Annotated in this window: 60 protein-coding genes and 4 tRNA genes (2 of these 64 cut by a window edge); 2 read left to right on the forward strand and 62 right to left on the reverse strand. The window is 61.4% G+C overall.

What is annotated here, in order from left to right; all coding sequences use genetic code 11:
• The 15 genes from Q0602_RS08950 to Q0602_RS09020 form a co-directional block, all read right to left on the reverse strand.
• Positions 1-294: the 5' portion of a hypothetical protein gene (locus Q0602_RS08950; protein ID WP_298841766.1), read on the reverse strand. Its footprint begins 279 nt before the window's first position; the window shows 294 of its 573 coding nt (coding positions 1-294); it begins with the start codon at positions 292-294; its stop codon lies off the left edge, out of view.
• An 8-nt stretch (positions 295-302) separates the two neighbouring features.
• The gene (locus Q0602_RS08955) at positions 303-746 is read right to left on the reverse strand and encodes an aminoacyl-tRNA hydrolase (protein ID WP_367276952.1); all 444 of its coding nucleotides are present in this window, start codon (positions 744-746) and stop codon (positions 303-305) included.
• A gap of 111 nt (positions 747-857) precedes the next feature.
• Positions 858-935, reverse strand: a tRNA-Ile gene (locus tag Q0602_RS08960).
• 46 nt (positions 936-981) lie between these two features.
• Complete coding sequence (locus Q0602_RS08965; protein WP_298841769.1) at positions 982-1,170, reverse strand: hypothetical protein; 189 nt, start codon at positions 1,168-1,170, stop codon at positions 982-984.
• Positions 1,171-1,225: 55 nt separating this feature from the next.
• The gene (gene thrS / locus Q0602_RS08970) at positions 1,226-2,575 is read right to left on the reverse strand and encodes a threonine--tRNA ligase (RefSeq protein WP_367276953.1); all 1,350 of its coding nucleotides are present in this window, start codon (positions 2,573-2,575) and stop codon (positions 1,226-1,228) included.
• On the reverse strand, positions 2,505-2,687 hold the full coding sequence (locus tag Q0602_RS08975) for a hypothetical protein (RefSeq protein WP_298841772.1): 183 nt from the start codon (positions 2,685-2,687) through the stop codon (positions 2,505-2,507). The genes thrS and Q0602_RS08975 overlap by 71 nt, the downstream gene beginning before the upstream one ends.
• 35 nt (positions 2,688-2,722) lie before the next feature.
• Positions 2,723-2,799: transfer RNA gene (locus tag Q0602_RS08980), tRNA-Glu, on the reverse strand.
• 10 nt (positions 2,800-2,809) lie between these two features.
• A tRNA-Glu gene (locus tag Q0602_RS08985) sits at positions 2,810-2,884 on the reverse strand.
• Positions 2,885-3,061: 177 nt separating this feature from the next.
• Positions 3,062-4,003, reverse strand: coding sequence for a serine hydrolase (locus tag Q0602_RS08990; RefSeq protein ID WP_298841775.1), 942 nt, complete (start codon positions 4,001-4,003; stop codon positions 3,062-3,064).
• An 89-nt stretch (positions 4,004-4,092) separates the two neighbouring features.
• On the reverse strand, positions 4,093-4,530 hold the full coding sequence (locus Q0602_RS08995) for a MucR family transcriptional regulator (protein ID WP_298841778.1): 438 nt from the start codon (positions 4,528-4,530) through the stop codon (positions 4,093-4,095).
• 20 nt (positions 4,531-4,550) lie between these two features.
• Entirely contained in the window at positions 4,551-4,790 is a 240-nt protein-coding gene (locus Q0602_RS09000; RefSeq protein ID WP_298841781.1) for a ribbon-helix-helix protein, CopG family, read from the reverse strand.
• 63 nt (positions 4,791-4,853) lie between these two features.
• Positions 4,854-5,354, reverse strand: a complete 501-nt coding sequence (locus Q0602_RS09005; RefSeq protein WP_298841784.1) for a hypothetical protein — start codon at positions 5,352-5,354, stop codon at positions 4,854-4,856.
• Positions 5,351-5,623 carry a hypothetical protein gene (locus Q0602_RS09010; protein ID WP_298841787.1) on the reverse strand — a complete coding sequence of 91 codons (273 nt, stop codon included), beginning with the start codon at positions 5,621-5,623 and terminating at the stop codon, positions 5,351-5,353. Before Q0602_RS09010 ends, Q0602_RS09005 begins: the two co-directional genes overlap by 4 nt.
• Before the next feature lie 26 nt (positions 5,624-5,649).
• On the reverse strand, positions 5,650-6,156 hold the full coding sequence (locus Q0602_RS09015) for a hypothetical protein (protein WP_298841792.1): 507 nt from the start codon (positions 6,154-6,156) through the stop codon (positions 5,650-5,652).
• Complete coding sequence (locus Q0602_RS09020; protein WP_298841795.1) at positions 6,153-7,106, reverse strand: hypothetical protein; 954 nt, start codon at positions 7,104-7,106, stop codon at positions 6,153-6,155. The genes Q0602_RS09015 and Q0602_RS09020 overlap by 4 nt, the downstream gene beginning before the upstream one ends.
• A gap of 54 nt (positions 7,107-7,160) precedes the next feature.
• Here Q0602_RS09020 and Q0602_RS09025 point away from each other — a divergent pair, with 54 nt between their 5' ends.
• Complete coding sequence (locus tag Q0602_RS09025) at positions 7,161-7,748, forward strand: hypothetical protein (RefSeq protein WP_298841798.1); 588 nt, start codon at positions 7,161-7,163, stop codon at positions 7,746-7,748.
• A gap of 3 nt (positions 7,749-7,751) precedes the next feature.
• Here the strand turns inward: Q0602_RS09025 and Q0602_RS09030 are convergent, their stop codons facing one another.
• The 43 genes from Q0602_RS09030 to Q0602_RS09240 form a co-directional block, all read right to left on the reverse strand.
• Complete coding sequence (locus Q0602_RS09030; RefSeq protein ID WP_298841801.1) at positions 7,752-8,375, reverse strand: hypothetical protein; 624 nt, start codon at positions 8,373-8,375, stop codon at positions 7,752-7,754.
• A gap of 113 nt (positions 8,376-8,488) precedes the next feature.
• The gene (locus tag Q0602_RS09035; RefSeq protein WP_298841858.1) at positions 8,489-9,433 is read right to left on the reverse strand and encodes a hypothetical protein; all 945 of its coding nucleotides are present in this window, start codon (positions 9,431-9,433) and stop codon (positions 8,489-8,491) included.
• Positions 9,434-9,515: 82 nt separating this feature from the next.
• Positions 9,516-10,202 (reverse strand): hypothetical protein, encoded by a 687-nt coding sequence (locus tag Q0602_RS09040; protein WP_298841861.1) that lies wholly within the window; start codon positions 10,200-10,202, stop codon positions 9,516-9,518.
• A gap of 66 nt (positions 10,203-10,268) precedes the next feature.
• Positions 10,269-10,991 (reverse strand): GNAT family N-acetyltransferase, encoded by a 723-nt coding sequence (locus tag Q0602_RS09045; RefSeq protein ID WP_298841864.1) that lies wholly within the window; start codon positions 10,989-10,991, stop codon positions 10,269-10,271.
• Between the two features lie 201 nt (positions 10,992-11,192).
• Positions 11,193-11,492 (reverse strand): hypothetical protein, encoded by a 300-nt coding sequence (locus tag Q0602_RS09050; RefSeq protein ID WP_298841866.1) that lies wholly within the window; start codon positions 11,490-11,492, stop codon positions 11,193-11,195.
• Positions 11,489-11,746: a hypothetical protein gene (locus tag Q0602_RS09055; protein WP_298841869.1), complete on the reverse strand. Its 258-nt coding sequence runs from the start codon at positions 11,744-11,746 to the stop codon at positions 11,489-11,491. The genes Q0602_RS09050 and Q0602_RS09055 overlap by 4 nt, the downstream gene beginning before the upstream one ends.
• A gap of 115 nt (positions 11,747-11,861) precedes the next feature.
• Positions 11,862-12,296, reverse strand: a complete 435-nt coding sequence (locus Q0602_RS09060) for a hypothetical protein (RefSeq protein ID WP_298841872.1) — start codon at positions 12,294-12,296, stop codon at positions 11,862-11,864.
• The gene (locus Q0602_RS09065; protein ID WP_298841874.1) at positions 12,293-12,733 is read right to left on the reverse strand and encodes a hypothetical protein; all 441 of its coding nucleotides are present in this window, start codon (positions 12,731-12,733) and stop codon (positions 12,293-12,295) included. The genes Q0602_RS09060 and Q0602_RS09065 overlap by 4 nt, the downstream gene beginning before the upstream one ends.
• On the reverse strand, positions 12,730-14,625 hold the full coding sequence (locus Q0602_RS09070) for a hypothetical protein (RefSeq protein ID WP_298841876.1): 1,896 nt from the start codon (positions 14,623-14,625) through the stop codon (positions 12,730-12,732). The genes Q0602_RS09065 and Q0602_RS09070 overlap by 4 nt, the downstream gene beginning before the upstream one ends.
• A 227-nt stretch (positions 14,626-14,852) precedes the next feature.
• Positions 14,853-15,503, reverse strand: coding sequence for a hypothetical protein (locus Q0602_RS09075; RefSeq protein ID WP_298841879.1), 651 nt, complete (start codon positions 15,501-15,503; stop codon positions 14,853-14,855).
• Positions 15,504-15,546: 43 nt separating this feature from the next.
• Entirely contained in the window at positions 15,547-15,906 is a 360-nt protein-coding gene (locus Q0602_RS09080; RefSeq protein ID WP_298841881.1) for a hypothetical protein, read from the reverse strand.
• Positions 15,903-17,210 (reverse strand): replication-associated recombination protein A, encoded by a 1,308-nt coding sequence (locus Q0602_RS09085; protein WP_298841883.1) that lies wholly within the window; start codon positions 17,208-17,210, stop codon positions 15,903-15,905. Before Q0602_RS09085 ends, Q0602_RS09080 begins: the two co-directional genes overlap by 4 nt.
• Positions 17,207-18,712 carry a hypothetical protein gene (locus Q0602_RS09090; RefSeq protein ID WP_298841886.1) on the reverse strand — a complete coding sequence of 502 codons (1,506 nt, stop codon included), beginning with the start codon at positions 18,710-18,712 and terminating at the stop codon, positions 17,207-17,209. Before Q0602_RS09090 ends, Q0602_RS09085 begins: the two co-directional genes overlap by 4 nt.
• Before the next feature lie 42 nt (positions 18,713-18,754).
• Positions 18,755-19,114, reverse strand: coding sequence for a hypothetical protein (locus Q0602_RS09095; RefSeq protein ID WP_298841888.1), 360 nt, complete (start codon positions 19,112-19,114; stop codon positions 18,755-18,757).
• 62 nt (positions 19,115-19,176) lie between these two features.
• Positions 19,177-19,911, reverse strand: a complete 735-nt coding sequence (locus tag Q0602_RS09100) for a hypothetical protein (protein ID WP_298841890.1) — start codon at positions 19,909-19,911, stop codon at positions 19,177-19,179.
• A 34-nt stretch (positions 19,912-19,945) separates the two neighbouring features.
• Positions 19,946-21,184: a hypothetical protein gene (locus tag Q0602_RS09105; protein WP_298841892.1), complete on the reverse strand. Its 1,239-nt coding sequence runs from the start codon at positions 21,182-21,184 to the stop codon at positions 19,946-19,948.
• Positions 21,181-21,645: a hypothetical protein gene (locus Q0602_RS09110; protein ID WP_298841894.1), complete on the reverse strand. Its 465-nt coding sequence runs from the start codon at positions 21,643-21,645 to the stop codon at positions 21,181-21,183. The genes Q0602_RS09105 and Q0602_RS09110 overlap by 4 nt, the downstream gene beginning before the upstream one ends.
• Positions 21,646-21,754: 109 nt before the next feature.
• On the reverse strand, positions 21,755-22,093 hold the full coding sequence (locus Q0602_RS09115; RefSeq protein ID WP_298841896.1) for a hypothetical protein: 339 nt from the start codon (positions 22,091-22,093) through the stop codon (positions 21,755-21,757).
• 19 nt (positions 22,094-22,112) lie between these two features.
• Complete coding sequence (locus Q0602_RS09120) at positions 22,113-24,692, reverse strand: hypothetical protein (protein WP_298841899.1); 2,580 nt, start codon at positions 24,690-24,692, stop codon at positions 22,113-22,115.
• A 137-nt stretch (positions 24,693-24,829) separates the two neighbouring features.
• Entirely contained in the window at positions 24,830-27,403 is a 2,574-nt protein-coding gene (locus tag Q0602_RS09125; RefSeq protein ID WP_298841901.1) for a hypothetical protein, read from the reverse strand.
• Between the two features lie 108 nt (positions 27,404-27,511).
• Positions 27,512-28,318 carry a tRNA(His) guanylyltransferase Thg1 family protein gene (locus tag Q0602_RS09130; protein ID WP_298841902.1) on the reverse strand — a complete coding sequence of 269 codons (807 nt, stop codon included), beginning with the start codon at positions 28,316-28,318 and terminating at the stop codon, positions 27,512-27,514.
• Between the two features lie 55 nt (positions 28,319-28,373).
• Positions 28,374-28,787: a ParB-like protein gene (locus tag Q0602_RS09135; RefSeq protein WP_298841904.1), complete on the reverse strand. Its 414-nt coding sequence runs from the start codon at positions 28,785-28,787 to the stop codon at positions 28,374-28,376.
• A 108-nt stretch (positions 28,788-28,895) separates the two neighbouring features.
• Positions 28,896-29,186 carry an ATP-dependent Clp protease adaptor ClpS gene (locus Q0602_RS09140; protein ID WP_298841906.1) on the reverse strand — a complete coding sequence of 97 codons (291 nt, stop codon included), beginning with the start codon at positions 29,184-29,186 and terminating at the stop codon, positions 28,896-28,898.
• Between the two features lie 14 nt (positions 29,187-29,200).
• A complete protein-coding gene (locus Q0602_RS09145) occupies positions 29,201-29,875 on the reverse strand; it encodes a hypothetical protein (protein WP_298841907.1) in 675 nt (224 codons plus the stop codon).
• Complete coding sequence (locus tag Q0602_RS09150) at positions 29,872-30,399, reverse strand: hypothetical protein (protein WP_298841909.1); 528 nt, start codon at positions 30,397-30,399, stop codon at positions 29,872-29,874. The genes Q0602_RS09145 and Q0602_RS09150 overlap by 4 nt, the downstream gene beginning before the upstream one ends.
• 113 nt (positions 30,400-30,512) lie before the next feature.
• Positions 30,513-33,491: a hypothetical protein gene (locus Q0602_RS09155; protein WP_298841912.1), complete on the reverse strand. Its 2,979-nt coding sequence runs from the start codon at positions 33,489-33,491 to the stop codon at positions 30,513-30,515.
• A gap of 109 nt (positions 33,492-33,600) precedes the next feature.
• Entirely contained in the window at positions 33,601-34,314 is a 714-nt protein-coding gene (locus Q0602_RS09160) for a DUF2786 domain-containing protein (RefSeq protein WP_298841915.1), read from the reverse strand.
• A 4-nt stretch (positions 34,315-34,318) separates the two neighbouring features.
• A complete protein-coding gene (locus Q0602_RS09165; protein WP_298841918.1) occupies positions 34,319-34,765 on the reverse strand; it encodes a ClpXP protease specificity-enhancing factor SspB in 447 nt (148 codons plus the stop codon).
• A gap of 45 nt (positions 34,766-34,810) precedes the next feature.
• Positions 34,811-35,044 carry a hypothetical protein gene (locus Q0602_RS09170; protein WP_298841921.1) on the reverse strand — a complete coding sequence of 78 codons (234 nt, stop codon included), beginning with the start codon at positions 35,042-35,044 and terminating at the stop codon, positions 34,811-34,813.
• A complete protein-coding gene (locus tag Q0602_RS09175) occupies positions 35,034-35,525 on the reverse strand; it encodes a hypothetical protein (RefSeq protein ID WP_298841924.1) in 492 nt (163 codons plus the stop codon). Before Q0602_RS09175 ends, Q0602_RS09170 begins: the two co-directional genes overlap by 11 nt.
• Before the next feature lie 94 nt (positions 35,526-35,619).
• Positions 35,620-36,804: a hypothetical protein gene (locus Q0602_RS09180; protein WP_298841927.1), complete on the reverse strand. Its 1,185-nt coding sequence runs from the start codon at positions 36,802-36,804 to the stop codon at positions 35,620-35,622.
• 208 nt (positions 36,805-37,012) lie between these two features.
• Positions 37,013-37,103 (reverse strand) — tRNA-Ser (locus tag Q0602_RS09185).
• Positions 37,104-37,322: 219 nt separating this feature from the next.
• Positions 37,323-38,369 carry a hypothetical protein gene (locus tag Q0602_RS09190; RefSeq protein WP_298841930.1) on the reverse strand — a complete coding sequence of 349 codons (1,047 nt, stop codon included), beginning with the start codon at positions 38,367-38,369 and terminating at the stop codon, positions 37,323-37,325.
• Positions 38,370-38,422: 53 nt separating this feature from the next.
• Positions 38,423-39,331 (reverse strand): hypothetical protein, encoded by a 909-nt coding sequence (locus Q0602_RS09195; RefSeq protein ID WP_298841932.1) that lies wholly within the window; start codon positions 39,329-39,331, stop codon positions 38,423-38,425.
• A gap of 48 nt (positions 39,332-39,379) precedes the next feature.
• Positions 39,380-39,667 carry a hypothetical protein gene (locus Q0602_RS09200; protein ID WP_298841935.1) on the reverse strand — a complete coding sequence of 96 codons (288 nt, stop codon included), beginning with the start codon at positions 39,665-39,667 and terminating at the stop codon, positions 39,380-39,382.
• Positions 39,668-39,762: 95 nt separating this feature from the next.
• Positions 39,763-40,614 carry a hypothetical protein gene (locus tag Q0602_RS09205; protein WP_298841938.1) on the reverse strand — a complete coding sequence of 284 codons (852 nt, stop codon included), beginning with the start codon at positions 40,612-40,614 and terminating at the stop codon, positions 39,763-39,765.
• Positions 40,615-40,697: 83 nt separating this feature from the next.
• Positions 40,698-41,669 (reverse strand): hypothetical protein, encoded by a 972-nt coding sequence (locus Q0602_RS09210; protein ID WP_298841941.1) that lies wholly within the window; start codon positions 41,667-41,669, stop codon positions 40,698-40,700.
• A 112-nt stretch (positions 41,670-41,781) separates the two neighbouring features.
• Positions 41,782-43,362: a hypothetical protein gene (locus Q0602_RS09215; protein ID WP_298841944.1), complete on the reverse strand. Its 1,581-nt coding sequence runs from the start codon at positions 43,360-43,362 to the stop codon at positions 41,782-41,784.
• Between the two features lie 80 nt (positions 43,363-43,442).
• Complete coding sequence (locus Q0602_RS09220) at positions 43,443-44,549, reverse strand: hypothetical protein (RefSeq protein WP_298841946.1); 1,107 nt, start codon at positions 44,547-44,549, stop codon at positions 43,443-43,445.
• Positions 44,550-44,655: 106 nt separating this feature from the next.
• A complete protein-coding gene (locus tag Q0602_RS09225; protein WP_298841949.1) occupies positions 44,656-45,303 on the reverse strand; it encodes a hypothetical protein in 648 nt (215 codons plus the stop codon).
• 254 nt (positions 45,304-45,557) lie between these two features.
• Positions 45,558-46,115, reverse strand: a complete 558-nt coding sequence (locus tag Q0602_RS09230; RefSeq protein WP_298841952.1) for a hypothetical protein — start codon at positions 46,113-46,115, stop codon at positions 45,558-45,560.
• Between the two features lie 29 nt (positions 46,116-46,144).
• On the reverse strand, positions 46,145-46,573 hold the full coding sequence (locus Q0602_RS09235; RefSeq protein ID WP_298841955.1) for a hypothetical protein: 429 nt from the start codon (positions 46,571-46,573) through the stop codon (positions 46,145-46,147).
• Positions 46,574-46,641: 68 nt separating this feature from the next.
• Positions 46,642-47,322, reverse strand: coding sequence for a hypothetical protein (locus tag Q0602_RS09240; protein ID WP_298841958.1), 681 nt, complete (start codon positions 47,320-47,322; stop codon positions 46,642-46,644).
• A gap of 336 nt (positions 47,323-47,658) precedes the next feature.
• On the opposite strand from Q0602_RS09240, the gene Q0602_RS09245 reads away from it, so the two are divergent.
• Positions 47,659-48,597, forward strand: a complete 939-nt coding sequence (locus Q0602_RS09245) for a phosphoribosyltransferase (RefSeq protein WP_298841961.1) — start codon at positions 47,659-47,661, stop codon at positions 48,595-48,597.
• Positions 48,598-48,676: 79 nt separating this feature from the next.
• On the opposite strand, the gene Q0602_RS09250 is transcribed toward Q0602_RS09245, so the two are convergent.
• The 4 genes from Q0602_RS09250 to Q0602_RS09265 form a co-directional block, all read right to left on the reverse strand.
• Entirely contained in the window at positions 48,677-49,603 is a 927-nt protein-coding gene (locus Q0602_RS09250; protein WP_298841964.1) for a hypothetical protein, read from the reverse strand.
• Positions 49,600-50,682 (reverse strand): GIY-YIG nuclease family protein, encoded by a 1,083-nt coding sequence (locus Q0602_RS09255; RefSeq protein ID WP_298841966.1) that lies wholly within the window; start codon positions 50,680-50,682, stop codon positions 49,600-49,602. The genes Q0602_RS09250 and Q0602_RS09255 overlap by 4 nt, the downstream gene beginning before the upstream one ends.
• Before the next feature lie 108 nt (positions 50,683-50,790).
• The gene (locus tag Q0602_RS09260; RefSeq protein ID WP_298841968.1) at positions 50,791-52,995 is read right to left on the reverse strand and encodes a DEAD/DEAH box helicase; all 2,205 of its coding nucleotides are present in this window, start codon (positions 52,993-52,995) and stop codon (positions 50,791-50,793) included.
• A gap of 30 nt (positions 52,996-53,025) precedes the next feature.
• Positions 53,026-55,777, reverse strand: the 3' portion of a protein-coding gene (locus Q0602_RS09265) for a DNA methyltransferase (RefSeq protein ID WP_298841971.1). Its footprint extends 71 nt past the window's final position; 2,752 of the gene's 2,823 nt are visible here — the last part of the coding sequence; the start codon falls outside the window, past its right edge; it ends in the stop codon at positions 53,026-53,028.

Below are 55,777 nucleotides of genomic sequence, written 5' to 3' on the forward strand. Positions count from 1 at the left end.
GAAGTGGCGTCGCCCCTCCTCGTCGATCTCGAGGCAGAAGGGCTTACCGCAGTCGTGGAAGACGTGATACGCGTGCATCACGTCCCGCGAGGGCATGGCGTCGAGGACCTCCGGCCTCGATGCCCACTGCGGCAGGCGCCATTCGTATGCGAGGGGTTCGCCGTCCTCGAGGTGCTCGATGAGATCCTCGTAGTAGGCCGCGACCATCATGCCGTGCTGGTGGACGCTCATGCCCTCGGTCTGCTGACACGAGCGCATGGCTTCGATGAGGTTGTCTCGGGCCTCCTCCGTCATGCCCGCGCTCATTTCACCACCTGGTAGCGCTTGGTGATGTGTCGGCACTGCGCGCGGGTGCACGGTCCGATGCCGAGGGCGGTGACGACCGGCTCACCAGTGAAGTGCGGGAGCATCACATGACCGGAATCGGTGACGACGGCATGCGGGATGCCGGCCTCGGCGCATTCGCGCGCCGCCCGTTCGATCTGTCCGATGTTCTTGCACTTGATGGTGACCTTTGATCCGCCGATGCCGTTCTCGCAGCGATAGGAGAGGGCGGTTTCGGGGTCCTGGTCGAGACAGGTCCACAGCGCGTCGGTATAGGCGTGGCCTGCCTGGGCGCTGAGCTTTCCGGGGGACATTTCGAGGTCGGCCCGGACCAGCGCGTATATGTAGAGCTTTTCTTCCCCGAGCTCCTTCAGGGTATCATTGTCTGCCTGGGGCAGTGCGGTCTGACCGTGCTGGTCAATGCGAGATGTTCATGGGTATGCTCCTTGTGGTATTCATTGTCGTGTCGTCGTTGGTCTGTCTTCAGCCGCCGGTGCTCATGGCATTTTCCTTTCTCTGTGTGTCGTCTGTCATGGTGGTCCGACCGGGATTCGAACCCGGGTCCTCACAGGGTCATTACTCCTGGCGCTCTACCGCTGAGCTATCGGTCCTCATATCGATTATAGGATGTCCTATCCGAGATCGGAAGCGTCCGTATCATGTCCGGCCCTTCGGGATGACCCGTCTCCCGGTGACGCGTGTCTCACGGCACTCGGCGCACCAGTAGGTGTAGGTCTTGGATCCCCTCCAGTGGACGCCGTCCTTCAGGCCCTTCCCGCGCTTCTCCCATGACCCTGTATGCGTCAGCCGGCACGCGATCGCCTTGAGGATGCCTTCCCGTTTCATGGCGATCGCGTGTAGCCTCGTCGTCATCGCAGTCAACATCTGCGAAGCGACTGGTTCATTCCGGTGGGCATTCGAGTGAGAATGATGCGAGAGGCATCTCCAGTGACCGTCGTGATCCGCGCCTTCGCACGGAGATCGATTCCGCTTCCATCTCGCGATCCCCTGCGACGATGATGACCGGGGATCTCGCCGCGATGGCACGCTTGATCCTGTCGCTGATGCTCCGTCCGGATGCGTCGATCTCCACCCGTTCTGATCCGAGCGATGAGCGGATCCTGCTTGCGTAGGACTCGTGTCGTTCCTCGACGGGTATGACGATGGCCTGCACGGGGGCGAGCCACTCGGGAAGATCGCCTTCGTGATGCTCGAGCAGGATGCCGATGAAGCGCTCCATGGAGCCCAGGATCGCCCGGTGCAGCATGATCGGCACCCGGTGCCCTCCCGGCGCCGAGTATCTGGCGCCGAGGCGGCCCGGGAGGACCATGTCGAGCTGCAGCGTGCCGCATTGCCAGCGTCTTCCGAGACTGTCCTTCAGGCCGAATTCGATCTTCGGACCGTAGAAGGCCCCTTCTCCGGGATATTCCTCGTAGGCGAGACCCGCTGCCGAGATGCCCGACCTGAGGGCATCCTCGGCCCGGTCCCAGATCTCGTCGCTGCCGGCACGGTCATCCGGTCGCAGGGACAAGCCAACATCCACGTCCGGGAAGCCGAAATCGGCATAGACCCTCCTGAGGAGGCGGCAGAAGGATGAGACCTCTTCCTCGACGTGCTCCTCGGCACAGAAGATGTGGGCGTCGTCCTGTACGAACTGGCGCAGACGCATGATGCCGTGGAGGGCACCGGACGGCTCCTTGCGGTGGCAGCATCCGAATTCGGAGAGTCTGAGCGGCAGATCGTGATGGGAGTGGTTGCCGGCCTTGAATATCTCGACATGGGCCGGGCAGTTCATGGGCTTGAGGACATGGTCGCCGTCGACCCGGTAGATGTTCTCGCCGTAGTGCTCGAGATGCCCGCTCTTCTCCCACATTCGGGGCTGGTAGAGCTGTGGCGAACGGACTTCCCGGTAGGCGCCCGAAAGACGCTTCCTGATGTGGTCCTGTATGCAGGAATAGAGGATCGCTCCTCTCGGGTGCCAGAACACGCTTCCTGCTGCGTCGTCCTGGATGTGGAAGTAGCCGAGAGCCGGCCCGATCAGTCGATGATCATGGTTTCCCGTAGTGACATTGCATCCTCCTTCTTGATTTCGATGCGTTCGCTTGAGTGCTGAGCCTTTTTCCCCATAACCCGAGAAAAGACAAGCATTCCGTTGCGTGTAGACCCTCGCCCCGCAGTCCTTATTTCTCGAGACTGCCGAGCTTGTCCATGAATGCGTCGACCGCCGTGTTCGCGCTCCTGATCCGATGATCGTCGAGCGTGCTGTTGGAGGCCATGAGGCCTGCGGAGAATACGCGCGACACCGCTTCGATGAGCGAGCCGCGGACTTCCGGTGAGGTCTGGGACAGATCGAGTTTAATCATGCCGTTCTCCTTGCTGGCGTGAATGTGCTGATGGATGGTAGCCCCGACGGGATTTGAACCCGCGTCCTTCGACGTGAAAAGCCGACGTCCTCGACCGCTAGACCACGGGGCCACATGGCGCCTGGTAGCTCCGACGGGGATCGAACCCGCGTTTTCGCCTTGAGAGGGCGACGTCCTGACCGCTAGACGACGGAGCCGCAGGCATCTGCCTGGCTCTCTGGTTCGGGCTCGTCGTGTGAGGGAGAGATCCTGCGCACGCCGGCGACCGGCGTGCAGGTGCACACCGGGCTCAGCCCTGGCGTTCGCGTTCCGAAAGGAGGATGGCCTGGATCGTCATGAGGTCGCATATGTCCTGCAGCCGGGACGGCGTCAAGTCATTTGTCCGTCGATGGGGTGGACTGCCATTCCGTGGGCGATCCGTGCGCTGGATAGGTCGCGCTGGCATAGACCCGGCCTTCGGTGGGAGTGGCTATGCTGCCATCCGCATACCGGGCATTCCAGTCCGCGGTCGGAGCACTGAATCCGTCGTATATCGCCCGCGCCGCGGTCGCGATGACGGCCGGCCTGTTCGATCCGCCTCTGGCGAAGAAGGCGACGGCCACGCGCTGCCCGGTCGGCAGCGTCATGAATCCGACATCGCTCGAATAGCCGTTGAGCGTGCCCGTCTTGTGCTCGACGACGGCTCCTACAGGAAGCAGACCCTTGATGCGATTCTTCCCGGTGGAGCACCTGCGCATCATGTCGAAGAGGATGGATCTCGACGCCGGAGAGAGGAGGCTTCCCTCGTCCAGGCGCTGTAGCAGTTGCAGCATGGCCCGGGGCGTCGAGGTGTCCTCCTCCTCCCACAGGTCGCGACGGGCCGCGAGCAGCTGCGCGATCGTGCGATCGACGCGTATCCCCTCGATCCCGGTGCCGTCGATCCAGGAATCCACGGAAGCCGGTCCGCCCAGACGGGCGATCAGGAGATCGGTGGCGTGATTGTCGCTCCTGACCATCATCCTGTCCATGAGTGCGAGCGCCGTCGTTCCGGCGATGCCGTCGTCGAGCGAGCGTCGGCCCGCATCGACATCGGAGAGATAGGCGGCGGCCACTGCGATCTTCATGGTGCTGGCCATGGGGAAGGCCATGTCGGTGTTGACCCCGATCACCTCCCCGGTGGCGAGATCGAGAGCGGCGATGCCGTATTCCCCCGGATTCTCGTTCGCGGTGCCGATGATGCGCGTCTCGAGTTCCGCGAGATGCGGAGGGGTCTGGGCGAGGGCCGGACTGGCGGCCAGCAGGGACAGCATCCCCGTCAGAATTCCGAATGCACGCATCGGTCTTCTCCTATGGATGTTATTACGGAAAGATGCCCACCCTAGCATGGATTTGCAGGATGGGCATCTTATTTCACGTGGAGGTCGCGTCAGTCCGCCTTGCGGCGACCCCGCTTCTGGCCGGGCTTGCGACCGAGGCCGATGTCCTTGGCGAGCTGGCGGCGCTTCTCGGAATAGTTGGGTGCGACCATCGGATAGTCGGCCGGCAGGTTCCACCGCTCGCGATATTCCTCCGGGCTCATGTCGTAGTTCGTGCGCAGGTAGCGCTTGAGCATCTTGAGCTTCTGACCGTCCTCCAGGCACACGATGTAGTCGGGCTTGATGGATGAGCGTATCGATACGGCGGGCTCGGGTTTCTCCTTGACCGGATCCGCGGCGCCCAGACCCGCGAGGGCTCCGTGGACGGAGGTGATCAGATCCGTGATGGAATCCCCTTCGATCGTGTTGTTCGACACGAATGCCGAGACGATGTCGGCGGTGTGGATGATCAGGTCGCTTTCGCCCTGACCGGAGATTGCTTCGTTCATTGCTTTCCTTTCCATTGGGATCACTTTCCGAGGAGCGTGAGTGCGGGGAGGTATTCCCCGTCCCTGAGCACGTAGATCCCTCCTCCGCCGTCGATCTCCTCGACAGCGGCCTCGTAGAGCTTAAGAGCGTTGCGCATCACTTCGGAATACGACGAGGATTCGGTCCTCTCCACGAGCGCGTCGAGACGCTGCATGGAGGCCGGTGGGAGGTTCATCTGCACCCGGACCTTACGTTCCTGGGTTCTTCTGCTATCAGGCAAGTGGGTGTCTCCTTATAGGAGGCATCCATATGAGAGACACGGAGCGGCGTCAAGCGGAGGTGGTCAGTCGTTGGGTGTCAATCCGAAGCGACCCATGACGACGACCAGCTCGGACTTGCGACCGAGTACCCATCCGGCGGTCGTCTCCTTCCTGAAGCAGGTCCAGCCGTGACGGCCCCGTCTGGGTGGGAGCGTGTGTCGCTGGGGGTCGATGAGGGAGTGGATCTCGTCGTCCACCTGATAGGGGTAGGAGGCGTCGACCACGAGACCTGAGAGATGGCCGCATCTACGGGCCGCTTCCGTTACCGCCTGGAGAGTGTCGAGATCGATCCCGTCGCCGCCGCCGACCGACAGTGTGGTGCCGAAATCCGGCCCCTGATCATGCCACTCCGTCACTCTCTCGTCGATCTCTTCTCCACTGGTGAGAGGGGCAACGCAGAGGCGCCGGGTGAGATGGTTTCCGGCGTGCATCGCATGCGCCTGGGACTTTCCCCTTCCCATGCTCGGCAGGTCCGTCCGCATCAGGAGGTAGCAGACCACCGGGTCGTGCCGTTCGTCGTTCATGTCTCGTTTCTCCTGGGTTCCTTGATCCGTCGCTTGAGCAGTTCGATGGCCTCCGATCTGCCCTTTATCCTTTCATGGATCGGAATTGGTGAAGTGATGGCGATGTGGATCTCGTCGCCGAAGATGCGGATTATCCCGAACCCGGGGAACCGTCCGCTGCCGGGTCTGCGGTTGTTCCAGCGGGTCCTCGCGTGGTGCGCGAAGGGAAGATACTCGTGTTCCGTGCCTAGGGCGTCGGCACAGCGATCGTAGAATTCCTTGTCATCCATCTGCTTTTCCATTCTCGTTCCCGAGTTCAGGCCGTTGCCGTATCCAGTCGGGCGATTCTCCTGCCCTCGACGATCACGGTGAGCTCCGTGACCGGTCCCTCTACGACCACTTCCCTCTCATGGGGATGCCCGAAGTGCTGGACCATACTGTCCTCCCAGTGGATCGAGGTGCATGGAGCCTGAGCGGTCAGCAGCACCTCATGATCGTGATTGGCTTCCGGATGGTATTCGCATGATGCGGATTCCTCGTCCCAGCTCCAACTGCTTCCCAGTGGTCTGGTGTCGATGGAGGCGAGGAAGGCGTCGATGTCTTCCACCGATATCCTGCGATGGACGGTGAGGGATCCCGAAGCCGACATGGTCCGGAAGAGATTCAGGACGTGATCGAACCACCTCCCGTTGATGTCGCCTTCCGATTCGTCCCTGTCCTCTCCGCCGATCTCGTCGAGGATGCCGTCGTAGTCCGGATCCGTTCCGGGGTTCTCGATGAAGTCGCCACGCTGGAGATCCAGTCCACCAAGATGGTCCGTCATCGTCCGTCCACCGTGTAGGCCTTGTCTCGGCGCCCTGCCTTGGATCCTGCGGCGACGAGCGTATGGTTGATCCATACGCTGCGTCCGTCGGAGAGATGTCGGATATGTCCGCGCCGCACGTGCTCGCGGACCTTGAAGCCGTCTGCGTCCTCGACATGGACTCCGCCGCCTTCCGATACGGCCCTCCCCGCAAGGATCAGGAGATGGACGTCATAGAAGGGCTCGCGCGAGTTCCTGATGCGCTTGCGGACCAGTTTGGGAGGAGCCTCGCGCCTTTCCATGGTGACGTTCACGCAGGCGAGAACGGCCAGGAGTTCACCCAGTATGCAGACCTCGCTTCCGACATCGTTCGAGACCATGTGCGAATACCATTCGGGGCCGTTCTCGAAGAAGACCGTCTCGGCGGTGATGGGAAGGGTCGGACAGGCCGTCAGCGGGAAGGCGGCCCCCTTGTATCGATTGTCGGCGAAGGGGTCCTGGTCGTAGGAGTGCTGCGGCCGTCCGGTGCTGGCTCCCATCTCGACGAGTGCGCCGACGGGCTGCAGATACCACTCTCCGTCCTCGTCGTTGAGATACGCGACGTCGATCCTGACATGCGTGGGCTTCTCGAGATACGAGGCCGGGCGCGGCTCCTCGTCGGAGGTCATCCTCACGATCTCCCGCGCGAGAACGAGCCGGCGCGTGGCCGCTATCGTGTCCTTTCCACGACCGGGCTCCTCGGAATAGGGTATCTCCAGGGCGATCTCGGGAAAGGGCAGTCTCCCCATGACGAGTCCCTCGGGCATGTCTCCGAGGCCGTAGATTATCCGCCCCCTGTCGGGCATCTCGAACTTGTGCGCGTCCCTGACGGAATTCACGAAGTCATCGAGACCGGCCTTGTCCTTGGCGCCCCGCATGAGCGGACGCTTTTCGAGGAGACTCTCGATCGCATGTGTCGAGTAGTTAAGCATGATCGCTCCTTTTCCTCCCTTTGAAGGGTCGCTCCGACATCCTAGAAGTCGGGCATGATGAGATTATCCGCCCTTACGATCTTCATGGTCGCATTCCTGTCGGGATGCACCGAACACGACGAGGTCCCGCTTCCTCCGGAGCCGCAACAGGTGAACATCGAGCCCATGAGAATCGATGCGGGGATGACCGCCCTGGCGGAATTCTCGGCCGAGGTTGTGGTCCTGGCTCGCAGGGAATATCCTCTGGATCCGGACGACGTGCTCTCCGGCGCTTCGCCGCTGGACCTCGCGGTTGCCTGGGGTGCGGCCGCGAGCGAGGAGGCGAGAGCCGCGGTCGAGCTGACCCAGTCGGACAGACGATATCATTGGCGCGCTAGGACGTCCGATATGGAAAGGCCGGGGGTCGGCGATTTCACGCGTCACTCGGGTAACTGGCATATGGTTCCGGCGGACGAGGGCGTGACCCGGGCGCTTGCCTCGATAGAACCGGGAGACCGGATCAGGATGGAGGGGGAACTCGTCCTCCTGACGTTTCCGGACGGCACGTATTATGCCTCGTCCCTGTCGAGGGACGATACCGGTGACGGGGCCTGCGAGATATTCCGGGTCGCGTCCCTCGAGATCCTCCAGCGAGCGGAATGATCCTCAGGCGGCCTCTGCCATTCCGTCCATCAGCATATCGACCGCGTGGGTGATGTCACGCGCGACCGGAATGGCGGGATTGTCCCTCATGAAATCTCGCCTCTTGTCGCGTCCGACGGGTGCATCAACGAGAATGCTCGAGATGCCGGCGGCGGTGAGGGTCTCTATTTCATGAGGCTGATCGTCGACCATGTGCGTGACGCCGTGTTCCAGGCATGCGGAGGATTTGCAACGCTCGAAGTACAGGGTCTTGTCGCTGTGCCCTACATGGACGACGGGCACGTCGGGGAAGGCGTGTTCCTTCAGCCATTGGAGAGTGAGTGCATCGACGGTGGGCGGCCGCCTCGTGATGTAGCATGCGAGGAGTCCCGCTTCGTGCAGACGCAGGACGGCCTCGAGGGCACCCGGCAGACACGGGGCCGTCAAGAGGACGTCCGGGCGGTCCCAGAAAGAATGCACCGGACGGAGACGCGGCGCGATCTCCGGATCGGCGTGCGTGAACGGATCCCAGTATACGTTCGTCTCGATGACCTCGTCGATGGTGAGCGAATGGTCATTCGCCGTCACGGCCCGCGCAGAACTCATGATGTCGATGATGACGTTGTCGAGGTCCAGTCCGATCTTCATCCCTGTCCTTTTCCGTTTCCTGCTGTGTTTCGCCTGATTCTATCCCGGAATCGGGGTCGAATGGAAGCCGGGCCCGATCCGGGCCTTTGCCTCGTTATGCTGTCGATTTTCCGTCAGTCCATCATGTCGGAGACTGTGACCGCATCCATCTCTATCTCGATCGTGATGTCGGCTCCGCCTTCTCCGGGCCCCGCCGTGCGCACCGTCTCGATGATCCTGCCATCGAGCAGGGCATCTCCGGTATCGATCGTGGCGCCGAGGCGCTCGCCCGCCACCGGGATATAGGCTTCTGATATGCCACCCTTGATACCGTATATGGAGACGGTGCGACCATCGAAGGTGAGCAGCACACCATCGTCTTCGATGACATTGCGCTGGACGGCGAGCAGCGGGCCAGTGTCCACGGTCTCCAGCCGTGTGATCCTCATGCCCTCCTCGGTGCTGCGTCGTAGGACCGCATCCTCGTATCCGCATGTGGCATGCGGAGACTGGAGAACGTGTCGAACCTCCTCGCGCACCGCACCGGCCAGTCCGTCGGGATGCCGGGAGAGCCGGGCCGCGGTCCATCTGTCGAGCCTGACATGACCGACTTCGAGACGGTCGTCACCGATCTCGAGATCGGGGATCCCGGAAGGGAAGGCCTCCTCCGCGCGCTGGCGCAGGATGATCTGCTGCTCCACGAGCTGATAGGACCACCGGCGGATCATGTCCGCGCGGTCCTCGATGCTTAGACGCCGGTTGATCTCGGCACGCCAGTCCGGTTCGCTCTCCTTTGCCTCCTGGAGACTCATCTGCTCGGCCCCGGATGCATCGAGACCCGATGCGATGAGATCGCGTATCCGAGCCTGACGCGTGAGGTCCATGGAGCGGACGGTCCTGCCCGAGTAGAGGCCCGGAGTGATTCCCGAAAGGCACAGCTCGATGATGAGATGGCGATCGTCTGCCTTCTCGGACCAGACGGGGGTGGTGACCTGGAGGCCTGCCGGAACACTGCGGAAGACGGTGAAGACCGGTTCCGCGAGGGCTATGGGGACTGCTGAACCGTAATGCCTCTTCATGTCTCGTTCCTCGCCGGATGGCCGCACCTGGTCATCCTTGTAGGATGGAACGGATCGATGTGCCTATGTGTCCCGCCGTGTCTCACCTTCCGAAGCCCGAGGCTAGGGAAAGGGAGTTCATGCGTTCGCGATCGATGATCCGTCCGATCATGGGCGTCGCGTTCTCGTGCTTGAGCTTCGCCTTCTCTCCGCGATCCGACATGATCTCGAGGGCCGAGCCCTTGCGACCGAGCAGCGTGGCGCCGTAGTAGGTGTTCACCGCCTCTCCCTCACGGAACCGGTGCTCGTCCTTCTTCGCGATGCGGTAGGTGTCGAGCTGACCGGGGCGGATCATGCCTAGGCCTCTCTCCTTGTCGTGGGAGTAGTGCGGAGCCCGGACCTTGAGACCCTGCTCGTCCCTCTCGACGAAGGGCTGTCGGACGCCCTCCCTCGTGAAGACCGGGTCGGCGGGATGGTCACGCAGGCCCTTGTCCCTCGCCTCGCCTTCGGCGTGCCAGTAGACGGCGCCTTCGGCCGTCGAGATCTTGCGGATGTTGTCGTCGTTCTGGTAGCCGGTCTCCGGCCCCTTGTGACCCCTCTCGGTGGTGTATATCCGGTCTCCGTCCGATACTCCGCCCTCTCGCATGTCGAAGCGGTGATCGTAGCCGTCGACCGCTCCCGGACGATACCTCGTCCCTCCGACCTTGACATACAGCCCCTCGCCATCCCGCTTGACCGACGGGGTCACGGGCGGATTTCGGTTGAGCTTGAAGCTGGATCCGGCGGGCATGATGCATCCTTTCAGGCGGTGTATGCGCGAAAGGATACTTTATGGATGAGAGGCTGTCATTCGGTATTATTCGACGGAGAGGTTGGCACCCTTGGGGAGCACCTCCTTCATCGCGTCACTGCGCAGCCATTCACGGACCGACTTCCTCAGTCTGTCCGGATCGACATCGCGGTGGTCGCGGACGGTGTTCTCGGTGATCACGACGTATTGGAGGATCGGCGAGCGTGCGAGAGCCTCGATGTCGCTGCGGACGCGCTGTAGAAGACGCTTGGCATGCCCCTTCCGTCGGTGTTCCGGATCGGTCACGATGTCCATGAGCAGGAAGCACGGGCCCTCGTCCAGATCGAGCCACATCGGGATCGCCTCGGCGTCGCTGAATTCGCTGCAGTCGATCGCCATGACCTGATCGCTGGTGTCGTGCACGTCGATACCCGTGGAATCGAGCAGACTCCCCCAGGCCGCGCAGACGATCTTGCCACCGTCCCTGATGGTCCACTGGAAGTCCGTCACGTCGAGGTCGACCTCCTGGGGAAGGGCGTATCCCTGCTTCCGGTTCTTCTCTTCCCACTCGAGGAACTCCTCCTCGCCATCGAGCCTGTCGACTTCCTTCCTGATCTCGATGCCCCGCTCGCTGAACTCGCCGATCATGGTGATGCGGTCGCCCATGACACCGTCCTTCTCCTCGCGAAGGGGATCGCCGTCATGGAAACCGGGGGGAAGGCCCTTCTCGGCACGCCGGAGGATGTCCGTGTCGGTGATGCTGTCGATATAGCCGATGTCGTTCGTCATTCTCGTGGTCTCCTGTGTCCGGCCGTTGATGGCCAGAGCGTGGTCCGCAGGCAAGTGGAAACACATCCGGATTCGTAGTAATATATCGGCATTACAATGAGTTAGTATACTTTATAGTATACAGAACGATGGCGGCATCCTTGATTTTCAATGGTTTGCAGCCACCGTGACAGGCCGGCTGAGCATCGAAAAAAAAGTCTCTCATATCTGCCAGGGCAGCACTTCTCCCTGATCGCGGTTGCGCTTCAGTCCCCTGATGGCGCTCATGCCCAGTTCGTGGTCCTCTCGCGAAACGACCACGCATCCTTCTGCGGTTATCCCGAACAGGTCATCGGTGGCTCCGAGGAGTCCGCGACGGACGAGGCTTTCTACGGTCCTGCGATCACCGTCGATGGGCACCCACGGGCAGGCCCTGGAGACCTCGGATGCGGCTTCGTGCAGAATGGAGCGCTGTCGGTGTCCGAGGGGCCGGTTCCGGCCCCTCGTGGCCGTTGTCATCATCTCTTCATCATCTCCTCGATCGGCAGACCGGTCTCGCTCTCGAGCCAGCCGCGAAACATGTTGTCGCGGCCGAGATCCCTGGCGAGCCTGATCTCCTCGTCCCGGTGGCAGGACCAGGCGTCCTTCGGTGCCTTCCGGCGTCTCGCATTCGAGACCTCGACGTCGATGTAGTTCCAGTTGCTCCCGATGCGTCTGCCCCATGCGACGATGTAGGGGTAGGCGTGGGAAGCGTAGTCGAATCTAGCCTTGTTCATGGGTTCGTCCTTCGTATGTCAGGGCGCTCTCGCGCCGGTGGATACGAGACGATCATCCTTCCAGGCATTTTCGCCCGGGTCGTGTCGGCTCCGTGTTCATTCCCTCGTGGGAATCTCAGATGTCGGGTTCCTCTTTTCCTTCCTCGTCGGGTATCAGTCCCAGGATGTAATGGGTATCATCCTCGTTGCGCTTCACTAGCGCGATGGTCATGCTCTCGGCTCCGGTCACCTCTATCACCTCGGAAAGGCGTCTGCCTACCATGCCGGTCATCACCGCGTCGGGAAGCCTGTCTCTTCGCATGGCCATGGAGAACGAGTATCCTCCCCGGGCTCTCCTGAACGTGAGCTCGAGCCCGTTCGCGCCCCAGTCGACCTTGCCGCCGTCCGCGTCGAAGAGGATGAACGGCAGATCGGTCCGGCTAGCGCTGGTCATGACTGGATTGCGCCTCCTCATCCAGTCGGCATCGGCCAGGACCTCGTCGACGCTCAGTCCGGCCTTCTCGAGGGCTGCGCGGATGAGCGGCTGGCGCGGGAGGTCCTCGGGTTTCACGCGACGTGCTCCTTCGCCAGATCGATGTTCAGGACGCTCATCCTTAGATCGAGCGGGTCCCCCGCGAACGCACTGCTGAGCACGGCCTGATCGATGACCACCATGTCGAAGCCGGGCATGTCCATGAGGGTCGAAGCCGGTTTGCCGGATAGTCCGGCGAGGGTCGTCGCGGGAAGCTGCGTGTCCTTCACGGTGATGATCCCGCCTTCCCCGTCGAGGTCGTAGCGTATCTCCTTGCCGGAGACGCGCCACGACACGGACATGCTCCATTGCACCTGTTCGGTGTCGATCTCGATGTGGGGACTGGTCGCAGAGGTCCGGGCCAGGTAGAACGACTGATCCTCGCGCTCGACGAAGTCGGACCATTGGAGGCCATGCTTGCGCATGGCCTCCTTGAGGACCGGGTCGTTCCTGACGATCTGGTCGGATGACATCATCGTGTGTTCCTCTCGGCGACGAGGAAGCGCTCGACATGGCCGATCCCGGTCCACGAGAGCTGCTCCATGAGACGCTTGGGGTGGGATCCACCCTCGGTGTCGAGGCGCTGGGACAAGTAGCGCGGCAGGGCCCCGAGGACATCCGGGGAGGCGTAGGCGGGAACCTGCGTGCAGTAGCTGCCGTCATCCTGATCCTCCCACTCGTTGTCGACGAGGCCGACATTGCGCTGCACGTCGAAGCGCAGCAGGGGATGATCGAGGGGCCGCATGGGATCGTAGTCCCCGTCATCGCCTTCCCCGATCCAGGAGACGGTCACTGCATAGTCGCGTCCCTCGTGACGCCTTTCCTCGCTTTCATCCACATCGGGCAGACGCGAGTCGACCATGAGCCATTCGAGCATCGGATACCACTGGTTGTCGAGCTCCATGACCTTGCTGAAGGGCACGAGGATCTGGATCACCACGCAGTCGTCGATACCGGCGTCAATGAGGACGTTGCCCTCGAGCGCTGTCACCTTGGGAAGGATCGCTGCCACGTATGCCTCGGCGGTCCTGCGCACCTCCTCGCTGGACGGTGCATCGTGCTCCGCTCCGACCGGGAGCTCGATCGTGGGCATGATGTGCTTGCGTCCGCGATAGAGCGCGCTGTAGCCGGTCAGGGCGTGCATGCGACCATCCGAGGAAGTGACGAGATCCTCCGCTATGAAGGCCGACTCCTGTTCCGTGAGCGGGTAGAAATCGTCGTCGAAGCTTCCGCACTCGAGACCGGTGCCCTCGAACATCCAGCCATATTCGTGCGGGAACTCGCAGCATCCGTTGGTGAGATAGATCGGAGTTTCGGGATCGATGCTCTTGGCATCTTTGCCCAGGACCGTGAGGATGGACTCGTATGCGTCGATGGACTCTTCGCCCGCCTTCGGGTCGCCTTCCAGTATGGCCTTCTCGGCCTGTCTGAGGATGGTCTCCAGTTGCTCCATCGCATCGTCGGGGCGATGGCCGCGCGAGAGGGCGGCGTCATAGTCGTTGCGGATGGCGAGTGCCCTTGCGGCGATCTGCGACGGGATGGACCCTTCGGGGAATGCGACGCCCTGGACGAGATGCGCGAGGGCGCCGCATTCCGGGCACTCACCCGCAGGCATGGTTTCACCAGCGCCCACACGCTCGCTGAGGTGTTCGATCTCGTTGCAGTCGTCCTCGGTCCCGGTCCAGTCGCAGTTGCCGCAGGAGACCTTGGCGTCGCCATTGTCATGGGAACGGTCATGGATGCAGTTCCAGTATTCCTGGAGCGCTTCCATCGAGGCGGCTGCGTCGCCTTCCTCGTTCCACTGGAATTCGGCCTCCTCGATGTGCCCGAGCATGTCTGAGCCGATCGGGCTGCCGTCGGAGAAGGCGGTATCGAAGTGTTCCCGCGTGAAGGTCAGCGCCTGGCAGATCGAATCCTCGTCGCACTGGGCGGTGGAGACGATGTGCCGTATGCCGGCGTCCGTTATGACGGAGAACGCGGTGTCGCCTGCCGATGCGGGCGCGGTCGGGGCGACGATCCTCGGACCGGTGATGTCGAGCACGCCTCCCATCGGGGAGAGGATCCAGTCGTTGCCGCGTCCGCTCAGGGCGTCGATGCGGTCCTTCTGGACGGCGAAGATGCCGCCTTCGGGATCTCCGAAGAACTCCATCATGCCGTAACCCGGGACGTCCTCGTATCCGAGACGGTCCGCCGGGGGCGGTGCGAGTTCGCCTGCCTTGTCGTCGGCCGTGAAGACATGGGTGTTGTCGTACCCCATGGCCCTGGCGGCCACCTGCAGGAGGTGCGTGCGCTTCAGGCTGACGCCGTGCTTGGCGAGTTCTCCTGCGAGACGATCGAGGAGGACGGGTGTGGTCTTGGTCTTGGTCATTGTGGTTTCCCGTGACGGCCGGACTTGGATGTGCAGCTGACCCCGTTACCGCGATGCCGGCCGTCCAGGGATATGGATGGTCAGGTCATGCGACATTGGTGCGAAGGGTTTGCCGTCATGCGCGGGTGCACATGAGGGGTCGACGGGCTCTTCGCGGCCCGGGTGCCTTACGGTCCCCTCCATGCGGCCCGTTCACAGGCGGCAGGGAGGGGATCGCCGGAGCGATCCTACTGTCTCGTCGGTCCCCCTTCTCCGACGGGCTCGAGATCAGTCATCCTTCCGGAGAGATAGGCCTCCATGAAGGCGATGCGCTGGTCGAAGCCGGGATCGGCGATCTCCTCGGGTGCATAGCGCGAATGCATCATCATTCCTCGCATGTCCCCCTCCTTTGCCGTGACGATCCTGATGTCCGAGAGGTCGGTGATGTTCCCTTCCTCGTCGCGCACTATCGTCATGCTGGCCTGATGGGCTTCGGTCTCCGAGTTGACCATGACGCAGGCGGCCTCGCCGGCACCAGGCATCTTCGATATGGACCCGTGCTGGGCGATCATCTCCGCGAACTTCTCGTTCGACATCTCTGGCGCGGTCCAAGCCTCCATGAGGATGCCCACTGTCTCCGACCGTTCCTGATGGGCCATGTATCGGACCGTCTCCATGAACATCTTCTTCGTCTCCTGGTCCTCGAGAAGCGGGCAGGCGAGCATGATCAGGCCGGGTTCGCTGCCGTCCTGCGGGTTGGTGAGGATCATGGCCTGGAGAGGAACCCTGCCCTGTTGGGCGAGCTGATGCGCGCAGTGGCTGATGGCGCTCCCGGTGAATCGCATCTGGTCTTCATCCAGTCCGGCATCGCGCATGATGCTCTCGAGATCCTTGTTCATGGTCACTCCTGTGATTTTCTCGTTCCTGATGTCGTCAAGTCGGTCAGCCGGCCTTCGGGATCTCGTCCTCCGGCCCGAAGCGACGACCCGCACGGCAGAGGTGCGGCACGTCGCAGCGCACCTCAATCTCCTCGAAACTCGAGAGGTCCTCGAAGCCGTCGATCGAGTAGCCCATGGCGATGTTCATCTCGGCATAGTCACGCAGCGAGTGCTCGCCCCGCCCGTATTCCAGGCCGATGGTGTTGGGATCCTCGCTGCCCGTGCCCCCGAAGATCGGCATCATCCGCTTGACCAGTGGATGATCGGGGTCCTTTACGAACCTCAGACGCCCTTTGTCGTCTTCACGGGCCGGATAGGGAAGACCTCCGACATGCACCGTCTTTTCCATCTCCTGCTCCTTCATCTCTTGCTGTCCTCCGGTGTCGGGTGCGGGTCGCGCCTGCTTCCCCAGTGTTCCAGTCTCCTGGCGATCTGCGCTTCGAATCCACGTTCGTTGGGGTTGTAGACCTGTCGGCGACCCACGGAGTCGGGCCAGAAGCTCTGCCCTGAGAAGGCTCCCTCGAAGTCGTGATCGTAGCGGTAGCCCCGCTCCTTCGCCAGACGGGCGGTAGGATGGTTTATGATCCGTTCCGGTGGATAGACGTCCCCCGTCTCCCGGGCGAGTGCACGGGCGGCATGATACGCCTTGTAGACCGCATTCGACTTGGGCGCCGTAGCCACATGGACGATGGCCTGGGCGACGGCGTATTCGCCTTCGGGCGAACCGATCGTCTCGTAGGTCTGCCTCGCCGCGGCGCACACCAGGAGGGCCATGGGATCGGCCATTGCGACCTCCTCGCTGGCCATGATCGTGAGACGACGCAGGATGAACCTCATGTCCTCGCCCGCCTCGAGCATCTGCGCGAACCAGTAGAGCGCCGCATCGGGATCGCTTCCCCTGATCGACTTCTGGAAGGCGGAGACGCGGTCGTAGTGATGGTCGCGGTCGGAATCGCTGCGCCACAGCCCCACTCCGAGCACGGATGGCAGATCTTCGACCGTCAGGGGGCTGTCCGGGGAGGCGTCGTGGATCGCTTCGAGCTGATTGACCATGTGCCGTGCATCGCCGTTGGCACCATCGATGACGGCCTGTCGTGCGTCATCGTCGATCGCGAGGCGTCCGATAGAATCCTCCACCCGGGTCATTATCCTGCGGAGCGCGTCGGCATCGAGCGCCTTCAGCTTCAGCACCTTGGCCCGGCTGAGGAGAGCGTCGTTGAGCTCGTAGGCGACGTGCTCTGTCGTGCATCCGACGAGAGTGACGTGACCGGCCTCCATGGGGCCGAGGAACTGGTCCTGCTGGGCCTTGTTCAGACGATGGATCTCGTCGACGAAGAGGCAGGTGCCCCGGCCCGTGCCGGCATGCATCTCGGCCTCGGCGAATATCGCCTTCATCTCCTTGGCGTTGGTCGTGACCGCCGAGATCGGGACGAAGCGCAGACCGATGAGATCGGCGAGCAGTCTGGCGAGTGATGTCTTGCCCGTCCCGGGTGGTCCCCACAGGATTATGCTCTGCAGACGCCGTGCCGCGACCATCCGTCCGATCGGTCCTTCGGGTCCGGTGAGGTGTTCCTGTCCGATCACGTCGTCGATCGTCGCGGGCCGCATGCGCTCGGCGAGCGGCTTGGTCGCTCCGGAGGAGGGGGCTGAGGAGAAGAGGTCGTTCATGCGGCCTTGCGCTCCTCCGTTGTTCCGAGGACCACGTTCTCCTGAGAGGACGCGACCGGCCAGAGGACGATGGTGTCTCCGCTCGAAGACGGATTGAGATCCATCCGCTCGATGAGGCTGTCCGGCAGGCAGGGATGGTCTACGACGTCTTTCATCTTCATGCTGGTGGCCTTCTGCTTCAGGGCGATGAGAGTCGTCTCCGGAAGATTGAGACTGCGCATGACTATCGCGGTGTTCTTGATCGACACCCCGTTGCCGAGGTATCCCTCGCACAACAATCGGCCGCTGTTGAAGCGGACGCTGAGTTCGAGATCGACGGGCCTCCCGAAGAGATCGCTGAAGTCCTCGGCCGTCCACTTCCTCTCCTTGTGCGCGATGATCCTGCGGAGCGCCGTCACGGGATCGTCCGAGAGATGGCGAAGGATGTTCATGAGATAGGTGTTTGCCGATGTGCTTCCGCTCTTGACCGATTCGGGCGAGAGGTGCTGGAATTTATCCTTCATCTGGCCTGGATTGCTTTCCATCCGGGCGATCAGGTCCTCTATGAGCGCAAGCGTTCTGTCGTGCCCTTGGAGACCCTTGCCGGCATCATGGTTCAGGACGTATGCGCTCACGAGCGAGCCATAATGAGTCACCATGGGGATTGGACTGCTCAGGTCCTTCTTCTCCTCGATCCGGACCCTGATGCTTATGCCGTGTCTTGCGAATGCGGCTCGGGCACGGTCCGATGCCTCATCGATGGCGGCGAGGGTGGCGAGATGCCTGATCTGGTTCTCTACCACTCCGGAGCAGCGATCCTCCAAGTCCTTCAAGAAGGCCTCCTCACCGAGCGCATTGCGCATGAATCCGGACACCAGGATGTCGCATCCCTTTCCGTATGCGCTGCGGCAGAGGTCCTCCTGGAAACTGATCCTGCATCCGGCCTCAGCCCCGGCACAGTTCACGACCTTGTCCCAGTCGACCCGGCAGAACCGCCCGTGCTCGCTGCCCATGACTGTCTTCTTGATGTGTCGTGAGAGGTGCCTTGCGATATCCTTGCGTTCGGCCTGTGTGGTCACGACCCAGCGTCCGATCTCCCATCCTCCGACCCCGTCCGGTTTGACGAAGAGATTTTCGTCCGTGACTTCTGCGCCCCCTTCTCCGGTCCGGTTCATGCGTAGGAGCGTGGCGGTGCCGTCTGGTGCGACATGGACGTGGATTCCCTCGACGATCTCGATATAGGAATCAGCCAGGCGCGGGTCACCGCTTCCTTGACCGTCGAGCGCGATGACGAGACGTGCGACGGTAGTCGATCCGTCCTTGCATCCGATGTGTGCGGAAGGTCTTGTGCCGTTCGTGTTCTTCATCTCGAGCGCGGCACCCAGGATGGTGACGATGTCGTCCCTGATTCCGCGGCCTGCGTTGCGCGTGGGGTCGGGGTCGTCGATCTCGACATGATGCGAGACGGACCAGGATCTTGCATGGACGGCATCGGCCTTACTCTGGATGGTCATCCTGCTCATGTCGTTCTCCCGATGTCGTGACGAAGGGTTTTCCTTCCCCATTCAGTCTATGCCTGCCCCGTCGACGAGCATACGCCTTGCCTCCTCACGCGCTCTTGCGAGATGGGCCTGGTCACGTTCTTCGATGGCGAGGTTCTGGTCGCTGATCTTCCTGCTGAGCCAGTACATGACGAGGAATATGCCGACCATGCCGGGTATCATGGCAAGTCCGAAGTAGATCCAGCTCCGATCCGTCACGTCGAGAACGACGAAGGGCAGGAAGATGAAAGAGACAAAGGGCAGGATCATGATGATCTTGTCGAGTGCGGAGGGATTCGTGCCTTCCGGAACCGGAAGATCATGGATCTCCTTCTGTGCCTCGACCCCCCTCATGAAGGCCTCGTCGATGATCCTGGTTTCCATGTACTCGTTCTCCTGATGCGATTGCTCTGTGTGTCGGTGTCTTTCGCGCCTGTATTCCGGCGTCATCCTCGATTTGCGAGCGCGCGCAGGTCGTCGGGAAGGTCTTCCAATGCCTCTTCGTGATGAACGAGGATGGCATCGAGCTCTATGTTCGGCCGAGGGCCTCCCTTCGCCTTGTTCGTCATCGGGATGTTCTCGGCGAGATAGCAGGCGTATATCCATGCGGTGCCGAGACCGGTGGCTGTGAACCATGGCCCGAATTCACCGTCCCATGCCTTCAGCATCTCGTGTCCGTGTGCGAGTTCCGTCATCTCCAGGCCTTCGGGATGATCCTCCAGAAGACCCGCTTCGACGAGGAAGACCTTGCGGAACTTCGGTGCGCTCACGCCTTCCATACGGTCCCTGATCCACTTCAGGTCCCGTGATGCATCAGGCGTGATCTCCGCGACGAGGAGGGCGTTGCGCTGTTCGTCGCCGGTATGGTTCTCCATGGCCTCGAACTGCCTGTCGAGTCGCTGGGCATCCCCGGCATCTCCCTTTACCTCGATCGTGGTCCCGTCCTTCAGGAGGAAGTGGATCTGGCGCCCGCTCCTGGTCCATGGGATGTCGGCGAAGTCCAGTCTCTCGGCGATGTCGATGGCGCGCCTTAGATCCTTCGCATAGGTGATCGCTTCGCTTCTCTCCCGCGCCTGACGAGAGAGCCTGCCGGGATTGGAATGCCCGAGGTCAGAAGGCTCCCTGTCGGCGAGCGCTAGGGCGTTCTCGTGGTCCCTGCGGAGTTCTTCGATGGGTGTCATGTCTTGTTCCGTATTCGTCCGTGTGGATGAGGTCTCAGGCTGCCGTGAGGACACCGGGAAAAGGATGTCTTGCCTCGAGGAAGCGTATCTCGACCGAGAGGTCATCCCGGGTCTTCTTCTGCTCAGCCTCGAGTCCTTCGAGAATGGCCCGGGTTATGACGGCGAGCCCTTCGTCGAAATCACCTTGGATGCTCTTGAGCTTGGCCTCGTCGATTTCATCGGTGGCGGTGGCGCTCTCGATAGCCTCGGCATGGACGCGAAGGAGTCTCGGCAGGTGTTCTTCGACCAGCGGGGCGATGGGCGTTCCGCTGGCATCCTTCATGCGGGGATAGCGTGCGATCAGCTTCCGTGCGATCGATATCTCCTTGGCCGCCACCGGATTCCCTGTGATGACCGGCATGCTGGATATCGGCTCGACCGTCTCGTCGAAGGCGGCGAGAAGCAGATGATCACGCCTGTTCTCCAGCGTTTCATCGATGATCTCGTGACTTATCATCAGGTAGCCGATCCTCGGGTGCATGATCCAGCTGGTCGAGACCTGATCGCGGGTGTCGTCATCGGACGAACTTCTCAGCAGGATATACTTCAAGCCCTCCGGATCGTCCTCCAAGGCGTATGTGCCGGAACTGGTGCTTGCTTCGGGAAGTCTGAGACCGATATGCACGGATATGGAATCGATGTGCGCTTCGCACCTCAGGAGATCGGCGAACGCGGCGATCCTCGTCTCCTCCAGTGCTCTTGCGAACATCAGTCTTTCCCGCCTGTCCAGGGACTCGCATATCTCCTTTTCGTCGCCCCGATCGATCTTGACGGAGACACGGATGCTTCCATCGTGATCATGCGCGACCTCGATGGTCTTTCCCTCATGCCGTATCGTCTCGTTGAAGTGGAACGTGCCCTGGCGATCGAAGACCGTCTTCAGTTTCCGTCTGCTCCCGTCCTTCGGGTCGATCAGTGCCGGGTGGGCGGAGGTCTGCGGACTCGTGAGGGATAGTATGCCCGGTAGTGACTCCGTGAGGCTTCTCGCAAAGGGCCTCGAACGCATCCTGTCCATGATCTCCCGCGGCAGCGAGGTTATGCCCTTCGCCCATGACCCTGTGGAATCCCACGCGAAGACGGAGGACGCGCCGATGACGGCAGCCAGTCCTGCCTGGACGAGGAAGCCGTTTCCTCCGTATCCGAAGCCTGTCACGAATTCCACGGCACTAGATCCCGCGACCGCGAGGGAGCAGCCGGTGAGAAGGAAGTCGAGGAATCTGGTCATGGTGCTCATTTTCTGCTCCTCATCTCGACCGCCGCCATGCCGGTGGCCGGGTCGCAGCTCACACCGCTTCCTTCGGTTATGGGGCCCTGTTGGATAGCCGGGTGGAGATTGGTGAGTATCTTGCAGCCGTCGTCTGCGGATATGCGCCGTGTGAGATGGTTGCCCTGCATGACGAAACCATCGCTCAGGAAGGTCTCGTCCAGTAGGATACGGCCCTTGTCGATGAGCATGGCGCGCTCACTCTCGGTCATCTTGGGGTAGGCTTCAGCTCCGCGCATGAGGACCAGAAGGCTGCGGGATGCATCGTGGACGTCCCGTTCGCTCGGCTCCTGTGTCCAGGATACGAAGCTCATGGGCAGACTGAGAGCCGCGGCGGCCAGTGCGAAGAAGACGGAACGCCCGGATCTCGTCGGTAGGTCCTTCAGGAATCGCCGCCATTCGCGGCGGCGCAGTATGTGCTTGTCGATCATGGGTTCAATCCTGATGTTGCGTCTTCGATTGCGGTCCCCGTACGCATTCGGCCCGCCTTCCTTTGCGGGAGGCGGGCCGAATGGCTTTCGTGGGTGGATCGGTCTAGGATCAGTCCGCTGGCTGTCCTTCCGGCGGGGATCCGGGATCCTGCTGCTCTTGCGGGGGCTTCTGGGCCCGTTTGGCGGCACGCTGTTCGTCGGTAAGGGTCACTCCCCGACGTGCTGCCTCGCCCTCGATGACCTCGAGTGGGATGCCGGGATCCTCGAGCATGCTCTTGACCAGGCCTTCCTGCTGTTCCTGCTTGACGGCCGGATCCTCCGAGAACTCGACCGGGGAGCTGATCGTGAAGTTCCCCTTGGGGGCTTCGGCTGCCGTCTCTTCGTCGGGTTCGCTGCCGCAGGCACTGAGAACGAGGCCGAGAGGAAGCAGGATGAGGATCTTCTTCATGTCATTTTTTCCTTTCTCGTCAGTTGACGCAGACCATCTTCCACGTGTCGGTAGCGACCGGTCCGGCCCTGAGATTCCTGAGTTCGCCATTGCAGATGTCATCGACGTCCTTGTAGTTCCCGGCGTAATAGCTGGCCCCCGCTCCGTAGGGCATCGCCTCTTCGAGCGCAGCCCTGGTGACCAGGATCTCCTTGTTGTCGATGTCGTATTCCACAGGGATTGCGACGATGTCGTATTGCTCCGCCTTGTTCTGCGTAAGGTAACGGCACTTGGTGGTGCCGGCGTAGGATCCGTCCGTGATGTCGAAGCAGCGCGTGGCGTAGACCCCGAACCTGTAGAGGCCGTCGGACAGGTCCTCGTTGAGGGCGCGGAACTCCGTGTTCGGATACCGGTTCTTCGGATCGACGAGACTGAAGGGCATGTCCGCGTATCTGGCGGGGTCATCCGGCTCCCCGCAGAACATGGTCCAGCTGTTGCCTGCCACCCAGAACGATCTCTCGTTACCGTTGCAGATGTTGTCGATGGAAGTGCCCGCGCCCCTGCCGTCGTCGATCGAGGTGAGCGCGGGGTATGTCTCCTCGAGCACCGTCCTGTCGATGTAGACCTCGCGCAACTCCGGGACGAACGATGCCGGCATGGACACGATGTCGTAGTCGTTGAGACCGCCGTCGAGATAGTCGCAGCGCGTGGCGTCGAAGGTCTCGCCGGTGGAGGTGTCCGTGCAGCTTCGCCTGTATACCGAGAAACGGTATTCGGTCGCGTTGGGATCGGAGTTCGTCTCCCGGTTGCTCCGGTCGCTGTAGTCGTATGCATCGAACGGGTCGTTCAGAACCTGGGCCTGCACCTTGAAGTTGGCCGGATCGACCGGATCCCCGCAGAACATGGTCCACTCCTGACGGTCCGAATCGGGTCCGACCTTGATGCGAGCGAGACCTTCGGTGCAGATCTGGTCGACGTCCTTGTAGAACGAATTACTGTCGTAGTAGGACGCTCTGCCTGCTCCGTCTCCCAGAGCGCTCGAGAGATCGGCCCTCTGGACGTATATCTCACGAAGCTGTGGGACATAAGCGGCCGGGATCGACACGAGATCGTAGACGCTCGGGCCCTCCTGGAGATGATCGCACTTGTTTCCTCCGGGTTCGCCGGTCACGGTGTTCACGCATGTGGTGGACTTGACGCTGAAGGCATAGGAGGTCCCGTTGAAGTCCGAGTTCGTCTCCCTGACATGGTATTGCCCACTCGGATAGAAGACGGCCGGATCGAGCGCCAGGTTGACCTTCCGCGCATAGTCGGCGGGATCCTCCGGCGGCCCGCAGAATACCGTCCAGTCCTCGAGCCCGTTCGTCCCTCCGATCTTGATCCTGAAACCATCGAACGCGGGGTCGCACAGCTCGGCCGGTGTGTAGGCGTTGTATGAGGAGAAGCCCGCTCTTCCTCCATGGGGGAGTGCGGCCTCGAGATCCGTCCGTTCGAGATAGACGGCCTTCATTCCGTCCACATAGGTGGCCGGGAAGGTGACGTGGTCGTATTGGCTGGGGCCTTCGCTGAGATGGATGCAGTCCTGGTAGTCACCCTGCTCCGGGGAGCCGCTGGTGTAGTCCATGCAGCGAAGACCGTTCACGGAGAGCGTGAGGAGCCCCCTGTCCGCCGACGCGTTGACGTAGCGCATGGACGGCTCGATGCTGCTGTAGTTGCTGTAGGGATCGAGGAGCTTGTCCGCCACCCGCTGGTAGTTGGAGGGATCCTTCGGGGTCCCGCAGTCGATCGTCCAGTTGTTGCCGGCGACGCGCACCGTCTTCCCGCAGACGGCGTTCGCGGCGCTCTGCGATATGTCCGGAGCAGCGGCGAGGACGTCTGCGGAAGTGAGGTAGGCCGACCTGAATTCCGGACCCATCACGGCCGCGACCTCGACGATGGTGTTGGCGGGGCTCTTCCCTAGGCCGGAACAGTTGGAGTTGTCGACGATCTCTCCGGTGCTGTTCAGCTTGCACCGGATGTTGTTCACGTAGAGGTTGATCGCATCGGTGTCGGCCGTGGGATTCATGTCGCCGGGGAAGCTGCTCGAGCGTCTGGACGGATCCTCCAGCCCGTTCGCCACCCATGCATAGGTGTTGACGACGGCGGCGGGATCGCAGCTCCCCTGATAGGTCTCGCCCGATATCCCTATCGTCCCGGTGCACAACTGTTCGATCTGCTGGTCCGAGAAGTGGGGAAGGTATTCGGAATAGGTGCTCCGCGCGACGTAGTAGGTCCGCAGGTCGGGATCCATTTCGGCCGGGAAGTTGATGATGTCGCCCACCGACGGACCCTGTCCATCGACACACAGTTCCGCATCGGTGCTGATGACGCCGCTGGTGAGGAGGCATCCGTTCGTCTCGACCTCGAGACCGATGTTGCCCTTGAGGGCGTAGGTGTTCTCGCCGTTGTCCCTGAGGACGAGCGGGACCCGGCTGTAGTCCGGACTCGGCTGGATGCTGGTGCTTCCTTCCGGGGTCGCGATCGCCCGCCGCATGACGAGGACGTCGGAATCCTGCGCGTGGAGGATGGTCGGTGTTGAGACGCTGGCCAGCAGCCCCGCGGCGATGATTGCTCGCTTCACGATGTTTCCCTGTCTTCCTGATCGATTTTCAGGATAGGCTTAGGGTCATCGGGTATCCTGTGTCAACGCAATTGACCGGCGGACACGGATGTCCGCCGGTTATTGCCATGATTCATGAAGGGGTGTTCCGATCCGGATCAGTTCACGCAGACCATCTTCCATGATGCGGTGAGACCCCCGGCCTTCAGATTGTTGAGGCCTGCCGTGCAGATCTCGTTCACCGTCTTGTAGTTGCCGCTGTAGTAGCTCGCCCTGGCTCCGTAGGCGAAGGCGGACTCCAGCGCCGCGCGGGTGACCCTGATCTGCATCGTGGGCTGGTCGTAGACGACGGGGACCGATACGACGTCGTATTGCTTCGCCTTGTTGCTGGTCAGGTAGTAGCACTTGGTGGTCGGCGCCGATGTCCCGTCCGCGCGGTAGATGCAGCGCGTCGCGTAGGTGCCGAACTTGAAGACCCCACTGCTCAGATCGCTGTTGAGCGTCCGGTATGCCGTGTTGGGATACTCCGCCGTCGGATCGACCAGGCTGTAGGGGACATCGGCGTATCGTGCCGGATCGTCGGGCGCGCCGCACTTCATCGTCCAGTCGGCATTGGCAATCCAGAAGCGGGTCTCGCTGCCGTTGCAGGCATTGGCGATGGTCGATCCCACACCGTTCGAATCGTCGATGTTCGTGAGCCTCGGGTGCGCCGCGGAGAGCTGGTCCTTGTCGATGTAGAATTCGCGCAGCTGCGGCACGAGCACGGCAGGAACATCGATGATGTCGTAGGACTTGGGACCGGTGGGCAGGTAGTCGCAACGCGATGCCGTCAGGATCTCGCCGGTCTTCGTGTTCCGACACTCGGTGGAATAGACCGAGAAGCGGTATTTCGTCGCGTTCGGATCGGAATTGGTCTGGCGGTTGGTCTGATTGGTGTAGTGATAGTTCTCATAGGGGTCACCCAGTATGAGCGCACTCCGACTGAAATCCGCTGCGGTGACCGGTTCGCCGCAGCGCATCGTCCAGTCCTGCCTGTTCGTGGACGGCCCGACCTTCAGGCTGGGAAGCGTGGTCGCGCATATCTGCGAAGGCGTCTTGTAATAGACCTGGCTATCGTAGTGAGCCGCGGCGCCCTGAGACCCGAGAGCGGCGGACAGATCCTCCTGCTTGACGTACATCTCGCGCATCTCGGGCACGAATGCCGCCGGCACGGAAACGAGATCGTAGATATTGGGGCCTTCGGTGAGGAAGTTGCACTTGGTGCCCCCATCGGACCCCGTGACGGTGTTGCGACAGGACGTGGCCTTCACCGTGAAGCTGTATGAGGCGGCATTGAAGTCCGAGTTCGTGTAGCGGACGGTGTTGTTCGGATTGAAGGCATCCGGATCGAGGACCCTCGAGACGCCGCGCGAATAGTCCCCGGGGCGTTCGGGCTCGCCGCAGACGAGCTTCCAGATCTGCTGGATGTTGCTCTCGTCGAACATGTAGAAGTTGATACCGATGTGCCCGGTCGTGCATATCTGCGACACGCCCTCGACGCCGTTCGACGTGAAGCCGGCCTTGCCCTGATAGCCCGCGGCGGACTCGAGGTCCGTCTTCGTCACATAGACGGTCCGCAGCTCCGGGACCACGGTGGCGGGTAGTGTGACGACGTCGTAGTTGTTTGCGCCGGAACTGAGATAGGCGCAGTCGGCGCTTGGCATGATGGCCGGTGCGCCGCTCGAGACGTCGTAGCAGCGGGTGCCGTAGACGCTGAAGCTGACCGCATCGGCCCTCGAGATCTTGTTGATCGTCCTGACCTGGGGTGTGGACGAGGAATAGTAGTTCGAGGGGTCGATGAGTCGATCCGGGATCCTCTGGAAGCTCGCCGGATTCCTGGGGGCCGAGCAGCTTACGGTCCAGTTGTTGCCGGCGATCCTCACGGTCCGCGTGCAGACCGCGTTGACGACGGAATCGGTCATATAGGGGCCGGCCTTGCGGATCTCGGCCTGATCCACGTAGACGGTGCGGAATTCCGGCTGGAGATTCGCCGGGATCGTCCGCAGTTCCAGCGACGGGCTCTTGGTCAGGCCTGCGCACGAGGCCGATCCCACGATCGTCCTCGTCTCGTTCTGGATGCATGCCGTGGCGCTGACGTAGAGGTTCAGGACGCTCGCCGTCGCGGAAGGATTCTGGTCGCTCGGGAAGCGGGTCGTGTTGTCCTTGGGGTCACCGAGGTTGGAGGGCGTCAGAGCATAAGTGTTGACGACCGCCTTGGGATCGCAGCTGCCCCTGTATTCCACACCTGCGAGAGTCACGCTGCCCGTGCACAGGGCCTCGATCTGCTGAGCGGAGAACTGGGGGAGGAACTCGGCGTATGCATCGCGCGGGACGTAGTAGGACCTGAGGTCCGGATCCATCTCCGAGGGGAAGTTGATGATGTCGCTCCTCGATGGACCGGAGCCTTCGACGCACAACGCCTCGTCGGTGCTGATGACCCCGCTCGTCAGGAGGCAGCCGATCGCGTCGATCTCGAGCGAGATCGAACCCTTGGCGGCGTAGATGTTACGCCCCGTGTCCCTCACGGTCAGGGGAACACGCCTGAAGTCCTTGCTGGGACGTATCGTCGTCTTGCCCTTGGGCTCCGCGATGGCACGGCGCATCACGAGGACCTCATCCGTCTCCTGTGCCTGCGCGATGGTCGGCAGACAGACGCCCGTGAGCAGGCCGATTGCGAGTAGAGTACGCTTCATTCCGACCTGCTCTTCCTGAGGTGAGGTTGTTTTCAGGATGAATTACTGCGCTTCGATATCTCGGTCAATCTGCATAATTGCACGCCCTGCCGATTTTTGTGAAAGGGCTCAATCCTCGCTTTCCACGCATGGTTCGGCCGCATCGAAGATGACCGCCTCGCGGTTCGTGACCTTTGAGAATATCGGCATGTCGATGGCTTCGATCGAGCGTCGGATGACCGTGGTGGAGGCACCCTCCGGGAGATAGGCCACCGCCTTCTCCGGCAACGGGCTCTCGGAGCTGCGCATCTGGAGGAACGTCCCCCGCTTGAAGAAGGCCGGGTAGTCGTTGAAGTTCATGCCCCTGGCGAAGATCATCTCCTGCATCTGGGCCGCGCTCCTGCCCTGCAGCTCGGAGTGGGAGTAGAAGGACCGAGCGGCCATGGAGACCGCGTTCTTGCAGGCATCCTTCTCGCGCCAGAGGACCGCGTTCGCAGCCTCGGTCTTGGTCGGGACCTGGAACACCCGTGCATCGAAGTGCGGCGCCTGCAGAGCGCGCCGGGAGATCTCGGTATCCACTCGCGAGAGGCACTCGGTGACGAACATGGAGCTCGTCATGCCCGCGAGGACGGAGCACAGCTTCTGCAGCTTGCCGTCGAACATCATCGACTGCTTGATGTCCTCCACGAGGAACACCAGGGTGATCTCGTCGCTCTGGGTGTAGCCGATGCGGGCGCCGGTCTCCTCGACCAGTCTGCGTGTGACCGAGACCATGGCCTGCGACAACTGCTCGTCGTAGGGACGCTCCAGTCCCTGTGTCCATTTCGAGAATCCGCGCCCGTCCATGCGGGCGATGACGGGTGCGAAGTTCATGAAACGCCTGTCCTCACGGCGCTCGTAGTCCTTCATCCGGTCGCCCAGGGAATCCTTGCTCATCTTGTCTTTTTCCTTCTGATGGATGCCTTCGACCATCCTCTTTCCGTGTCGGGGCTCAGCCTTCCAGGAAGTCGATCAACGGCATGTCCGTCTGCGTGTCACCGTCGAGATCGAAGAGACGCACCATGGCCGTCGTCGATCCGGCCATGTGGACCGCCACCAGGCGATGGTGTCCGTCGGTCACGTAGTAGAGACCCTGATACTTTACGACAGCCGGTAGTCGATAGGGGCATTCCGGTCGGTGCCGCGCGGCGGCCTCGTCGTAGTCCTTGTTCACCCGGGGCTGTGTCGCCCGCAGGATCTGGATCGGCAGCACGACCTCGATATGGTCCTGCGTGTCGATCATGCGACCCAGACGACGGACGGCATCGCGATCGCAGTTGAAGGGCTTGCCTGTCACGTCGTGGAAGATGAAGCTCAGGTCGACCACCGCGAACAGCGGGAGGTCTTCGACTTTCCTGGCTTTCATGGTCTTCCTCGTGCCGTTGTGCGGCCCGCCATTGTAGGATGGATAGAGTGATCGGGACAACGCCGCGATGGCATTTTTCCGCAGACGTGGCGACAGGACGACCGGCCCTCAGGCAGGCTGGACCTCCACCCGGAAGGGGTGCTCCTCGGCCTTGGCCATGTCCATGGCCTTGGTCACCTTCGTCTCGGCGATGTCCCGCGTGTAGGTGCCGGCGATTCCTCTCCCCTTGTTGTGGACCTCGAGAGTCAGGGCGAGCGCCTCGTTCAGAGTCTTCCCGAACACGCCCACGAGGATGTCCACGACGAAGTCCATCGGGGTGAAGTCGTCGTTGATCATGACGACGTTGTAGTTCCGGGGCACATCGACCCGGGTCTTCTCCTTGGTGAGCAGGTCCTCCATGCTCTTCTCCTCTTTCAGGCCGCCTCGGCGGTCTTCGTGAACAACGGGATGTTCCAGCCCGTCCTGCGTCTTTCGCTCATCCTGTTGGAAACCTCCACCGCACACAGGTTCGGACTGACCCTGCTGCCGGCTCCGTCGGCCGTGTGCCCGCGCATCTGCAGGAGAGCCAGTAGCGCGTCCCGCTTCCGGGCTCTCTCTTCCTGGATGGTCCTGGCCGCAGGTAGGGTGCCCATGATGGAATGCATCTCCTCCTGAGTTGCCAGCGCACTGGCCCACGGGTCGCGATGCATGCTGATGACACCGAGGTCGCGAAGATCGCGTCCCTTCTCCTTCCATTCGCGATTCTCGCGCAGGATCGCGCTCACTTCTTCGGCCTCCCGTGCGGGATCGCCGTCTACGAGCCTGAATCCGAAATCCTGGTAGTATCCGAGCAGACGTTCGTCCGTGCGCCTGACATCGATCATGACCTCGAGCCCCATCGCGTCGGCGGCTTCCAGTAGTTCTCCTATCGCGAGCGCCCCGTTCCCGGGGCGTGCATCGGCATGTCGCCGGACCGCGAAGGTGATCACGCCGGGAGAATGCGTCTCGACGTGGATGGTCACACCTATGAAGGGAAGACGTGCACGCATCGATTGCGCGATGGTCCTGACAAGGATGGACTGGCGCCTGTGGAGACCGGGATCGCTCATGTCCCGCCTCCGATGATCCTGACCTCCTCCGGTCCGATTGTCCGCAGCTGGTCGCGGCCGTCATGGATGCGCTCTCCGACCATGAAGGACCAGGCCGTGTCGGGCATGAACCTGCCTCCGTCCGGATCCGCGATGGCCGCGGTCATGACGGGCGTCCGCCCTTGTTCGATGAGGTCGTCCACGCCGCGTGCGATGGCCCGGCCGTCGGACCAGTGCCTCATGGCGAGCCACATGACGGCGGCCGCGAGGACATCTGTGAAGCGCGCCTCGGCATCCGGCATCCTGAGGCCGCGTGCGACGTCGATCCTGATCGATGCGTGCGTCTCGCGGCTCGTTCGTGCGGACTGTGTCAGTCCGGCGCGCTTCTCGAATGCGTCCATGATGTCGTCACATCGGATTCTCTGGGTATGGGCGAGGAAGGTGTTTGCGCCATCGAGGACCACGATGCGCACCTCCCCGGGCTCGGGAGAGGGAAGCCGCGAAAGCGGATCGCTCTCTGGGGCGTGGTCGTCCTGGACATTCATCTCTTTTTCCTTTCGGCATGGACTGTCGGGATTCGTTCCTCCCAGATGCGAAGACGGGGCCGCGACATGGTCGTGGCCCCGTCTTCATTCCGGGCTGTATCGGGATTATGCGATCAGTTCGTGCAGCGCAGCCTGTATGAGCGCGTCGTGGTGCCTTCCTGGACCGCTATGGTCTGGTTGGCCGTGCACAGGCTTGCGACGCTGTAGTTGCTGTAGTTGATGTAGTAGCCCCCGCCATGAGCGAGGAGGCCCTCGAGATCGGACCTCTTGACGAAGACCTCGCGTGTCGGGACCTCCCAGGTCGCGGGGATCGTCCTGATGTCATACTGCGAAGGACCTTCCGCGAGATAGGAGCACTTGGCCGTCACCGAGGCCAAGGCGTTCTTCGACTTGTCCCAGCAGTTGGTACGATGCACCGTGAAGTCGACCTCGCTGCGCGTTGTCTTGTTTCGCGTGCGATCCGATCCCGTCGTGTAGACGGTATAGGGATCGCCGAAGTACCAGCCGAAGCGCTCGTAGTTCGCGGGGTTGTCCGGCGCTCCGCATCGTGCCGTGTATGTCCGGCCCACGCCCTGTTCGCGGACACTGAAGCCGTTCGCGCCGTTGCACAGGTCGTTGAGGTTCATCGAGTTGTACTGGGTGTAGAAGAAGAGGCCCCCACGGCTGATCAGGGCGGCGATCTCGTCCCGATCGAAATACACCTCTCGGAGCTCGGGCACATAATCGGCCTTCACCGGAACGACGTCGTTGGGAAGGGCTCCGCTCGGCAGATAGCTGCACTTACGATCCGGTGCGGCCTTGTTCGCCGACAGGTCCCAGCACCGGGTCGAATAGACGATGAAGTCGAACTCCGTGCGTGAGGTGTCGTTCCTCTGCGGATTGCTTCCCGTGTAGGACGAATAGGCGGGGTCGCGATAGTTAAGACCGACGCGTTCGTAGTTGGCGGGATTGTCCGGCGTTCCGCAGCTGAGGAGATACTGGGTGTCCTTCCCGTTCTCGACGACTCCGAAGGACTGGGGCGTCGAACAGAGCTGAGACAGGCTCGTCTGGTTGTACTGGGCGTAACCGAAGTTGCCGCCACGCGGGATCAGAGCCGCTGCGTCGGCCTGGTTTATGTAGACCTCGCGCAGATCGCTCACATATGTGGCGGGCAGGGTGGCGACATCGTATACCGATACGCCCTGGGGCAGATACTTGCACTTGAGATCGGATACGACGGCGTTTCCGGTCAGGTCCCAGCAGCGCGTCGACTGCGCGACGAGATCGAATTCATCACGCCCGCTCTCGTTCCGCCTGGTGTTGGCACCCGGATAATTGACGTAGATCGGATCCCGCCATGTGAGCCCCACGCGCTCATAGCGCGCAGGGTCTTCCGGTGTCCCGCACCTGACCGTGTATTCGACCGATTTGCCGTTCTCCCTGACCATGACGGGATATCCGCCCGTGCAGAGGTCGGCGGAGGTCACGGTGTTGTACTGGTTGTAGCCGAATCGCCCGCCCCGCGGATTGAGCGAATTGAGATCGTTCAGACTGAAGTAGACCTCACGTAGGTTCGGCACGTAGGTCGCAGGGATCGTCGCGATGTCATAGATGGAAGTCCCTGTCGGGAGATACTGGCACTTGGCATTGACAACCGTGATGTTCTTGGCCGAATCCCAGCACAGCGTGCTCTGGACGACGAAGTCGAAATCCTGTCGCGCCGCGTCGTTCCTCGCGGTGTTCGCACCGGTGTAGGACACATAGGCAGGGTCCCGCAGGTTCTGCGCGACCCTCTGGAAATCGGCCGGCTTGTCCGGCTCGCCGCACCTGGCGGTATAGGTGTGCTTGATCCCGTTCTCGTCATGGAGACCGAGCTGCACGCCCGCATTGCAGAAGCTGGTCTTCTGGGTGAATTCGATCGTATAGAGATAGGGTGCGAGATCGGCGAGATCCTGTGCGTCGAAGTATATCTCACGGAACTCCGGCACCTGCTGTGCGCCGACCGAGATCATGTCGTAGATGTTCGCTCCCGAGGCCAGATACTGGCAGTTGCTGGCGGCGACGATGGCGCCCGTGTCGGTATCGACGCAGGTGGTGGAGCTGGTCATCCAGTCGAAGCTGGTCGATCCGAGCTTGTTCCTTGTCCGGGTCTCGTTACCCAGTGATGCCGGAGCCCTGACCGGATCCTGCAGGGAGTAGACCGTCCGCAGATAGCTCTCCGGAGCCTGCGCCGTCCCGCAGACGATCTTCCAGTCCTGGTTCTGGATCCTGACGGGAAGAGTGCAGATCGCATCGATCTGGGATGCCTTGGCATAGGGCAGTTGGGCCTTCAGGGAATCGCGTGTGACGTAGGCCTTGCGCAGCTGCGGGACGAGTTCCGCGGGAAGGCTGACGACATCGTAGAGATTGGGTTCGCGCTTGATGGAGCTGCAGGTCGACCTGGACATGTCGGTGCCGGTGATCGTGCTGCGGCAGCCATAGTCGGTGACGACGAGATTGACGAAATTCCCCTCGACCGATGCGTTGAGACTCTGCGGGAAACGCGAGGAATAGGAAGCGGGGTCGCCCAAGCGGGTGATGTACTTCTGATACTGGTTGACGATCGAGGACGGATCGCAGCTCAGGCGCCAGCTCTCCGATCCGATGCCGATGCGGCTTTCGCATAGCGTGTCGATGCTTGCCGGAGGTGCGTAGGGGAGTGACCCTGCGAACGCCTCGCGTGTGACGTGCACGGCCTTGAGATCGGGGTCCATCCGCGCGGGGAACGGGAAGACGTTGCCGATCTCGACGCCGCCCTTGCTGCCGGTGCAGTTGGCCTCGGGGACGATGGTCTCGTTCTTGAGGCAGCCGAGCGTCGAGACGGCCAGCTTGATCTCGCCGTTCGCGCGATAGGCGTTGATGCCGGGGCCGACATCGCCGAGTCCTGTGGCCACGCGCTGGCCGTCCGGACCGCGCGGCTTCGTATTGGGCTCCGAGATCTTGCGCCGCATGATGAGGACGTCGCTTCCGGCATCGGCCTGGGCCTGCTGGGCGAAGGAGGGCGTTGATGGCGCAGCGGCCATGACGGCCCCGGCCAGGATCGTGGATGCCAGAGTACTGAAGCGGATGCGCATGAGGGTTCCCCATCCTGAAAATACAGGAATCACTCCATTTGGATCGAAAAGGGTAAATTGACAATCCTGATAATGAGGCCTCGGTATTTTTCCGCTGGAAGTGGTTCTCCTAGTCGGGATCGTCTTCCTGCGTGAGACGGGTCCTGTCGCTTTCCTTCCGTCCTATTCCCCTGTTCAGAGCGACCCGGTCTCCGGCGGCGCGTCCCTTGCCGTATTCCTCATCGAGACTGCGCGACGGCCTGCCCCTCTTCTTCTCGAGTCTGAGATCGAGTCGGTCGAGTTCCGCGTCGATGAGCTCGGTGCGCAGGACGACCAGCCCGGTGCCCGTCGGGGTCGGCGGCTTGAGATCCCTGATGCGCTGGGCGAGCCGGTCGGCCATGCCATCGAGGAAGGCGGTGATGCGCCGACGTCTCACGTTCTCCCGGAGGAGGCGCAACTCGCCTCCCATGCGCTCGCTCTGCGTGGTCATGGCGTTGCGGCAGATGTCGAGGAGGTAGGAGGCGATCTCCACTTCGTGATCGAAACCGAAGAAGGTGATCGCGGGCTCCTCTCCGGGCTTCGAGGCCCAGTAGCGGATGTCGATCATGTAGGCGATTGCCGAGGCGACACGATGAATGCACCGTCCGACAAGATCGTCCTGGGCATGGCGCTCGCGCGAGAAACCCGTCTCGCGCATCTCCGTCTCGTCGAGCGTCATGCCGTATCGTTCGAGCAGCTTGGCGACCATCGCCGCAGCGGCGGCCGCCTCCTCCTCGGTGCATCCGTTCGCCTCGGTCTTCGCCCTCAGCGCCCGGATGCGTTCCGCGATCTTCTTTCGGTCCATGGCCTCAGCGCCGACCGAAGTCGACGTTCACGACGTTGCCTTCACCGTTTCCGCGTTCGTCTCCGGCCTCGTCCTCCACATCGACGCTGAAGCGCAGGACGAAGTCCACGCTGGGATCGACGAAGGCGGTGATCGAGGCATAGGGGATGCTGAGCACGGCCGGCACGCTGTTAAAGGCCAGTCCGACCCTGAAGCCGGTCTCGCTGGTCTCGAGGCCGTGGAAACGATGCTGGAGGACGACGGTCATTTCGGCGGGGAAGCGCTCGCTGAGATGCTGAGGGATCTCCACGCCGGGGAAGCGGGTGTCGAAGGTGATGTAGAAGTGGTGGTCACCGGGCATCTGCCCGCCGGCGGCGATGACCGCGTCGAGGCTGCGGCCGACCACGGTGAGCAGGGCGTCCTGGACGATCTCGTCGTAGGGGATGAGCGAATCGGGGGTCTGGTCGTTCAAGTCTTTTTCCTTCCTCGTGGTATCGTGGATGTCGTGTCGTTTCGGTCAGTTCCTGTCGCAAGGCCTGCGCCTGCGGTTCATGATGATGATGGTGATTGATGCGGCGGCGAACGCGAGAGCGAACGCATCGAGCGGTCCGAGCGCACCGCTGATGCGGACGGAGATCGTCGTCAGGACGATGGCGATCGGAAGGGCGATCAGGGTGATCCTTGCGTGGATGCGCCTTCTCGCGATCATCCTCCTGAATTCATCCTGATCCACCTCGTGATCAGGCTTCATGCACTGCCTCTACCGACGGCTCGGGAATGCGGGACTTCATCGCCCGGGCATCGGCCTGGATCCGTCTTGCCTCGTCCGGTGTGATGCTATCCTCTCCGAATTCATCCGGGGTCTCGCCGCAGTTGTAGATCTCGAGGTCCTCGTCGTTCCACTGGAGGATGCAGCCGTCGTTATCGAGGCCGAGGATGGTTCCGTCGACGTAGTCTTCGGGCAGTATGTCCCTGACGCTCAGGATGACGGGCACCGATCCCTGGTTGTCCATGGTCAGCTCGAATCCTCGATGGCGCATGGCGTCGGTCCACTTGCGCCGCATGTCGAAGAAGGTCGCACCGACGATCGTGTAGCCGTCCTTGATCTCCGCCGGTGAGAAGGTCACTTGCATCATGTCTGGATTGGGATTCTGCCTGTAGTCGAAGTCCCTGGCGCCGATGTCCCTCATGACCAGGTCGAGGCGGTTGCGGTGCAGCTGTCCGATTTCCATGTGTTTTCCTTCCCTTGGGATCTGTCTATGATCTCTCGCCCGCATGTCGGGCATCCGGGCCGACGCCCTCATCGGCCGACCCGGACCCTTTCCGTCAGTGCCGGGTCGACTCCTCGGTGTTGCCGAGCTCCGCCCTCATGAGGTCACGCCTCGAGATGAGCGGACTCCCCGCTGACGGACCGGATTCGCTGGTGCCGATGACCTCGATGCGCTCGCTCATGGGCTGGAGCGAATACGAATGGGAGTCCTCGAAGGCCATCTCCTCGCCGTCGATGTAGTAGAGCGTGGCATCCGCCATGCTGTCGTCGTAGGTCAGCCCCTCGATGGGGAAGAGACGATGCCTGTTCGTGAAGCGCTCGTCGATGCGGAAGGCGCGGGGCAGATCGTGGAGCACGCGGGCGGCGTATCCGGGTTCGATCTGATAGCCGTCGTAGATCTCGTCGAGGCTGTGTCCGATGTATCCTTCCGAGACGACCTCGACACTCAGATCATGGAGCGCGTCGATCCTGATGTGATATCGCCTTCCTCTGGGAAGATGGTCCTTCAACTCGTCCGCCACCCTCTTGCAGATGCGGGCATATTCCTGCGCAATGCTGTCGGGCAGGACATCCACGGCCTCCTCGGAGACCCTCTTCCACGTCCTGACGACAGAGGCGGGATCACGGGTCCGATCAGGCGTGCCATGGACCGCGAAGGATGCGGAGGCCATGTCGGTCGAGGAGGGGATCAGACTCCAGTAGGTGGAGGCGTAGTATTCCGACGTGGCCATGAGATGACCGGTCGGGGTCATGTCCTCGGCACCGGTCACGGGTCCGTATTCCCGGATCTCCATGAGATGCACCGAGCGGTCCCGCTCCTCGTCGTCCTGCGTCTTGGGATCGCATTCGTCATAGGAAAGCAGTCCGTTCACCCCCTTCACGGCGATGGCGAAGCGCTCGATGTCCCTTTCGAGAAAGGGGCGTATGTCCTCGTCCCTGTAGAACTCCTTGTCGCGCGGAAAGTGGCTGAGGAAGTATACGGGCTGCCGGACGCGTGCGATGTCCATGACATTCTGCGCTTCGACTCCCGCGAAGCCCTGGTCTTGCAGATATTCGGAGACACGGGCCGGATCGGCTTCCGCGGTCGTCGCATCGGCGGTGTCGGCGACGCGGGTGAGGTGGTGCCAGTCCTGGTATCCGGCGGCGCGGGCGACCAGTTCCTGGGCATGGGAGCGAGTGATGTCGAATTCGCGCTTCACGCGCTTGGCCGCCATCGCGGCACCGTTCGTGCTATCGTACATGCGAGTCTCCTTCGTGGCCTGGAGGACTGCCGGCTGGTCCATCGGCCTTCGTGGGACTCGATGGTCGTGCTTGGTTCTGATGGACGGTGCTGATGCTAGGGACTGCCGGCCCCGCGGTGCCGTCCGGCACCCTGTTCGGTATCCATGCACTAGAATGAGGTCCGCGTCCATCGGAGATGCATCCGATTTCGCGGTTACTGGAAGAGAATGGCGGAGCGCACCGGAATCGAACCGGTGAGGGTGTTCGCCTCAACCACGCTTAGCAGGCGGGCACCGGCGACCAACCGGCAATGCGCTCCTGAGAGTTGGCGGCGAGTAGAGGAATCGAACCCCCGACCTTTCGGACGGCCCGGCCTTCCAGACCGGTTTGCACCCTGTGCGCTACTCGCCTTGGAGACGGGCAGCGGTCATCCACCCGTCAGATGATGGACGAGAGACTACTTGAGAGGGTGAACTGGTGGTTCATGGCGATGGCGTATGGGGAAGTTCGACGGGACTGTCAATCATCCGTGATCCGTTCAGGTGATGAATTCGAAGGTCTTCCTGCCCTGACGGTTGCTGAGGCTCCCGAGGCCCCTCGACGAAAGACTAGACTGTTCCTCTCCGTGAAGCCTGTGTTCCAGGCCGTAGGGCGGTCCGCCCCTGATACGATACGCTCCGAGGCGTCTGTCCTCCTCCGTGATGACGCAGTGGTAGGAGGAGAGGATGTTCTCCACGGCCTCTTCGGTCAGGTGCCTGAGCGGAATCATCCATTCGACGACCTTGCCGAGGCCCTCGTCCGTCCGGCGCCTGATCCACGAGCCCTTCGTCTTCCTGAGGTGAGCGTGTGTCGGATACTTGGTGATGGTCCGCCTGAGACACAGATGCGGGGTATGTCCGCGACCTCCGGGTTCGAAGGCGTTCTCGATCCTGAGGCGGACCACGTAGGGATTTCCGATGGAGAGTTGGTGGACCAGTTCGGCATCGACCGGTTCTGGGTGAGTGGATCGGATGAGCTCCGCCAGGGTGGAATGGATACGCCCGTCCGCGACCTCGAAGGATCCGCCGGGCCAGGAGGGGAGATGTCTCTTCTCCCCTGCGGGTGGATCGTATTCCCTCCAGGCGAAGTCCTCGATCGTGAGGACGAGCTGGTCGGTGAGGAGAGTCTGCTTGCAGTGGCGCGGAAGAGGAGAGGGCTGGAATTCGGGAAGTGGCCGGTGCTCTGACCGCGAGACGATCAGGTCGTCCGGGATGATGCCCCACCCTACGATGTCCCTCAACCGCCGTCCCGTGCATCCGTGCAGGGCCACCTCGGGCAGTCCCGTCGCATCGATGATGACGGTCATCCTGTTCGCCGTGCATCTGTAGGCGATGGTCGGATGACCGACCGGCATGGCGTAGAGATTGTCCACCATGAGGCGATCGTCCTTGAAGTGGGCCCGGAACTGCGGCGCCCAGTGCGGGACGCTCCCGAGGATCTGGCAGCCGCGGGCATGCATCGTGTAGTTGGGGGTCTTCATCCTTCCCATCGGGATCAGCCCGGAGAAGATGTCCCCGATGCGCATGTCCCTGATGATGCGATTCATCAGCGGATCGACGAGCAGGAGGCCCGTCCGATAGGATCCAGAGGTCATCCGCGTCACAGCCTGATGACGTGGGTCCTTGCGCCCTCGTAGGGCGTCAGGTCGTTGTCCGGAGCCTTCTCGAATCCGGCTGCCTCGAGGAGGGCGAGCATCTGCATCGGATAGCATCCCATGGGACCATACCACAGGACATTCCCGCAGACTTCCTTCCTCTCCAGCTGTGAAGGCACTCCGACGACCCGTTCGGCTTCGTCCTTCTTGAGCATGCGTCCCGATGAGCGAAGCTTGAACTCGACATAGGAACCGCCGGCCGCAGGGCTGATCTCGGCATGGACCATGTCCTTGGTGATGTCTCCGCTGAGATCCTGGTCCTTCTCGATCTCGGCCTGCCTGGCCGCGGTCTTCTGCGCGTTGGAGACCACCTCCTTCGTGTCGTGCTCGTAGCTGCCCTTGGCCTCGATCCGTTTCGCGATATCCTGCTCGACAAGAGCCATGTCCGGCTCCGCACCGTAATAACCGTCTCCCTGCTGGAAGGGCTTGCCGAACTGTTTCGTGGCGACTTCGGCATCATCATCATTGTTGCCGAAGGCGGCCTTGGCCCGATGGTTGTAGCTGTTGCCGTCCTTGGGCACGTAGCCGCGCAGTTTCCGTCCATCGAAATAGACGATGCACTGGAGTGGTGCCTCCCAGTCGCCGCCGGCGCGGATGAGGAGATAGGGAACGCCGTCCGGGGTGATCTTCTCGGCGATGACATCCATGTTCTCGGTCGAGAAGTCGATCTTCGACCAGTCCTTCTCGACCTCGGGAACGAGGTCCTCCATGAGGAGCATGTGGACGAGGTTCGTCACGTCGGGGGATTCCGGATCGATCTCCCCGTATTCCTCAACGTAGTCGTTGGCGATCGCCTTCTCGATGATGATATGGCGCAGGTCGCCCTGGCTCATGACGGGGGCATGGCGTGGCATGGCATTTTCCTTCTTCAGAGGGTTTCGGGACATCCTGATCCGTCGGGATCAATCAGGGGATTCTTCGAGTTCGGGGCAGCGATGCGTGCCGTCCTTTCCGGGAACACAGATGCTGGCGTATTCGTCGCACACCTGCCTCGTGACCGGTCGGACCATGGACTGGACGTTCCCGTTGATGATGATCGTGCCGACCTCGGTCGTCGTCTGGCTATGGCTGCGGATGCAGGTCTTGCGCCATTCGGCGGTGTCGGGACGGCTGTCGCAGCCTCCGAGCACCGCGCAGGCCATGACAAGCATGGCGATGACGGGCGCGGGAGTACGGACGAGCTCTTTCAATGGCGGGTTCCTTCGCTTCTACGGGCGTGGCGATGGAGGAGTGACGATCAGCCTGATCTTCCTCGGATATGAAGACGGAAGGGACGCGGATTTGCCTAGGCGGACCCGAACAGCTCTTTCTGCAGATCCTCGTCCATGCGCGAATCCCGTCTCACCGGGGAGCGCCCGGCGGTCACCATGCCGACCGGTGCGCGTTGTTCGGCACAGTCGAAGAGCGTGTTCTCGTTGTCCGCCTTCTCCTGCTTTGCAGCCTTCGGCACGATCACGCGCGGCGGGGAGAGGATGGCAATGGGCAGCGGATACTGGCAGAACCGCTCGTCATGGAGGACATGGAGGGGCTGGGTCTCCCTGTCCAGGCCGACATAGTCGTCCATGTCCTTCACCAGATCGATGAGGCCGGAGAGGGAGAGGGAGACCTGAAGGCGCCTCTGCTTATGCCTGTCGATCTTGAAGTCGAACCGCAGGGCCGGATGGTGCCTGCCCTTCACTTCCTCCAGGATGAGATTCTTGTCGCCCCGCGCCGCATCGGCGGCGGTCGGCCCTTCGCCGCGATTGGCGATCATGTTGTGGTAGCGCAGGACCTGCGAAGCGGTGATGTCCCTGATGAGTTCGCGATGGACGGCCTTCGTGAGGATGAACTCGTGGACCCGGACGAATTCCTTGCGATCCTCGTCGACCTGCTCCCACTGTCCGACGAGGAGGCGGCGATGAATCGCCATCTCGAAGAAGCGCGGAGCATCCGCCATGCCGATCGAATCGCTCCTGGCGGACATGGCCTTGACCGCGGTGTCCAGTCCGAAGCGCCGATCGAAACGACGTTCGATGTCGTGCCGGGCGACACCCGATCGGTGATGGTTGCAGGCGCCGTCGAACATCCAGGCGGTCTTGACGAGATTCTCCCAGTCCGTGCCGTGCTGCTGGCTGGTGTTCGTGGTCCCGTTGCCCATCCGATGTCATTCCCGTCCTGCTGGAGATGACCTCTTCTAGGACGGGAATGGATCAGGAACAAATCAGATGGGCAGGCTCGCTGTCACAGCAGGCTCGGCGGAGGAGCGTGGATGCTGTCCTCCGGCGGCCTGATGGCCGAGATGCCGGCGATCATCTCCCCCTTCGAGATGCTGGGGTTGCCGGCGGTGCGTTCGCTGATGCAGCTCCAGTCGATCGAGTTGAACTGCTCCATGAGCTCGTCCGCGTCGACGCCGGGTTTCACCTTGATGAAGTGGTTCGACTTCCAGGAGCGCTCGAGGCCCTCCTTGGAGGCGAGGCCTGCTCTTGCTCCGACCCGCTGGAAGGCGAAGTCGGCGCCCTCGGGTTCGGAGACGAAGTCGAAATCGGGATGGGTGAACGAGGCCTTGGTGATCCTCCGCTTCTCGCCCATCGGCTTGCGGCGCCAGATCTGGAAGCAGCAGGGCACGTCGTAGGGTTCGCCGTCGTGGATGAAGGAGTAGGGCTCGAGAACCACCGACTCGCCGACGAGCTCGAAGTTGATGCTGACCTTGTCCTGCATGGTCGTCTTCTCGAACGTGCGGGGGAGGATCATGCAGATCCATTCCGCGAAGCGCGCTGCGCGGTTGACGAACCTGAGGGCAAGCGAGGCGTTGCGGCCGAACGGAGGATTGCCGACGACGGCCACGGGGGCCCTCACGTCTCCGTAGTCCCACTTGAGGAAGTCATCGATGATGGTGATGTCCTGGTGGCTGTTCGCCTCGTCGATGTCGAAGCCGCGTCGCGGTTCGGGCAGCATGTGGAAGAACACGCCGGTCCCGGCCGAGGGTTCGATCCATTCGCCGATCTCGTCCATGGGGAGAGTCCTGCGCACGATGTCCATGCATGCGGCCGCGACCTCGGGCTTCGTGTAGAACTGGTCCAGTTCGCGCGAGGCTGTCTTGGCCTTCTTCTTGCGCGTCTTTCCGTCCGTCCCATCCGGGGTTGATGCGGATGCGGTCTCGGATGGATCCCCTTCGTCCGGGGTCATCATGTGCAGGAAGTCCTGGCTCTCCAACTCTTTTTCCTCCTCAATGGGAATCCGTGTTCTCGCCCTCTCCGTCGGGAGGGTTATCGTGTTTCAGGATGGTGCCGCATGGCGATCGGTTTGTACAGCGCTTTCTCGTAGGTCACATGGACCTGGCCGCCATCCGGACGACTGCGGGATGCGGATCGCCGAGATGGTCGAAGGCGATGATGCTGGCCGCGACGCGTTCGATGGCGTCCGGCGGCTCCTTGGATACCAGCCAGTTCCACTGGTCGAGCCTCTCGTTGTGGTACCACGTCCCGATCGGGGCACCACCATCGACTGCGGAGTTGATCTCAGCGGCCCGGCAGGCAGCGTCGATGCGGGTCTGCAGGGCCGCCTTCTCTCGCGCGTCGCGGGGGCGGTTGTCGGGCTTGACGACCCAGTTGTCCTTCTCGAGTCTGAGGGCCATCACGGTTCCGTCGGGCGTCTCGAACTTGAAGAGCGAGGGATTGCTCGGAACGGGTCGGAGGTGACTCTCCATCGGCGCCGGCGAGAGTGCTCTGCGCTCCAGGGAGGAGACGGCGCGCACGACGGCGTCCCGATCGAGGAGCCAGCACCGGGCCTCTGCGATCCATCTTCCGCCGACATGCCGGCAGACACGCGAGACGTGCTTGAGAACCTCGTCGTCCTCCGAGTCGGCGTAGAGGGTCCTCATCCGGTCCTCGTGCCTCATTATCGTGATCTGACCATCCGGTATGCTGATGCCGGCTACACCCCTCCACTCCTGGATGTAGCGCGCATCGCCTTCGAGCCGGGTGACGATCGCGGGTGCGGCAGCCTTGGTGTACGCCTTCCCGACCTTCATCGGTCGCTTCCACCTGCCGGTGGTCCTCCAAGGCAGCTTCAGCCCGTGGAAATCGTCCCTTCCCGCGAGGCCACTGCGGTATTCGGTCACCCGCGGCTGGTCGATGCGGCCATGGTAGAGGTCACGGCCGCCGTCCTCCCCGCGAACGTGATCCATGAACTCCTCGAGCGTGATGGCGCTCTGGACGCGCTTGTTATCCGGCTTCCATTCGGACGGCTTGTCCTTCCGCTTCTTCAGCGCGATGTTGAGCTTGATGCTGGGGCGCGCGAGCCCCTGACGAGGCCGCATCGCATGGGTCATGGGGTGGAACCGGTCGCGCGCCTTCTCCTCCTCGTTTCTGGCCTCCTCCTCATTGGAGACCTCGGGATTCCAGGCGAGGAGGAGCGAGCGTAGGCGTCCGATCTCCAGACGCGTGATGTCGCCGCGCATCGCGCGCCAGGTGCCGTCCAGGATGATGATCTCGATGATCCGGTCGTATCGCCATACCACGACCGGCTTCCCGTTCTCGTCGCGATGACGGATGATCCGCTTGACCGTCCCTCCTCCGGGGCCGGGTATCTCCTCGTAGTCGGGCTCGTAGACCATGACGAGCAGCCGGTGCGGACCACTGTGGGAGAAGAGCTGGTGCGCGCAGGCCATGTCGACCGTGAGCTTCTTGGGCCTGCCCTTCTTGGTGTAGGTCTGCTTCACCGTCTTGACGTGCGTGGGCAGACCCTGGATCAGGTCGGCCTCGGGGGAGATGTCGATCGGATGGGTCGGATGCCAGGCGATGTTGCCGCGCAGGAACATGCGTGTCGTGCGGATGCGGTCCTCGCCGACGAGGCCGTTGATGCGGTCGGGATCGAGCGGGCGATCTATCGAGGGGTGCAGCGCCATCCTGTCCTCCTGCTGTCGTCCGGCGGCGGCTTCGGTCTGTCCCGGTTATAGGACGGACGTCCGCCGAGGCCAATCAGCCGTCATGCCGGCACGAAGGTCCGGGCGATCTCGGGCATCTCGGTCAGGGCCCTCTGGTGATAGGGTCTCTTCACCGCGGCGATCTCGTCACGCACTGGCTGGGCGGCGTCGTGGGCCTCCTGATGGCGCTCACGGAGCCGCACCTCGATCTCCGACACCCGGACGCGCGCCTCCTCGCATTTGCTGCGAGCGTCCGACAGTCTGCCGATGTTGTAGAGCGACAGGAAGTCGAAGCCCGGATCGAATGCCATGTCGAGGAAGAGGTCGAGGGTGTCGCCCGGCGCGACGAGATCCTCGTCGATGGCCGACTTTGTCTTGCGCGACAGCACGTCGATAGCCGCCCTGGCCTCGCCGACGCGGCCCTGGGCGGTGGAATTGGCCATCGTGGAGACGGCTGACAGACCCTTGTTGTCCGAGACGAGGTCGAGGGTCTCGTAGGTCTGCGCGCTGTCGAGCGCCTCGATGGCCTCGTCGAGCGCGGTGACCGCATCCGTGGCGGACCGGTGCACGTCCAGGGCGGCTTCCTCGACCGCCTCCAACGGCCGCAGGCGTGTCTCGATCATGTCGACGACCGGTCGCACCGCGTTCTCGTCGACGAGGGCCTCGGTGCGCATACGATGCCAGGTCGGCACGATGTCCGTGAGATGGGCTCTCGCGGAATCGCGGATCGCGACGGCCGATACGTGTCCGATCTCGGTTTCGGTGGTGACGAAGGAATCGCGCAGACGCTGGATGAGAGGCATGGCGCCGCGCTCGGCGGTGAAGGCGGAGATCGTCCTGTCGGCCCGTCCGAGAGCCTCGCATGCCCTGTGGATGGCGTCCCTGTCGGAGCCTTCGGGTTCGTAGGGTGAAGGTGTCCTCCGGGTCCCGACGGCTATGAGGCTCCCGAGCATGACGAGGAGCAGCAGGGCGAGCGTGACGAGCATGAACGCGCCGGCCGACCCGTCGTGACCGAAGGCTCGAGGAACCAGGATACATGCCAGCGCCGTGCCTGCGACCAGCGCGATGATGAAGGGTGCGGGCGCGGTGCGGGCCCTTCCGGTCGTGGCGGCGAGCAGGGCGATGACGAGCGTCGTGCCCGTCGCGAGTGCGATCGTTGTCGTGTCCATCTGTGCGTCCTTGGTTGGTCCGGGCGGGTCGATCCTGGACCGCCGGTGGTGTTCGTATTCCCGAGCGAAGCGAATCCCTTTTTCCCTCCACTCGGGAAGTGTCCCTTCACACCGATCCGGATACGCTCGTCTCTCTCCTTGCCATGGCGCGGGCGAAGGGGAAGGAGAGGAAGCCCATGATCGTCAGGACCGCGAATGCGGCCAATGGGACCGGCCTGTTCTCGGCATACCACAGCTGCACCGGATCCGGGGCGATGAGGGTCTTGCAGATCGCGAAGACGGTGAGGATGACGATGCTGATGCAGTGGAGCTTCATCATAGTCTCGTAGAAGGGGAACATGGTCCTGGGTCTGCGGGGTCGGCCTTCCAGGAGGAAGGTCCCGACTGACATCAGCACGAAGATGACGCCGAAGAGGGCCAGCACCGCACCCTGCTGTCCTTCGCCGTCCCGGGAGATGGACAGACTGAGGACGAGGCAGGTGATCTGGATCAGGGCGTAGAGGACCAGGAAGGTGATCGGGCCGACGACGCCGATCAGCCGGGCGAAGGGGACGAGGATGAATGCCTCTGCCCTGTCGATGGTGCCTTGGGAAGGAGGCGCCGGCCTGTCTCCCGCGAGCATGCCTTTCCAGTCCTCGTATCCCTCACGGCGGGCGGCTGCTTCGAGTTCGGACTGATAGGAGGTACCCCGTCTGCGGGAGACCGCCCTCGCATGGCGCTTGGCCTCGATGATCTCGGTTCTGGTATCGGTCATTGATGTATTCCTCGTATGGGATGATGCGAGGCATTGCTGCGCGAAGGGCGCCGACTATGCCTGTCTTTCACCGTGCTCGAGGATTCATCACGCGTGGCGATCGGCCTGCACGAATGGCCGTGACCTTCTTATAGGACGAGCATCGTGGCATGAGAAGCAGGCGATCGCGACTTCCGACGCCAACATGATGTCTTATTCTTTTTCGGTCATCTTCAACATGCATCGCGCAGGTCATACTGCGCCGTCATGGGCCTCTAGTCTCTCCGGTGACGGAACGGATTGTCACCCGTCTGCTCGAAGGCCTCCGGGGTGAGGACCGCCGTCTCGATCGGACCGGTGGCATAGCCGTGGTGGCGGAGGAACCATTTCCAGACGCGCATCAGACGGTCTTGCTGGAGTTCGTCGTCGATCTCCTGGGTATCGAAGCCGAAGACGCCGAGCGCCGGCGCGCTGCAGTCTCCCAGTTGGCCGAACTTGTGCGCGGTGGCACCCCACATCCTCGTCCAGACGCCCTCGTGATCGTCGAGATACGCGAGGCGCTCGTAGCCTTCGGCCGTCAGCGCGATGTTGAAGCTCTTGAGGACGACGCGCTCGAGACCTCGCAGGTCGATGTCATCGTCGTCGCCCGTGTGGAAGGCGATGTGGAACCGGTAGGTCTTGTCGGGATCGAATGCATTCGGATCACCGAAGCTGTCCATCATGTCGTCATCGGTGAAATCGTCGATCGTGATAGAACCGCGTGGCGTGGTCACGGTGACGTGAAGCGGGGCGTCGTCATTGGCTTCCGTCGGTCCCGAGATTCTCTGATCCATGGTCCTTCCTTTCTTCTGTGATGAGGACGTCATCTCGGCGGCAGGCCGAAATCCTCCGGTCGGGGCCACTGATCGGGGATGTCGCCACGTTGCCAGGATCTGAAGAGATCCCTTTTCCATTCCCTGCGTCGGGACATGTATTCCGCTCCGTCCAGTCCGCTTTCGAGGTGTTCCTTGGCAAGCACCGGATTGAGCTCCTCGAGTATGTCGAGCGCCGCACGGAGGTCAGCGATCTCGTCCTGCATCATGGGCACGAGATCTCCGCTCCAGTGGCGGCGCTCTCCGTTGGAGCCCATGAGCTTGCCCAGGACGGTTGCTAGCTCGCCCTGTTCCTCGACGGTCTTGCCGACGCCTGGCCATATGTCCTGTCCGAGGGAGTAGGGGCCCGGGGTGTTCTCGCAGCAATTACCGGTGGTCCCGTCGTTGCTGGGGGAGTCGGAATCCTGTCCATGGTCCATGTGTTAATCCTTGCCTATGCAGGGGAATGACCCCGCATGAAGTGATCGAGTGCCTCCGAAGCGTTCATTCACGACGTCTTCCGAAAGGAAGGCACGTTCCAGCCCTGCTTCCTTCGGTCATGATTCCTCATGCCGACCTCCATGGCCGTCATGTTGGGGCTTATCCGGTAGCCTGCCTCCTTGGATGTCAGGCCGCGTTTCTGTAGCGCGATCAGGATGACATCGCGCTGCTGGGCGCGCTCGTGGAAGGGTGTCCGAGCCGCGTTTCCGTTCGCCCTGATCTCTGCGACCTCCGCAGGTGACACGAGGGCGCTCGACCAGGCCTGCCTGTGCATCGTGAAGACGAGATCGCTGGCGAGGCCTCCGCCGGAGACGTGATCCTCCAGACGCTCCCTTGCTGCTGCTGTCGCGGAGATCTCGTCGTCATGTTCCTGGGACAGGGAAAGACGGAAACCGAAATCCTGATAGAAGGGCACGAGATGGAAGAAGTCGCCTTCGATCTCTTGGGATATCGGGATGCCCGCCGCATCCGCCATCTCGAGCAGTTCGCCCAGAACATGGAGCTCCGCATCCTCGATGCCGGTCTCGGTCACGCCCATGCGGAAGGTGATGTTGCCCTTGGCATCGTATGAGACGCTCAGGCTGGCTCCCAGCATGTCGGAGCGCAGATCAATCGCGTAGTGGATCGCACGCGCGAGGATCTGGCGTCGCTTGGTCTGTTCGATCAGCTTTCCATCGGTCAGTTCCATGGTGTCTCCGTCTATGTCGGGAATGGTTGTCGTCCTGGCTGTTCTCGCTCAAGCGCACGGCATGCCGCGCGCTTGAGGCGCTCCATGGAGCCCGCACACCGTTGGGCATGCGAGCAGTTCTCTTGTTCTTGGATCTAATCACGTCGTGGGGAGCTCGAGGGGCCGTCAGGGACCCTCGTCCCTCGAGGGGCGGGTGAGGGTGGTTTGACTACTTCAGCGATGATCAGGCTTCATCGGAATGCTGGTCATAACTGTGTTTTTAGGATAGGGATTACGGGCTCTTTTGATGCAGCCAATCAGGCGCTATCTCACTGTCGGTTTTACAAGGGATCAGAAATGCCATTGGGGACAGCTAAGAGTGCATCCGAGGAAAATGACACCACTCTTAAGCTTCTGAAACTTGTAAGAGGAAATCTGGTCATTAGCCAGCCTCACCAGCGTGAACCATGGCCTAAGTCAGGCTGTGAATACATCTTTGTAAATGCGAAATATGAAATTCTCAATGGGAAGGCTGGGGGAGCAAGAATTCCACGCAAGGAGCTGATGGAGAAATATATCGCAGCGAAAAGAGGTCTTGATCATATGGCGGCAGCTGATGTGGTAGACGCCATAATCAGAGAAGATGTTGTTGATAGGATTGTTGACGCTGTTTGGGAATGTGGAGTTGCTCCAATCATCGTTTACCCAAGCCCAGGCTTCGAGGATCATGATTCGATAAATGGCTCTGGACCGAGCTTAAAATCTATGAATGCATTGCCTGCTGCTTATGCATCATATCTCCAAAAAACTCTGGGAGGTGAGGTGGATAATCGAATCCACCAGAAGGCACGCGTAGGTAGGACCGGCATGTCAGGTATGGCCAGATTCGTCTGGCAGCCGGCTTTCGAAGGAGAGGTCTTGCCTGGAAAGCCTTATGTGGTAGTAGAGGACATGGTCACCCTAGGAGGAACGTTGGCCTGCTTGACCAGTTACATTCATAAGAATGGCGGTAAGGTGATTGCGGTTACGTCGCTCGGAAGCTCGAAAGGCCTATTGACCTCACCTCTGGCGTTGAGAGATAATACGTTATCGAGATTATTTCGGGTTTATAGCGAGCGGTTTTCAACATTCTGGATGGAGACGATAGGTCATGCTGGTGAACATCTCACAGATGAGGAGGGCTGCTTTCTCGCCGACTTCGCGGAGCGATGGGCTGCCACTGGTCCCCGGTTCGGAGACACGCAATTACAGCGACTCAGAAATGCGCTCGTTAGCGTCTGCGAAAAGGGAAAATGACTTAGTTGCTCAACGGATTAGCAATGAGAGAGGAAGACAGATTCATCCTAGGCTTGCAGGACGACTGGCCTAAAGATTACTAGATGTCCTTAAATCCAAGGGCATTGGCAATCCCCAGCTTCGTCGTTCCGATCGCCGCAAGATCCAACTTCAGTCCAGCCCTAAAGCTGTTTCCGCTCGCTTGCGCACCGTCGCCGACGCGCCGAATAATTTCTTGCAAGACATCGACGTAACCTTCCTTGCTCAACCGCCCGCCCGGTATGCCTTTCTGGTCGATCCGCACCAGCATGGGCGCATCGCCCTTAGTCGAGCATGTCGAAATCTTTTCCCTCCAATTCACCCAGTCACGGATGAATGCCATCGTATCGGGAGATACGTATCTAGGAGCTTGTTCGACGAGCGCCGTTGGCATGAGACGGAATGTCGCCTGCCCGCTGCCGTCCGGCATTGTTAGGACGTCACCGATATTGAGGCGCACATAGTCCGAGCGGTTGCGGCCGGTATCGGCGCCGAGGCCGAGTATGACCTTGGCACGTAGTGCCCAACCACTTTCATCGTCTTTTAGTCTTTGCAGCATTGCGATGATCGAGCCAGGCAGAGGATTGTCGCGCACGATATCTGCAATGTCACCCTTCAGCCGTAGCGGGACGATCGACTTGGGTCGTGAGCCGCGTTCACGGTAGAGCGCCTTCATCTCGCTGGTGACGAGCAGGTGCTTCGTCGGATCGGCGATCTCGAGGACCTTCACGTGCAGATCGGAGATGACAGCGAGCATGCGCTTCAGGGTCTGTGGTGTGAGTGGCTTGCCAGAGCGGCCAGAGGAAGCCTGTTTGCGGATGAAGTCGCGGATGGAAGAGGATTCAGCTGGCGCAATGGGTACGTTGCCCATGACCGTCTTCCATGAGGCTATGGTGCCGTCATGGAATTGCCTGCCGCTGCCCGTGAGGCTGGAGAGATAGGCCGCCATTCGCTTGCAGCTGTAATCGCTAGCATGGATGACCTTCATTTCGCCACGATCTTCTTCTCCTGAGCATCGTAGCGATGCTGGCCGATCTTGCGCTGAAGGATGAGCTGGATGGCCTCGTCGACGATCTCCGGGGTGAGCAGGAACCACTCGCGGATGGTCGTCTTCTTCCCAAATCCGTCAGTCATCTCCTGGAGGACGGCGGCCTCGGAGAAGAAGGCATGGAGAGCACCCTCGACATCCTTGGGCTCGTATCCGACCAGGTCCCATTGCCGCACCAGATGCGCCGGTTGACGAAGGAATGTCGGGTCATTGCTTGCTCCGGCCACGCGCCTTGCAGGATTCCCCTTTGTCCTGCCGATCTTGAGGATGTCCTTGGCATACCCTCGGGGCTCGTCTCCTAGAGTGCGCGCAGCGTAGATGCAGCCGGTGCGGCGCGTGTCGGGCGTCGAGGCGAACAACCCGTCCCCCTGCATCTTCCCGTCGGGTTCCGCGATGCGCCTCGAATTGGGATCGCGCCAGAGGGCCTTGCTGAATGATTCGACATAGGGCTCGTATTCGGTGCCGTTGTCGATCACGACCCGCAGGCGCTTGCGGGGCAGACCGACCTCGTCATGCACGTCGAGGATGTCGGCGATGGTAGAGATCTGTCCGTCGACAATGAAGGAATCGCCCTTCTCGACCTGGCGGGCACCAGCGGTGCCGATGAGACGCCGACGCCCCGTGTTGATATCCTCTCGGAGCCTGGCGAAGGCCGCCTTCCAGACTCCGAAGACCTCGCAGCGCCGCCGTTCCGTGATCTCCCCGGTGATGCGTCTGGCACCCTTGCGTCGTTCCTCCATCCTGTCGAGGAGGTCCTGATCGATCTCGGTAGGCGCATCCGACAGGCCGTAGGCGTCGGAGAACAGTGGGTCATCGGATGCCAATGCGTCGGCCAGCGTCATCGGGCGTGGGACCGGAGCCGTCAGGAGCCCATGATGATCGATCGGCGTGAGCTGCCTGACCTTGTCCGGGTTCTCCCTGAAGGCCTGGAGCGACCAGGCGAGCTGCTGCTCGGACCCCGTGGCGTCGGCCGAGGGTTCGCGGCCATGCTCCTCGCGGAAGGCGTTTATCTCCGCCATCCGGGATTCCATCGGATTGGAGGGTCTGGTCGCGACTGGCTTCTTCTCCGGAGGATCGAAAATGCCACCGAGCGAATCGAGGCGATCTGGATCGAGCTTGCCCATGCGTCAGTCCGTGATACCCGATGCGACGTCGGCATCTGCCCGCCCCTGTGCGCTATCCTGGGCCTTCCGCTCGTTGGCGAGCTGGGCCTTCTTGTTTCTGATGATACGCAGCGCGATCGCCATGTTTCGTTCCCTAGGGCTTTCCGCATCGACGTCCGGTTCACGGCTGTTCTCGGTGTGGAAGCGCTTGATGTCTTCCACCCAAGCATTAGCTTCTTCTTCTGTCATAGATTGACGTCTCACCGAAAAGTGCGACTTGATCTGCTTCAGCATCCCCTCGTCGAGCTGCTTGGAGAGGATGCGATAGGAGTCCCGCCACGGATCGACCGAGCGGATGAGATTGATGTCGATCTCGCCGATATCCAGATTACGTGAGAGGTCCACGAGTGTCTTGGACGTCGCCTTGGCCTGACGTTCGGAATGCTCCTCCTCCGCCCGGGTCCGGCTGTCAGACCCCCCTTCGAGATCGAGTCCCGCTTGGCGGGCTTCCGCCATGATGCGCTGACGCGCGGTCATGTCGACGAGGGCATGATCGGTGAGGGCCGGGATGTCCTCCTCGGGGACGTCGGGAAAGTTCTTCGCGATGATGTCGGGGACGATGACATCGGGGACGTAGTTGTCCGGCAGGCTTCCCGGATTGAAGGCTCCCATCTGGACCCGTTCATCGAGGATGATGAGTCGCTGGATGTCGTCCATCTTGTCGAGCGCGGCAAGGCCGGCGGGACTGGTAGGCCTTGAGAGATTGGTCACGCGGGCGATGCCGATCGGATTGTGCTCCGCAGGTTCGATCTTGGTCATGTCGATGCCGGGCGAGGTCGCCTCGCCTTCCGGCGTGTCCGTGCCTGGCCGCGTGCGGAAGTTGAGGTTGGGGGCCATCACCTGCTCCATGAGGAGCGAGGACGCGATGGCCTTGAGATGGTCGTTGACCTGCTCGCGCACCGAGGAGAGAGCCTCGTCCGGCTCCGAGATGAGGTTGGTGAACTGGGCATGCGTCTTGCCTGGTGCGTCGCGTGTCGTCCGTCCGATGATCTGGACGACCTCGGTCATGGAGCCGCGTACACCGACGGTGACGGCGTGCTCGCACCAGATCCAGTCGAAGCCTTCCTTGGCCATGCCGAGCGCGATGATGAAATCGACATCATCCTTGCCCTTGACCGATCGCAGGGCGGCGAGCGTGTTGGCCTGCGAGGATTCGGTGACCAGATCCGCGATCCGCAGGATGCGGCCATCGGGCGTCTCTACGACGATGTAGGGGCTACCGGCCTCCTGCAGTTCGGCCTTGTTCTTCCCGATCTTCCCGATCACGTCGTTGACGGCCTCGAGCTTGTCGATATCGCCGGCGGTCGCGGATCGCACCGACGGGATGTGGACGATCGTCTTCTTCGTGGTGTCGAGCAGACCGCCGATGGCGTCGAGCCAGTGACCCGAATAGAAACGGTAGTCCAGGCCGAGCGTCTTCAGATGTTCGTAGCCCGAGAGCTGCTCATAGTAGGTGTAGGTGACGTGCGTAAAGCGAGCTTCGTCCTCCGGGCGCATGACGGGGATGCGATCGCCGCGGAAGTAGCTACCGGTCATGGCGACCATGTGGGTCCTGCCATTGGATACGACGTCCCGCACGAGGCCGCCCAGCTTGGACTCCTCGTCGGCTGAGCCGTGATGGAACTCGTCGATGGCGATAAGGCATCCTTCGAGACTTTCCTTCCACTCGCTGCCTTCGGAATACGGTGAAGCGATACTGTTTCCGTCGATGTCCTTGGACATGGCAGACCAGGCGTGCCGGAGGGTGGCGTGTGTGCAGATGATGACCCTGTTCGAGATGTCGGATCCGGGATCGGAGTCGATGAAATCCTTGAGGCGCCCGACCTTGTTCGAATCATCGCCGCTGATGGCGCACAGATCGTTCCGGACCGCGACGTTCCAGTCCTCTTCGAATCCTCCCGTCGCGAGATCGGTCTGCCCGAACGATGCGCCGATTGACTTCTCGGGGACGGCGATGATGACCTTCGAGATGCCCTGGTGCTTGAGCTTGTCGATGGCGAGAAACATGAGCGCTCGGCTCTTTCCGGATGCCGGCGGGGACTTGATCAGGAGATACTGCTCGTCGCGCTTCGCGTAGGCCTTGGCCTGCATGGCGCGCATACCCCTGAAGTCGGTCTTGGTCGAAGCGCCGTCGTGACCGTAGCGGATAGTGGTAGAGAGTTCCTGCATGTCGTCGTATCCCTGTTGCCTGTGACGGCGTTAGCGTTTCTTGGTCTTGGCGTCGTGCCGTTTTTTCATCTTCTCGTATTCGCGGAAGAGCCAGGCAAGACGCTCAGCGTCGTCGTTGAAGGCTCGGCCGATGCACATTGTTTCGTATTCGAGGTCGAGCGCCTCATGTGCTATCTTGAGCTCTACCGGCATATCCTTGCCGTAGAGCCAGGCAAGCGTCTTCCCCTCGTCGAAATAAGGTCGACGGGCCTTGAGAATGGCAAGGGCGCAGGTGTCGAGGACCTTCTTGCGATCATCCGTCAGGATGGGGACAGGGAAAGTGTTGTAGACGAGTGTATTAGAGAATCGAGTGCTCTGACCCAAGGTGCCTCCGACAACGTGGAGCCATTGATGCATCATACGGCCTGATAGTATGCTGATAAGCCACATGGGAGGGTTTGGAATCATAAAGGCACTGTTAGTAACAATGAGATCAGATGCGACTCCGACGGTAAACACATCCCGATCCTCCGAAACGTGGCATGGGATTATCATTACCGTAGAATGATGGCCTCTATTCTCGGCAAAAGCATGAGCCTTATCAGCCATCGCTATTGTTTGTGTCTTAGAACTATTGCGACGAACATTCTTTACTAATTCAATGCGAAGTGCAATGGCCGGTATTTTGACAGCTTGTTCTAGATATGCATCGTCTATCCATAAACAGTAGCGCTCTAAACCATACAACAACTCTCGCGTGCCCATTACAGGCTTTATGAATATATCTGCTTCTGGATATTCCTCGATGATACGGTCACGATCTTCGCGAGTCATAAGAAGATGGCCGCCATCATTAGGCATGTTACCTAATGTGACATCAGGTAAACCATTCATAGGTGAAGTAGATTTCTCTATAAAAACATCAGGGCCATCTATTAGATATGCATTGATATTTTCGACATTGTGCGAAACGATATCTGCGTTGATATTTTTTCCACTAACGAGATGAAGGCGCTTGTCGCCCTTCTCCTTAATAGTGTCATCCTTTCGGCGCATAGCAATAATGGCACATGATACACCGGCATTCTTGGCGGCTGAATTGCGCCACTTGAAGCTAGTGTGAGCGGAAAAAATTTCGACGTTTTGTTTAGTGATCCAAGGCCATAGAGTCGAAACCGACTCTCCCTGACAAAGAGAATCGGTCGTTACGAGCGAGCCACGACTTCCATGATCGCGAATATGGTCCACCATGAGCTTGAACCAAGCGGAAACGTAATCGAGATTTCTCCAGTTCTGGAGGCTATTCTGGAAGACAAGATCCATCTCCGCTTTGTGTATCGCCTGTTGTGCGCCTCCCTTGGATCCGAGATAGGGCGGATTGCCAACGATATAGATGTCACCGTCATCTGTATTGGCAGGTGAAACCACGAGATCCCAATCCATCTCTAGTGCTGATTCCTGATGGATATCCCCGGCATCATGCAGCGGGAGCATTGGCATAGGCGTGAGGCCGATCTCGCTCATGAGGCGATCTGCTTGAATCTGGCTAATCCAGAGAGAGAGGCGTGCAGTCCGGCAGGCGAAGTCGTTAGGCTCAATGCCATGGAAGTGGTCGAGCTTGATCTTGCTCTGCCTAGTCATATCGAGCTGACCCTGTCCTAATGCGGCCAGAGCTTCGCGCTCGATACGGCGGATCTCGCGATAGGCGATGATAAGGAAATTGCCCGACCCACATGCAGGGTCGAAGACATGGATATTCGCCAGGCGATCAATAAGTGATTCAAGCGCTTTACGGTCGGTGCGACGCTGAGCATCCTCGAGCTCCTCTTCGAGACGATCGAGGAATAGCGGACCCAACACCTTCATGATATTCTTGACGCTGGTGTAGTGCATGCCGAATTCGGAGCGTTCAGCGTCTCCAGCCACAGCTTGGATCATGGATCCGAAAATGTCGGCGTTGATATCCTTCCAGTTGAGGTCGATTGCTTTCATGAGAGCTCGGCGTGCCCGACCATCGAAATCGGGGATCTGAAGATCGGCGGCGAACAGATCGCCATTGACGTAGCGCAGCCTCTGGAAACGCGGGGCGAAGTTTGTTCTATGCGGATCATCTAGCGGCATATTCAGAATTCGAAACGCTTTCTGGAGCGCAGCTTTCATATCTGAGCCATCCTTGCGAACAGCTTCGCCGGCGATCATTGAAGCGAAGGGTTGCTCCGGCTTCTTACCGCTGGTTGGCGACCATTCTGGATCGAAAATGCCGGCATCGTCAGCGTAGAGGCAGAAGAGGATACGCGTTGCGAAGGTATTGAGCGCCTCCTGCAGGGAATCATCAGCCCATTGCGGGTCGTAAGCGCGAATCGCATCCACGATCTCTCGCATATGCCGAGCTGCTTTCACATCGGCCTCCTGCTCGGCCGGCGCAATGTAGCGCTCCTTCCCGGCGAGCGGTAAAAGAAGGTCGTATTCCGCTTGGAGATTGGAGATCTCGTCGCCCCTGAGAGTCTCGCCGGTTTTCAGGTCCTCGATACGCAGGGCGGCACCGTCCGTGACGATTAGGAACCGCGGCGCGTTCTTTCCAGGTGTCTTCTTACGGTTCTGTTCCGACTTCAGGGAAGCCATGACATCGTCGACATGATTGCCACCGCTTGCCGCGCGGTAATGGATCAGTTTCGGGACGATGAGATCCGCCACATTCCCGACGAGGTCCGCACTGTCATAACCCTGCTCGAGCCGCCGGATTCGCGTGTCGTTCATTCCGTAGGCGCGCAAGACGTCGAACGGGAAGGCAGCCAGGAAAGCC

It is taken from the genome of uncultured Salinicola sp. (assembly GCF_937921195.1).
Taxonomy (GTDB): Bacteria; Pseudomonadota; Gammaproteobacteria; order Pseudomonadales; family Halomonadaceae; genus Salinicola.

What these genes read in the sequence shown, in the direction of transcription:
- Q0602_RS08965 (WP_298841769.1), bottom strand. Translation starts at nt 1,170, where the DNA reads ATGAAACGGGAAGGCATCCTCAAGGCGATCGCGTGCCGGCTGACGCAT.
- Q0602_RS08975 (WP_298841772.1), bottom strand. Translation starts at nt 2,687, where the DNA reads ATGATTAAACTCGATCTGTCCCAGACCTCACCGGAAGTCCGCGGCTCG.
- Q0602_RS08990 (WP_298841775.1), bottom strand. Translation starts at nt 4,003, where the DNA reads ATGCGTGCATTCGGAATTCTGACGGGGATGCTGTCCCTGCTGGCCGCC.
- Q0602_RS08995 (WP_298841778.1), bottom strand. Translation starts at nt 4,530, where the DNA reads ATGAACGAAGCAATCTCCGGTCAGGGCGAAAGCGACCTGATCATCCAC.
- Q0602_RS09005 (WP_298841784.1), bottom strand. Translation starts at nt 5,354, where the DNA reads ATGAACGACGAACGGCACGACCCGGTGGTCTGCTACCTCCTGATGCGG.
- Q0602_RS09010 (WP_298841787.1), bottom strand. Translation starts at nt 5,623, where the DNA reads ATGGATGACAAGGAATTCTACGATCGCTGTGCCGACGCCCTAGGCACG.
- Q0602_RS09015 (WP_298841792.1), bottom strand. Translation starts at nt 6,156, where the DNA reads ATGACGGACCATCTTGGTGGACTGGATCTCCAGCGTGGCGACTTCATC.
- Q0602_RS09020 (WP_298841795.1), bottom strand. Translation starts at nt 7,106, where the DNA reads ATGCTTAACTACTCGACACATGCGATCGAGAGTCTCCTCGAAAAGCGT.
- Q0602_RS09025 (WP_298841798.1), top strand. Translation starts at nt 7,161, where the DNA reads ATGATGAGATTATCCGCCCTTACGATCTTCATGGTCGCATTCCTGTCG.
- Q0602_RS09030 (WP_298841801.1), bottom strand. Translation starts at nt 8,375, where the DNA reads ATGAAGATCGGACTGGACCTCGACAACGTCATCATCGACATCATGAGT.
- Q0602_RS09035 (WP_298841858.1), bottom strand. Translation starts at nt 9,433, where the DNA reads ATGAAGAGGCATTACGGTTCAGCAGTCCCCATAGCCCTCGCGGAACCG.
- Q0602_RS09040 (WP_298841861.1), bottom strand. Translation starts at nt 10,202, where the DNA reads ATGCCCGCCGGATCCAGCTTCAAGCTCAACCGAAATCCGCCCGTGACC.
- Q0602_RS09045 (WP_298841864.1), bottom strand. Translation starts at nt 10,991, where the DNA reads ATGACGAACGACATCGGCTATATCGACAGCATCACCGACACGGACATC.
- Q0602_RS09050 (WP_298841866.1), bottom strand. Translation starts at nt 11,492, where the DNA reads ATGATGACAACGGCCACGAGGGGCCGGAACCGGCCCCTCGGACACCGA.
- Q0602_RS09055 (WP_298841869.1), bottom strand. Translation starts at nt 11,746, where the DNA reads ATGAACAAGGCTAGATTCGACTACGCTTCCCACGCCTACCCCTACATC.
- Q0602_RS09065 (WP_298841874.1), bottom strand. Translation starts at nt 12,733, where the DNA reads ATGATGTCATCCGACCAGATCGTCAGGAACGACCCGGTCCTCAAGGAG.
- Q0602_RS09070 (WP_298841876.1), bottom strand. Translation starts at nt 14,625, where the DNA reads ATGACCAAGACCAAGACCACACCCGTCCTCCTCGATCGTCTCGCAGGA.
- Q0602_RS09075 (WP_298841879.1), bottom strand. Translation starts at nt 15,503, where the DNA reads ATGAACAAGGATCTCGAGAGCATCATGCGCGATGCCGGACTGGATGAA.
- Q0602_RS09080 (WP_298841881.1), bottom strand. Translation starts at nt 15,906, where the DNA reads ATGAAGGAGCAGGAGATGGAAAAGACGGTGCATGTCGGAGGTCTTCCC.
- Q0602_RS09085 (WP_298841883.1), bottom strand. Translation starts at nt 17,210, where the DNA reads ATGAACGACCTCTTCTCCTCAGCCCCCTCCTCCGGAGCGACCAAGCCG.
- Q0602_RS09090 (WP_298841886.1), bottom strand. Translation starts at nt 18,712, where the DNA reads ATGAGCAGGATGACCATCCAGAGTAAGGCCGATGCCGTCCATGCAAGA.
- Q0602_RS09095 (WP_298841888.1), bottom strand. Translation starts at nt 19,114, where the DNA reads ATGGAAACCAGGATCATCGACGAGGCCTTCATGAGGGGGGTCGAGGCA.
- Q0602_RS09100 (WP_298841890.1), bottom strand. Translation starts at nt 19,911, where the DNA reads ATGACACCCATCGAAGAACTCCGCAGGGACCACGAGAACGCCCTAGCG.
- Q0602_RS09105 (WP_298841892.1), bottom strand. Translation starts at nt 21,184, where the DNA reads ATGAGCACCATGACCAGATTCCTCGACTTCCTTCTCACCGGCTGCTCC.
- Q0602_RS09110 (WP_298841894.1), bottom strand. Translation starts at nt 21,645, where the DNA reads ATGATCGACAAGCACATACTGCGCCGCCGCGAATGGCGGCGATTCCTG.
- Q0602_RS09115 (WP_298841896.1), bottom strand. Translation starts at nt 22,093, where the DNA reads ATGAAGAAGATCCTCATCCTGCTTCCTCTCGGCCTCGTTCTCAGTGCC.
- Q0602_RS09125 (WP_298841901.1), bottom strand. Translation starts at nt 27,403, where the DNA reads ATGAAGCGTACTCTACTCGCAATCGGCCTGCTCACGGGCGTCTGTCTG.
- Q0602_RS09130 (WP_298841902.1), bottom strand. Translation starts at nt 28,318, where the DNA reads ATGAGCAAGGATTCCCTGGGCGACCGGATGAAGGACTACGAGCGCCGT.
- Q0602_RS09135 (WP_298841904.1), bottom strand. Translation starts at nt 28,787, where the DNA reads ATGAAAGCCAGGAAAGTCGAAGACCTCCCGCTGTTCGCGGTGGTCGAC.
- Q0602_RS09140 (WP_298841906.1), bottom strand. Translation starts at nt 29,186, where the DNA reads ATGGAGGACCTGCTCACCAAGGAGAAGACCCGGGTCGATGTGCCCCGG.
- Q0602_RS09145 (WP_298841907.1), bottom strand. Translation starts at nt 29,875, where the DNA reads ATGAGCGATCCCGGTCTCCACAGGCGCCAGTCCATCCTTGTCAGGACC.
- Q0602_RS09150 (WP_298841909.1), bottom strand. Translation starts at nt 30,399, where the DNA reads ATGAATGTCCAGGACGACCACGCCCCAGAGAGCGATCCGCTTTCGCGG.
- Q0602_RS09155 (WP_298841912.1), bottom strand. Translation starts at nt 33,491, where the DNA reads ATGCGCATCCGCTTCAGTACTCTGGCATCCACGATCCTGGCCGGGGCC.
- Q0602_RS09160 (WP_298841915.1), bottom strand. Translation starts at nt 34,314, where the DNA reads ATGGACCGAAAGAAGATCGCGGAACGCATCCGGGCGCTGAGGGCGAAG.
- Q0602_RS09170 (WP_298841921.1), bottom strand. Translation starts at nt 35,044, where the DNA reads ATGAAGCCTGATCACGAGGTGGATCAGGATGAATTCAGGAGGATGATC.
- Q0602_RS09175 (WP_298841924.1), bottom strand. Translation starts at nt 35,525, where the DNA reads ATGGAAATCGGACAGCTGCACCGCAACCGCCTCGACCTGGTCATGAGG.
- Q0602_RS09180 (WP_298841927.1), bottom strand. Translation starts at nt 36,804, where the DNA reads ATGTACGATAGCACGAACGGTGCCGCGATGGCGGCCAAGCGCGTGAAG.
- Q0602_RS09190 (WP_298841930.1), bottom strand. Translation starts at nt 38,369, where the DNA reads ATGAATCGCATCATCAGGGACATGCGCATCGGGGACATCTTCTCCGGG.
- Q0602_RS09195 (WP_298841932.1), bottom strand. Translation starts at nt 39,331, where the DNA reads ATGCCACGCCATGCCCCCGTCATGAGCCAGGGCGACCTGCGCCATATC.
- Q0602_RS09205 (WP_298841938.1), bottom strand. Translation starts at nt 40,614, where the DNA reads ATGGGCAACGGGACCACGAACACCAGCCAGCAGCACGGCACGGACTGG.
- Q0602_RS09215 (WP_298841944.1), bottom strand. Translation starts at nt 43,362, where the DNA reads ATGGCGCTGCACCCCTCGATAGATCGCCCGCTCGATCCCGACCGCATC.
- Q0602_RS09220 (WP_298841946.1), bottom strand. Translation starts at nt 44,549, where the DNA reads ATGGACACGACAACGATCGCACTCGCGACGGGCACGACGCTCGTCATC.
- Q0602_RS09225 (WP_298841949.1), bottom strand. Translation starts at nt 45,303, where the DNA reads ATGACCGATACCAGAACCGAGATCATCGAGGCCAAGCGCCATGCGAGG.
- Q0602_RS09230 (WP_298841952.1), bottom strand. Translation starts at nt 46,115, where the DNA reads ATGGATCAGAGAATCTCGGGACCGACGGAAGCCAATGACGACGCCCCG.
- Q0602_RS09235 (WP_298841955.1), bottom strand. Translation starts at nt 46,573, where the DNA reads ATGGACCATGGACAGGATTCCGACTCCCCCAGCAACGACGGGACCACC.
- Q0602_RS09240 (WP_298841958.1), bottom strand. Translation starts at nt 47,322, where the DNA reads ATGGAACTGACCGATGGAAAGCTGATCGAACAGACCAAGCGACGCCAG.
- Q0602_RS09245 (WP_298841961.1), top strand. Translation starts at nt 47,659, where the DNA reads ATGCCATTGGGGACAGCTAAGAGTGCATCCGAGGAAAATGACACCACT.
- Q0602_RS09250 (WP_298841964.1), bottom strand. Translation starts at nt 49,603, where the DNA reads ATGAAGGTCATCCATGCTAGCGATTACAGCTGCAAGCGAATGGCGGCC.
- Q0602_RS09255 (WP_298841966.1), bottom strand. Translation starts at nt 50,682, where the DNA reads ATGGCGGAGATAAACGCCTTCCGCGAGGAGCATGGCCGCGAACCCTCG.
- Q0602_RS09260 (WP_298841968.1), bottom strand. Translation starts at nt 52,995, where the DNA reads ATGCAGGAACTCTCTACCACTATCCGCTACGGTCACGACGGCGCTTCG.